Annotated in this window: 53 protein-coding genes and 1 riboswitch (1 of these 54 running past the window's edge); of the genes, 23 read left to right on the top strand and 30 right to left on the bottom strand. The window is 37.5% G+C overall.

Annotated features, from left to right (window positions below; all coding sequences use genetic code 11):
- Together D7V20_RS04595 and D7V20_RS04590 are read left to right on the top strand one after the other, a co-directional pair.
- Nucleotides 1-133, top strand: the 3' end of a protein-coding gene (locus tag D7V20_RS04595; RefSeq protein ID WP_120383157.1) for a glycosyltransferase family 25 protein. The gene continues 626 nt to the left of window position 1, outside the view; only the last 133 of its 759 coding nucleotides appear in the window; its start codon lies beyond the left edge, outside the window; it ends in the stop codon at nt 131-133.
- Nucleotides 134-411: 278 nt separating this feature from the next.
- Nucleotides 412-1,341, top strand: a complete 930-nt coding sequence (locus tag D7V20_RS04590; RefSeq protein WP_120383156.1) for a glycosyltransferase family 32 protein — start codon at nt 412-414, stop codon at nt 1,339-1,341.
- A 27-nt stretch (nt 1,342-1,368) separates the two neighbouring features.
- On the opposite strand, the gene D7V20_RS04585 is transcribed toward D7V20_RS04590, so the two are convergent.
- The 7 genes from D7V20_RS04585 to D7V20_RS04555 form a co-directional block, all read right to left on the bottom strand.
- A complete protein-coding gene (locus D7V20_RS04585) occupies nt 1,369-2,022 on the bottom strand; it encodes a hypothetical protein (protein WP_120383155.1) in 654 nt (217 codons plus the stop codon).
- 10 nt (nt 2,023-2,032) lie between these two features.
- Complete coding sequence (locus D7V20_RS04580) at nt 2,033-3,124, bottom strand: glycosyltransferase (RefSeq protein ID WP_120383154.1); 1,092 nt, start codon at nt 3,122-3,124, stop codon at nt 2,033-2,035.
- A 93-nt stretch (nt 3,125-3,217) separates the two neighbouring features.
- The gene (locus D7V20_RS04575) at nt 3,218-4,081 is read right to left on the bottom strand and encodes a lysophospholipid acyltransferase family protein (protein ID WP_120383153.1); all 864 of its coding nucleotides are present in this window, start codon (nt 4,079-4,081) and stop codon (nt 3,218-3,220) included.
- A 14-nt stretch (nt 4,082-4,095) separates the two neighbouring features.
- Complete coding sequence (locus D7V20_RS04570; protein ID WP_089605718.1) at nt 4,096-4,314, bottom strand: hypothetical protein; 219 nt, start codon at nt 4,312-4,314, stop codon at nt 4,096-4,098.
- 127 nt (nt 4,315-4,441) lie between these two features.
- A complete protein-coding gene (gene aspS / locus D7V20_RS04565) occupies nt 4,442-6,226 on the bottom strand; it encodes an aspartate--tRNA ligase (RefSeq protein ID WP_120383152.1) in 1,785 nt (594 codons plus the stop codon).
- A 190-nt stretch (nt 6,227-6,416) separates the two neighbouring features.
- Complete coding sequence (locus D7V20_RS04560) at nt 6,417-7,181, bottom strand: DUF4184 family protein (protein WP_120383151.1); 765 nt, start codon at nt 7,179-7,181, stop codon at nt 6,417-6,419.
- Nucleotides 7,182-7,214: 33 nt separating this feature from the next.
- Nucleotides 7,215-8,414 (bottom strand): O-antigen ligase family protein, encoded by a 1,200-nt coding sequence (locus D7V20_RS04555; RefSeq protein WP_171407760.1) that lies wholly within the window; start codon nt 8,412-8,414, stop codon nt 7,215-7,217.
- A 280-nt stretch (nt 8,415-8,694) separates the two neighbouring features.
- Here D7V20_RS04555 and znuD point away from each other — a divergent pair, with 280 nt between their 5' ends.
- Together znuD and D7V20_RS04545 are read left to right on the top strand one after the other, a co-directional pair.
- Nucleotides 8,695-10,782: a zinc piracy TonB-dependent receptor ZnuD gene (gene znuD, locus D7V20_RS04550; protein WP_120383149.1), complete on the top strand. Its 2,088-nt coding sequence runs from the start codon at nt 8,695-8,697 to the stop codon at nt 10,780-10,782.
- Between the two features lie 83 nt (nt 10,783-10,865).
- Nucleotides 10,866-12,329, top strand: a complete 1,464-nt coding sequence (locus D7V20_RS04545; RefSeq protein ID WP_120383148.1) for a phospholipase D family protein — start codon at nt 10,866-10,868, stop codon at nt 12,327-12,329.
- Nucleotides 12,330-12,419: 90 nt separating this feature from the next.
- Here D7V20_RS04545 and D7V20_RS04540 read toward each other — a convergent pair whose 3' ends face one another.
- Entirely contained in the window at nt 12,420-12,872 is a 453-nt protein-coding gene (locus D7V20_RS04540) for a hypothetical protein (protein WP_120383147.1), read from the bottom strand.
- A gap of 168 nt (nt 12,873-13,040) precedes the next feature.
- Between D7V20_RS04540 and D7V20_RS04535 the strand changes: the two genes are divergently transcribed.
- Complete coding sequence (locus D7V20_RS04535; protein WP_120383146.1) at nt 13,041-13,547, top strand: RcnB family protein; 507 nt, start codon at nt 13,041-13,043, stop codon at nt 13,545-13,547.
- Nucleotides 13,548-13,604: 57 nt separating this feature from the next.
- Here the strand turns inward: D7V20_RS04535 and D7V20_RS04530 are convergent, their stop codons facing one another.
- Nucleotides 13,605-14,099 (bottom strand): phosphate-starvation-inducible protein PsiE, encoded by a 495-nt coding sequence (locus D7V20_RS04530; RefSeq protein ID WP_120383145.1) that lies wholly within the window; start codon nt 14,097-14,099, stop codon nt 13,605-13,607.
- A 167-nt stretch (nt 14,100-14,266) separates the two neighbouring features.
- Between D7V20_RS04530 and D7V20_RS04525 the strand changes: the two genes are divergently transcribed.
- Nucleotides 14,267-14,896, top strand: a complete 630-nt coding sequence (locus D7V20_RS04525) for an FMN-binding negative transcriptional regulator (RefSeq protein ID WP_120383144.1) — start codon at nt 14,267-14,269, stop codon at nt 14,894-14,896.
- Nucleotides 14,897-14,939: 43 nt separating this feature from the next.
- On the opposite strand, the gene D7V20_RS04520 is transcribed toward D7V20_RS04525, so the two are convergent.
- From D7V20_RS04520 to D7V20_RS04510, 3 genes are all read right to left on the bottom strand, one after another.
- Entirely contained in the window at nt 14,940-16,721 is a 1,782-nt protein-coding gene (locus tag D7V20_RS04520; protein WP_120383143.1) for an acyl-CoA dehydrogenase C-terminal domain-containing protein, read from the bottom strand.
- Nucleotides 16,722-16,912: 191 nt separating this feature from the next.
- Nucleotides 16,913-18,715 (bottom strand): acyl-CoA dehydrogenase C-terminal domain-containing protein, encoded by a 1,803-nt coding sequence (locus D7V20_RS04515; RefSeq protein ID WP_120383142.1) that lies wholly within the window; start codon nt 18,713-18,715, stop codon nt 16,913-16,915.
- Between the two features lie 293 nt (nt 18,716-19,008).
- Nucleotides 19,009-19,644, bottom strand: a complete 636-nt coding sequence (locus tag D7V20_RS04510) for a hypothetical protein (RefSeq protein ID WP_120383141.1) — start codon at nt 19,642-19,644, stop codon at nt 19,009-19,011.
- Between the two features lie 136 nt (nt 19,645-19,780).
- On the opposite strand from D7V20_RS04510, the gene baeS reads away from it, so the two are divergent.
- Both baeS and D7V20_RS04500 read left to right on the top strand, forming a co-directional pair.
- A complete protein-coding gene (gene baeS, locus D7V20_RS04505) occupies nt 19,781-21,451 on the top strand; it encodes a sensor histidine kinase efflux regulator BaeS (RefSeq protein ID WP_120383140.1) in 1,671 nt (556 codons plus the stop codon).
- A gap of 15 nt (nt 21,452-21,466) precedes the next feature.
- Nucleotides 21,467-22,153, top strand: a complete 687-nt coding sequence (locus tag D7V20_RS04500) for a response regulator (RefSeq protein ID WP_120383139.1) — start codon at nt 21,467-21,469, stop codon at nt 22,151-22,153.
- A 243-nt stretch (nt 22,154-22,396) separates the two neighbouring features.
- On the opposite strand, the gene D7V20_RS04495 is transcribed toward D7V20_RS04500, so the two are convergent.
- Both D7V20_RS04495 and D7V20_RS04490 read right to left on the bottom strand, forming a co-directional pair.
- Nucleotides 22,397-22,777 carry an MmcQ/YjbR family DNA-binding protein gene (locus D7V20_RS04495; RefSeq protein ID WP_120383138.1) on the bottom strand — a complete coding sequence of 127 codons (381 nt, stop codon included), beginning with the start codon at nt 22,775-22,777 and terminating at the stop codon, nt 22,397-22,399.
- A gap of 32 nt (nt 22,778-22,809) precedes the next feature.
- Nucleotides 22,810-23,409, bottom strand: coding sequence for a L,D-transpeptidase family protein (locus D7V20_RS04490; protein WP_120383137.1), 600 nt, complete (start codon nt 23,407-23,409; stop codon nt 22,810-22,812).
- A 409-nt stretch (nt 23,410-23,818) separates the two neighbouring features.
- Between D7V20_RS04490 and D7V20_RS04485 the strand changes: the two genes are divergently transcribed.
- Together D7V20_RS04485 and D7V20_RS19830 are read left to right on the top strand one after the other, a co-directional pair.
- Complete coding sequence (locus D7V20_RS04485; RefSeq protein WP_120383136.1) at nt 23,819-25,234, top strand: hypothetical protein; 1,416 nt, start codon at nt 23,819-23,821, stop codon at nt 25,232-25,234.
- Nucleotides 25,235-25,259: 25 nt separating this feature from the next.
- Nucleotides 25,260-26,357, top strand: coding sequence for a porin family protein (locus tag D7V20_RS19830; RefSeq protein ID WP_328588405.1), 1,098 nt, complete (start codon nt 25,260-25,262; stop codon nt 26,355-26,357).
- Between the two features lie 195 nt (nt 26,358-26,552).
- Here D7V20_RS19830 and D7V20_RS04475 read toward each other — a convergent pair whose 3' ends face one another.
- The 6 genes from D7V20_RS04475 to D7V20_RS04450 form a co-directional block, all read right to left on the bottom strand.
- The gene (locus tag D7V20_RS04475) at nt 26,553-27,995 is read right to left on the bottom strand and encodes a protein adenylyltransferase SelO (protein WP_120383135.1); all 1,443 of its coding nucleotides are present in this window, start codon (nt 27,993-27,995) and stop codon (nt 26,553-26,555) included.
- Nucleotides 27,996-28,072: 77 nt separating this feature from the next.
- Complete coding sequence (locus D7V20_RS04470; RefSeq protein WP_120383134.1) at nt 28,073-28,402, bottom strand: DHCW motif cupin fold protein; 330 nt, start codon at nt 28,400-28,402, stop codon at nt 28,073-28,075.
- A gap of 74 nt (nt 28,403-28,476) precedes the next feature.
- Nucleotides 28,477-29,640, bottom strand: coding sequence for an acyl-CoA desaturase (locus D7V20_RS04465; protein WP_120383133.1), 1,164 nt, complete (start codon nt 29,638-29,640; stop codon nt 28,477-28,479).
- A 328-nt stretch (nt 29,641-29,968) separates the two neighbouring features.
- On the bottom strand, nt 29,969-30,691 hold the full coding sequence (locus D7V20_RS04460; RefSeq protein WP_120383132.1) for a glycerophosphodiester phosphodiesterase: 723 nt from the start codon (nt 30,689-30,691) through the stop codon (nt 29,969-29,971).
- Between the two features lie 662 nt (nt 30,692-31,353).
- Nucleotides 31,354-31,938: a cob(I)yrinic acid a,c-diamide adenosyltransferase gene (locus D7V20_RS04455; protein ID WP_120383131.1), complete on the bottom strand. Its 585-nt coding sequence runs from the start codon at nt 31,936-31,938 to the stop codon at nt 31,354-31,356.
- 94 nt (nt 31,939-32,032) lie between these two features.
- On the bottom strand, nt 32,033-33,943 hold the full coding sequence (locus D7V20_RS04450; protein ID WP_120383130.1) for a TonB-dependent receptor plug domain-containing protein: 1,911 nt from the start codon (nt 33,941-33,943) through the stop codon (nt 32,033-32,035).
- 24 nt (nt 33,944-33,967) lie between these two features.
- A riboswitch (cobalamin riboswitch) is annotated at nt 33,968-34,171 on the bottom strand.
- A gap of 138 nt (nt 34,172-34,309) precedes the next feature.
- On the opposite strand from D7V20_RS04450, the gene D7V20_RS04445 reads away from it, so the two are divergent.
- The 6 genes from D7V20_RS04445 to D7V20_RS04420 all read left to right on the top strand — a co-directional run bounded on the left by D7V20_RS04445 (nt 34,310) and on the right by D7V20_RS04420 (nt 40,064).
- Nucleotides 34,310-34,960, top strand: coding sequence for a phosphoribosylanthranilate isomerase (locus D7V20_RS04445; protein WP_120383129.1), 651 nt, complete (start codon nt 34,310-34,312; stop codon nt 34,958-34,960).
- Nucleotides 34,944-36,197, top strand: coding sequence for a tryptophan synthase subunit beta (trpB, locus tag D7V20_RS04440; protein ID WP_120383128.1), 1,254 nt, complete (start codon nt 34,944-34,946; stop codon nt 36,195-36,197). The genes D7V20_RS04445 and trpB overlap by 17 nt, the downstream gene beginning before the upstream one ends.
- Before the next feature lie 411 nt (nt 36,198-36,608).
- Complete coding sequence (locus D7V20_RS04435) at nt 36,609-37,118, top strand: DUF1543 domain-containing protein (protein ID WP_120383127.1); 510 nt, start codon at nt 36,609-36,611, stop codon at nt 37,116-37,118.
- Between the two features lie 75 nt (nt 37,119-37,193).
- Complete coding sequence (locus tag D7V20_RS04430) at nt 37,194-37,736, top strand: GNAT family N-acetyltransferase (protein WP_120383126.1); 543 nt, start codon at nt 37,194-37,196, stop codon at nt 37,734-37,736.
- 206 nt (nt 37,737-37,942) lie between these two features.
- Entirely contained in the window at nt 37,943-39,586 is a 1,644-nt protein-coding gene (locus tag D7V20_RS04425) for a nitrite/sulfite reductase (protein WP_120383125.1), read from the top strand.
- Complete coding sequence (locus D7V20_RS04420) at nt 39,579-40,064, top strand: DUF934 domain-containing protein (RefSeq protein ID WP_120383124.1); 486 nt, start codon at nt 39,579-39,581, stop codon at nt 40,062-40,064. The genes D7V20_RS04425 and D7V20_RS04420 overlap by 8 nt, the downstream gene beginning before the upstream one ends.
- A gap of 82 nt (nt 40,065-40,146) precedes the next feature.
- Here the strand turns inward: D7V20_RS04420 and D7V20_RS04415 are convergent, their stop codons facing one another.
- The 4 genes from D7V20_RS04415 to D7V20_RS04400 form a co-directional block, all read right to left on the bottom strand.
- The gene (locus D7V20_RS04415; protein WP_120383123.1) at nt 40,147-40,764 is read right to left on the bottom strand and encodes a rhomboid family intramembrane serine protease; all 618 of its coding nucleotides are present in this window, start codon (nt 40,762-40,764) and stop codon (nt 40,147-40,149) included.
- A 98-nt stretch (nt 40,765-40,862) separates the two neighbouring features.
- Complete coding sequence (locus D7V20_RS04410) at nt 40,863-41,303, bottom strand: VOC family protein (protein WP_120383122.1); 441 nt, start codon at nt 41,301-41,303, stop codon at nt 40,863-40,865.
- 169 nt (nt 41,304-41,472) lie between these two features.
- Nucleotides 41,473-42,648, bottom strand: coding sequence for a thiolase family protein (locus tag D7V20_RS04405; protein WP_120383121.1), 1,176 nt, complete (start codon nt 42,646-42,648; stop codon nt 41,473-41,475).
- Between the two features lie 116 nt (nt 42,649-42,764).
- Nucleotides 42,765-43,298 carry a GspH/FimT family protein gene (locus D7V20_RS04400; RefSeq protein WP_120383120.1) on the bottom strand — a complete coding sequence of 178 codons (534 nt, stop codon included), beginning with the start codon at nt 43,296-43,298 and terminating at the stop codon, nt 42,765-42,767.
- A gap of 377 nt (nt 43,299-43,675) precedes the next feature.
- On the opposite strand from D7V20_RS04400, the gene omp38 reads away from it, so the two are divergent.
- The 3 genes from omp38 to D7V20_RS04385 all read left to right on the top strand — a co-directional run bounded on the left by omp38 (nt 43,676) and on the right by D7V20_RS04385 (nt 45,908).
- Nucleotides 43,676-44,704 carry an outer membrane protein Omp38 gene (gene omp38, locus D7V20_RS04395; protein ID WP_120383119.1) on the top strand — a complete coding sequence of 343 codons (1,029 nt, stop codon included), beginning with the start codon at nt 43,676-43,678 and terminating at the stop codon, nt 44,702-44,704.
- 123 nt (nt 44,705-44,827) lie between these two features.
- Nucleotides 44,828-45,286, top strand: a complete 459-nt coding sequence (locus D7V20_RS04390; protein WP_120383220.1) for an OmpA family protein — start codon at nt 44,828-44,830, stop codon at nt 45,284-45,286.
- Nucleotides 45,287-45,377: 91 nt separating this feature from the next.
- Nucleotides 45,378-45,908 carry a cysteine peptidase family C39 domain-containing protein gene (locus D7V20_RS04385; RefSeq protein WP_120383118.1) on the top strand — a complete coding sequence of 177 codons (531 nt, stop codon included), beginning with the start codon at nt 45,378-45,380 and terminating at the stop codon, nt 45,906-45,908.
- Between the two features lie 125 nt (nt 45,909-46,033).
- On the opposite strand, the gene D7V20_RS04380 is transcribed toward D7V20_RS04385, so the two are convergent.
- From D7V20_RS04380 to D7V20_RS04365, 4 genes are all read right to left on the bottom strand, one after another.
- Nucleotides 46,034-47,239: an RtcB family protein gene (locus tag D7V20_RS04380; RefSeq protein WP_120383117.1), complete on the bottom strand. Its 1,206-nt coding sequence runs from the start codon at nt 47,237-47,239 to the stop codon at nt 46,034-46,036.
- Nucleotides 47,240-47,660: 421 nt separating this feature from the next.
- A complete protein-coding gene (locus D7V20_RS04375; RefSeq protein ID WP_120383116.1) occupies nt 47,661-49,124 on the bottom strand; it encodes an amino acid permease in 1,464 nt (487 codons plus the stop codon).
- On the bottom strand, nt 49,121-50,158 hold the full coding sequence (locus D7V20_RS04370; RefSeq protein WP_120383115.1) for a class I SAM-dependent methyltransferase: 1,038 nt from the start codon (nt 50,156-50,158) through the stop codon (nt 49,121-49,123). The genes D7V20_RS04375 and D7V20_RS04370 overlap by 4 nt, the downstream gene beginning before the upstream one ends.
- 71 nt (nt 50,159-50,229) lie before the next feature.
- Nucleotides 50,230-51,603, bottom strand: a complete 1,374-nt coding sequence (locus tag D7V20_RS04365) for a uracil-xanthine permease family protein (RefSeq protein WP_120383114.1) — start codon at nt 51,601-51,603, stop codon at nt 50,230-50,232.
- A gap of 174 nt (nt 51,604-51,777) precedes the next feature.
- Here D7V20_RS04365 and typA point away from each other — a divergent pair, with 174 nt between their 5' ends.
- The 3 genes from typA (at nt 51,778) to D7V20_RS04350 (ending at nt 54,942) form a co-directional block, all read left to right on the top strand.
- The gene (gene typA / locus D7V20_RS04360; protein WP_120383113.1) at nt 51,778-53,616 is read left to right on the top strand and encodes a translational GTPase TypA; all 1,839 of its coding nucleotides are present in this window, start codon (nt 51,778-51,780) and stop codon (nt 53,614-53,616) included.
- 195 nt (nt 53,617-53,811) lie between these two features.
- Entirely contained in the window at nt 53,812-54,243 is a 432-nt protein-coding gene (mscL, locus tag D7V20_RS04355) for a large conductance mechanosensitive channel protein MscL (RefSeq protein ID WP_120383112.1), read from the top strand.
- Between the two features lie 96 nt (nt 54,244-54,339).
- Nucleotides 54,340-54,942 carry a hypothetical protein gene (locus tag D7V20_RS04350; RefSeq protein ID WP_120383111.1) on the top strand — a complete coding sequence of 201 codons (603 nt, stop codon included), beginning with the start codon at nt 54,340-54,342 and terminating at the stop codon, nt 54,940-54,942.
- Nucleotides 54,943-54,991: 49 nt separating this feature from the next.
- Here D7V20_RS04350 and D7V20_RS04345 read toward each other — a convergent pair whose 3' ends face one another.
- A complete protein-coding gene (locus D7V20_RS04345) occupies nt 54,992-55,276 on the bottom strand; it encodes a peptidylprolyl isomerase (RefSeq protein ID WP_120383110.1) in 285 nt (94 codons plus the stop codon).
- Nucleotides 55,273-56,121, bottom strand: coding sequence for a bifunctional DNA-formamidopyrimidine glycosylase/DNA-(apurinic or apyrimidinic site) lyase (gene mutM / locus D7V20_RS04340; protein ID WP_120383109.1), 849 nt, complete (start codon nt 56,119-56,121; stop codon nt 55,273-55,275). Before mutM ends, D7V20_RS04345 begins: the two co-directional genes overlap by 4 nt.
- A 394-nt stretch (nt 56,122-56,515) precedes the next feature.
- Here mutM and D7V20_RS04335 point away from each other — a divergent pair.
- Nucleotides 56,516-57,671: TonB-dependent receptor (locus tag D7V20_RS04335; RefSeq protein WP_171407759.1), on the top strand; the 1,156-nt coding region annotated here is incomplete at its 3' end.

The following is a 57,671-nucleotide window of genomic DNA, read 5'->3' as shown; positions in this document are numbered from 1 at the left end:
TATTTTAGGCACAGTTGCGACACAAGGAATTTCCCGAAAAGAGAAAGAAAACCGTGATGCTTCTTATGGTTTTAAGAAACAAAAGCGTATGTGGCGAGATCGGATGTATGCGTTAAGAAAATTATACTTTTGATTACTTAAAACTCCCTAAATTAATATAAATACTAATGTATTATTGAGTTAATTTATGTATTTTTACTGCGGTAGTAGGTGTGTATTTATTCAGGGTTTATTGTTCATTTTTTTGAATTAACGTCCACTCCCTATTTTTATTTAAATGATATCAATTTAGTTTTTGGATAATTTGAGCCAATTTTATAGGCTACTTGTTTAAACTAACAAGTATTGCTTAAGGTGATTTTAAACATTATCAATAATTGTATAGTGTTTTAAGTACTACTGAGTTTTATGATGAAAATTTTTAAGAAAATCTTTTATTTAACAAAATTTTATTTTATGTACTTTTATAAGATACGTAATAAAAATGCCTGTGTAAATAATTATGCTGGCAAATTAGTATTTAATTCTGTTGATAAAAAAGTAGATATTCCAAAAGTTATTTGGATTTATTGGGAAGGTGATTTTCCTGAATTTGTAAATAAGTGCGTTGATAATATTCGTAAAAAAAATCAAAATTATCAAGTTGTTTTACTTAATCCAGAAAATGTATGCCAATATTCAGCGCTTTGTTTGACGGATGTTCAATCGGCTACACCACAACAAAGAGCAGATTTATTACGCTTTGATTTAATTTATAACCATGGGGGAATATGGTTAGATGCAAGTATTTTGGTATATGAAAATTTAGACTGGATTCAACATCTAGTTGATGAAACCAAAACAGAAATTTTTGCATTTTATCGGCAAAGAAATACAACCAATTTAAATTCACCTGTTATTGAAAATTGGCTGTTAGCAAGTGTGCCGAATAATCCATTTTTTAAATTATGGTTTGATGAGTTATATTTTGCAATTAAGCAGACACCGCAAAAATATATCGAAGATATTCGCTTAAATGAAAAGAATCCTAAAAATATTTTTCAAAAAATTGGTAATCTACATTATTTAGTGGCTTATGTTGCTTGTCAGAAAGTGATACAACGCCACGCTATGCCAAGTATTACCTTGATTGACTGTGATCAAAATGCATTTTTTTATCAAGTCAAAAATAGATGGGTAAAAGAGCGTATATTGATTGATTTAGCTGTGAATAATTTACCAACCGAACTTCCTAAACTGATTAAGCTTGCAGGCAAAGAGCGTCAATATTTATGTGAATATCATGATAAAGGAATGTATTTTGAAAACTCTTTTATCGATTTCCAACGTATTCAAAACTAGAGAATTTTGACGGATTTGATTTATACCCTAGATGGAGTCTATCGTATTTTTATCTTTAGGGAATATATGAATTTTATGGTTCTTGATCATCTCATTCATATATTCTTTTTCTTTATCCCAATTATGCCCATCCCAGCCTTCAAAGCTAAAACCGTGTAAGTAAACTGTATAATCTTGATATGTAGGATTATTTAAAAAATAATTTGCAGCTAAAAATCCTGTACTCAAAATATTTTTGGTATCAGGATCGACTTGCTTTTTCAAATCCAGATAATAATAGTCAGGTAAAATTTCAAGCGTATAACCAAGACCTTTTAAGAAATTTGAATATTCAATGTTGTTAAAATTATCTGTGAGTATTTTAAAAAATAGTAATGTCTTTTTCTTATACTTTGGTTTGTTGATTTTAATTAAGTTATCACTATAAGGAAATATAATCGTAAAAGGATTATTAATTGTTTGTAAGAACTTGATAAATTTACTGTTTGCTTTTAGTTTTTTTTGAACTACGTCTACAGAATTTGCTAAAAATAGTATATCTGTTCTCTGACCTGTCTTTGTTAAAGTTGTTGATTTAGGTAAATTAAATCGTACGATAATATCTGTTTCAGTAATATATTGATTGATATCAAAGGTATGTTCGGAATTAGCAATCAGTATAATTTTTTTATTGACTTTCATAGGCTTAATCTTATTTAAACTGTCCTATTTTGAAATATTCTAAATAGAGTTTAGCAATATTTGGGGGTAAAAATTGCGAATTAAATTCGACATGAAATTCACTTGGATTTCGCATCACTTGGTTCATTTTTTCTGCTAAAGCATCAATATCATCGACTGCGACTAAGTTTTTAGGAGCTAGAACTTCATTCGGTCCAGAAGGGCAGTCAGTGCTAATGACGGGTGTACCTAATGCTAAAGCTTCGGGTACGACACGAACAAAGCCTTCATATCTTGAAGATAAAACAAGTGCCTTTGAGTATTTGATAAAAGGATAAGGGTTCTTATTAAATCCTAAAAAATGAACTTGATTATTCAGTTTTAAAGTATCGATAAGTTGTTTGATTTCATTTTCTAACTCACCTTTACCTAATAGATATAAAGGTAATTGTTGAGAGGATTTAGCATAGGCCTTCAATAAAACATCATGTGCTTTGGCGTAGCAAAATGCACCCACGTGTAGTAGATAATCACCCAAATCTGGTTGAAATGCATTGGCCTGTTTTTGCATATAATCTTGATCAAATGCATTATAAATTGTCGTTACTTCAGGTAAATTTCCCAGTGTTTTTTTAAGATCATCTTCTACGCCATGACTTACACAAATACATGGGTGTTTTTTATAGATTTCACGATAGCGTTTTAATACTTTCTCAGGTTTTTTCTTTAAAGCATTTTCATTTTCTTTTGAGAATGTATTGCGAATAACATAAGCAATATTATCCAGTTTGCTATAGGCAAGAATACGATTACTTTGAATTAAGTTAGATAAAATTAAATCAGGTTGACCAATATGCTGAAGTACATATTGGTCAAATTGCTTAGCGGCAAATTTATAGCGTAAAGATGAAGTCACTAAAAATTTATAATACCACTGCTTAATATCGACAAGATGATAAGTAAAATTAGGATTTAAATCATAATCATGATTTGAATGAAAACATAAAATATGGACATCACAACCGATTTCATAAAATCCTTGTGCTAAAGTCAGGACCGATCTTTCCCCACCTCTTCCTGACAAAGATCTAATCGCAAGCAAAATCTTAGGTTTATGAGTCATATTGATAATATTGGGTTAAATTCAGAGTTTAATGCAGTAAAGCATTCATTAGAAAAGATAATTAAATTAGCATTTGTGAAATCTAATTTCAAATTATTTATATAAATTCTTCCCACCTTCTAATTTACGAAAACGTTTGTATGCCCATAAGTATTGTTCAGGTGCAAGATCAATCATACGTTCCATTTCTTTATTTAAAGTATCGACAGAAAGTTGTAAATCTTTTGACAAAATATCTTTGGATAACTTGAAGAAATGTAAATCAAAACCTGTTAAATCTTGACGACGAATACAACTGAGCCCAATAACAGAACATTGTGTCTTTGCTGCAAGTTTAGACAGCAATGTAGATGAAAATGCATTCAGTCCAAAAAAAGGAGAATATATTCCTCCTGATGCTTTAGGAATATGATCGGGAAGAATTGCAGAAAATCCTCCTTGTTTTAAATGCTTAAACACAGCGCGTACACCTGAATCATCAGTCGGTACAAGGGTTGCATTTAAACGTTGTCTAGACTCAAGCATGAAGCGATCTAAATCTTTATTTTTACTTGGCTTATACATAATCACAGGGCTGGTATGCTGGTTAATCCATGCATTCATCACTTCCCAAGTCCCAAAATGTGGCACCACGGCCAAGGTACCATTTGGGTTTTTTAGAGCATCTAAAAAGATATCGAGATGGTGTACTTGTTTTATTTGCTCTAAGGCAAATTCAGGTGATGAACCCCAAATTTTGATTGATTCCGCATATGTCATACTTTGACTTTTTAAACTAGACTTAACTAATTGTTTTTGTTGTTGATCATTGAGTTGTGGATAGGCTGCTTTTATATTGAGTTCAGTGATATGTTTTGCAGAAGAATTACTAATGAATAATAGTGTACCAATAGCACTTGCAAGGGATTGAATGACCCTTAATGGCAAGCGCGAAAAATTTTTAAGTAAGCTGTACATAGATTTATTTAGAATTACTCTCGATCAGCATTACCTTTTAATACCAAGTAAATTAATGCTGAAATGATAAAGAAGCCAGCAATAAAACTACTCATACTGAAATAAAGAATACGCTGATAAGTGTCTAAATTGAAGAGTTGATTGCTTAAGATATAGCGCATAAATCCCCATTGAACCACTGAAAATACAATGATAATAATTGTATGACGAAGAACAGCAGGACGCATAGCCATCGGTTTTCACCTCAAAAGTAAACAGGAATATTATGCCATTACTGAGCGCTTATCTCAATTCGTGAATGGTATGTATATAAAAAGAAAAACCCTGCATGGAGCAGGGTTTTGCTTCAATACTGACGTATTATTTAGATTCTTCCGCTTTCGCTTTTTCACGTAGACGAATGCCTAAATCACGCAATTGATTTGGTTCAACTGGTGCAGGTGCTTGCGTCAATGGACATTCAGCTGTTTTGGTTTTCGGGAATGCAATCACATCACGAATAGAAGATGAACCTGTCATCAACATCACCAAACGGTCAAGACCAAATGCTAAACCACCGTGTGGAGGCGCACCGAATTTCAAAGCATTTAACAAGAAGCTGAATTTTTCTTCTGCTTCTTCTTCGTTAATGCCTAGTGCTTCAAAGATTGCTTTTTGCATTTCTAAGTTAAAGATACGTAAAGAACCGCCACCGATTTCAGTACCATTCAATACCATATCATAAGCAACTGAAAGTGCAGCACCTGGGTTGTTCTTCACTTCTTCAACTGTTGATTTTGGTAATGTGAATGGATGGTGAACAGACGTCCATTTACCGTCATCAGTTTCTTCAAACATTGGGAAGTCAACAACCCAAAGCGGTGCCCACTCACACGTTGCCATGTTCATGTCATGACCGATTTTGATACGTAAAGCACCCATTGCGTCATTCACAATTTTCGCTTTATCCGCACCAAAGAATACGATGTCACCATTCTCAGCGCCAACACGTTTCAATAAATCAAGCACGATAGGCTCGATAAATTTAACGATTGGAGATTGAAGACCTTCGATGCCTTTCTCAAGTTCATTGACCTTGATATAAGCCAAACCTTTCGCACCGTAGATCCCCACGAATTTTGTATATTCGTCAATTTGGCTACGCGGAAGTGAACCAGCACCTGGTACACGAAGTGCAACAATACGACCTTTAGGATCTTTTGCAGGACCCGCAAATACTTTGAACTCAACGTCTTGCATCATGTCTGCAACGTCAACCAATTTCAAAGGAATACGTAAGTCTGGTTTATCCGATGCATAATCACGCATTGCATCTGCATAGGTCATACGTGGAAATTTATCGAAGTTTACGTTCAGAAGCTCTTTGAACATTTTAACCGTCAAAGTTTCCATCAAATCCATAATGTCATCGTCACTCATGAACGATGTTTCAACGTCGATTTGAGTAAATTCTGGTTGACGATCTGCACGTAAGTCTTCGTCACGGAAACACTTAGCAATTTGGTAATAACGATCAATACCACCCACCATGAGCAATTGTTTGAACAATTGTGGTGATTGTGGAAGTGCATAGAAGCTACCATTTGAAACACGGCTTGGTACTAAATAGTCACGTGCACCTTCAGGCGTCGCACGTGTCAAAATTGGTGTTTCAACGTCCAAGAAACCATTTTCTTCAAAATAGTTACGGATCAAGTTCGTCAGTTTAGAGCGGAAACGTAAACGATCTAACATTTCTGGACGACGAATATCAAGGAAACGATACTTCAAACGAATTTCTTCAGAGATATTCGAATTTTCATCATTCAATGGGAATGGAGGAGTTTCAGACGCAGCAAGAACTTCAATTTCTTTACCTAAAACTTCGATTTGACCGCTCACCATATTGGCATTTTCAGTACCTTCATAGCGACGACGTACCCGACCAACGATTTTTAATACAAATTCTGAACGTACTTTATCGGCAGTCGCAAAGGCTTCTGGGGTATCTGGATCGATGACCACTTGAACAAGACCATCACGGTCACGCATATCAAGGAAAATCACACCACCATGGTCACGACGACGGTGTACCCAACCACAAAGTGTTACGGTTTGGTCAATTTGAGCTTCGGTTAAAGAACCGCAATAATGAGTTCGCATCATAGCGTTAAAAATCCAACTATATGGGTTAAGGAAGCGAATACGTAAACAGCGCATCGCCTAAAAATGTAATGTGAGATTATGCCTCTTTGAGCGATGAGTCACAAGGACTTGAGCTCAAAAGCCGTAGATTCTCAAATAAATTTAAGCTGAATTTAATTAAAAATGAGTGATTAAATCGGCAACTATACGATTAATCGAAGTATTTTCGATAATTTAAAATGGAGAAGATCAAGCATCCGACTGAGAAACAAATGATAGCACCGCGCGTAAATGCTTTTATAAAGAAGCCGATCAAATAATATAAATCGGTGTCTTGAGCCGAGAACCCTGTTTCTTGTGCAAAACAAATATAGTAAATACAACCACTAAAAAATGAGCAGGCAAATAAAAGGTAGCCAAATATTTGTGCTTTATGATTTAAACTTGCTTTGACTTGGTATTTAAAAAAATAATGAATACCCATCCAGATTAAAAAAGGCAAAGCGATAGCAGAGCAACTGATTTGTAGGACTTTATGCATTGGATATTCATGGCTCAAAATCAAGACAGGTTGTGCTAAAAAGTCGTGAAAGGCAAAGGTTCTGAAATCCAAATGGGTTAGACCATCCCAAATGATATGCGTTGCTGTACCTATAAGAATGGCCACGATAATTGAAACTACGAATTTTAAAAAATTGGCAAGCGAATCAATATGAAGTGGTTTAGCAATCGCTAAAAATTTAAACAGCATTGGACGGTAAAGTGCGTACCAAAAAAAGCAGAACAATAAACCAACCAATAGATCGGGATAAATAATGCCTTTCCATTGATGATTTAAATAAATTTCTGTTTCGACCAATAATCGATAAAGGTCAGGTGTCATTGTGCCAATCGCCAATGCCGCTATAGGCAGGCGATTGCCAGTCAATTTGGCGATCGGTGGAGCAAGTACAGCATGAGAGAGTGTAAAAGGCATTCTTTGGATTTCTTGAGTTTGGCCATGATTGAATCAGCAGCTATTGTTGTTGTCATTGTTTAAATTTTCAATATAGATAATGTTCATTAAACTTAATATGATTAAAAATAGAAACATACTTGGAAATGAATAAAACAATAGATAATCACTCATACTACAAATGATTAAATAAATTGTACAAACCAAACCAGCGAAGGCGAAGGTTTGGGTTGAAGGGTTATTTTTTTGAATTGTATTTTTGATAAAAAAATAAAGCGTAGCGAAAGCCAAAATTAAAATATTTAACAGTCCTATCAATCCATGCGCAGCAAGTTCTTGAAACACAATATTGTGGGCATGTGGTTGGCAATTTGGAACGTCACTTTCATTCACAGGTTCACAAATTTTGTTTTTAAAGTTGATAAAACCGTGTCCCACGTAGGGCGATTGTTGAAAAGCCTCAATAGCAAAATACCAAAGCGCGAATCGAGTGCCAACACTGGTATTATAATTATTTTTTTGCATCAATGAGGCGTCATTTTTGAGTAAATCAACCCGCTCAATAATAGGCGAGTGGGGCATCACGCAAATACTGATACTGAGTAAAATAGATGCGAAAAGCATATAAAGTGTTTGTTTTAAATGGGTTTTATAAAAGTAAATTGAGATCATAAGAAGTGCAATTGAAATACCGAGCCAAGCACCACGACTTCCATGCAATACAATAAGTGTAATATTTACAAGACATAAGCTTATAAATAGAAAAGCCATTTTTCCTTTGAGTTTAAAGCTGAAAACAAGTCCAATCAAACTTAAGGCAACAATACAATAATCGTAGAGAATGACGGACTTAAATTCCGCTGCAAATAAGCCCCGATTAAAATCAAATAATATATTTAAATAACCATTAAAAATGACAGAGAAAACAATACTCACAAAAATAATTTTTTTAAAAGTTTCAGTTGTGAAGTTAGAGAATTTAAATAAAGTTCCAAGAAAAATCAGAGGGATAATGTACAAAAACTGATAGATATATTTATGCGCATGTTTATTAAATTCCAAATCTAATGATGTCTGTTCTGCATGAAAAATATATTCATTCAATGTGATACAGAACGCAGAAGAAACCCCAACAATAAGAACAAGTGGGTGAATGTAAAAGGTTTTATTTTTAAATAAATATACAATCAATAACGCCAGTGGTATATAAACCAAAGACCAGCTCGCCCGGTCATCTGTAATGAGATTGATCAAAAAATTAAAATAAAAAAACAAGAGTCCAAAAAAAATGATGGGCTTTAATGGATTTTTTTGCAGCAACAGCATTCTATGAAACTCTGAGAAAATCGTAAGTATTCAATTCTCTAAATTAAAAAAAATGAGAGTAACTGAGTGACTGTTATAGATTTTAGCATAACCATAGATTTCTATCTAATCCTGTAGAGCTGAACAAAAACGACAAAGATTGTTGCAAATTTTATGAAATGTTATAATATAACAAACATTCAAAATATCGAGCTTTGAGAGCCAGTCCATGACTTTTGCAAAAAGTGCCCTGACACTTTCTATTTCAACTATTTTTTCGACTGTAGTTTGGGCGGATACTACAACAACAGATGCAACGGAACCTTATACTCAGACATTAGAAACTATTACAGTCGTTGGGCATCCATTGGTTGCTTCGAGTGCTGACTTCGGTATTGCAGATCAGACTGTTTCACGTGAAAAATTACAGCAAGGTGGCACAACGCTAGGTGAAGCGCTAAAAAATGAATTGGGTGTATATTCAAACACTTTTGGTGCTGGTTCAAGCCGTCCTGTGATTCGTGGTCAAGAAGGTGCACGTGTAAAAGTGACACAGAATGCAACTGAAACCATGGATGTTTCTAGTTTATCACCAGACCATGCAGTAACTGTTGATCCTCAGTTGGCGCAAAAAATTGAAGTGATTCGTGGACCATCAACGTTACTCTATGGTGCGGGTTCAGTGGGTGGTTTGGTTAATGTGATCGACACAAAAATTCCGACAAAAATGCCAAAAGACGGGTATGAAGGAAATATTGGACTACGTTATAACACGGGGAATGATGAGAAAATGGCCCATGCAGGAGCGACTGTTGGGTTGGGTTCAAATGTTGCACTACGTGTTGAGGGCTTGAAACGTGATGCAAATGATTACATCGCGCCGAATTATATTGTGACAGAAGAGCACGATGATCATGCTCATAGCACTAAACAACGTCGTGTAGCGAATACTTTTTCTGAATCGGAAAATATTAACCTAGGTTTATCATGGATTGGTGAGCGTGGCTTTGCTGGCGTTTCTTATAGTCATCGTCAAGACCAGTATGGTTTACCTGGACATAGCCATGAATATGAATCTTGCCATTTGCATGATTTAAGCCTGCATTGTGGTGGTCATGATGATCATTCGGGACATGACCATGACGAAGAAGAGCATGGAGATTCAGGTCCCTGGATTGATATGAAAACAGAACGTTATGATTTCCGTTCTGAGCTGAATGATCCATTTGTTGGATTTAAAAAATTACGTGCGCAAGCGAGTTATACCGATTATCAACACGACGAAATTGAAGGTAGTGAAGCAATGACTACTTTTAAAAGTAAAGGTTATGAAGGTCGTGTGGAATTGGTACATGATCCTATTGCTGAGTGGGAAGGCGTGTTGGGTGTTCAGGCGAGCCAGCAAAAGCTTGATATTACAGGCGAAGAAGCGGTACTTGCACCGAACAAAACTCAAAAATATAGTTTATTTGCTTTAGAGCATCGTCAATGGAATGATTTCCATTTTGAGTTAGGTACACGTTTTGATCATCAGGAAATTGATATTGATTCTACACAGAAGGATTTTGATGGCAATGCATGGTCTTATTCAGGTGCAATAAATTGGGAGTTTGCACCGAACTATAAATTATCTTTGGTCGGATCACATCAGGAGCGTTTGCCTTTAGCTCAAGAACTTTATGCAGATGGAAAACATTATGCAACCAATACATATGAATTGGGGAATGATCAATTAGACAAAGAAAAATCCAATAATGTCGAGTTGGGCTTACACTATGATGGCGATAAGCTGAGCTACCACGTACACCTATATCATAACTGGTTCGATAATTACATTTATGCAAAAACTTTGGATCAGTATGAAAACTTCCGTTTAATCAAGTATTCACAAGACAGTGCCAAAATTTACGGTACAGAAGCTGAAGTGGCTTATCAATTCAATGATGTTTATAAAGCAAGTTTATTTGGTGACTATGTACGAGGAAAAATTAACAATGAAAATGCACCACGCATTCCTGCAGGGCGTTTAGGTACGCGTGTAAATGCTGATTTTGATGATCATTGGTCAGGTTCTGCTGAATATTCACATGTATTTGATCAAGATAAATTTGCAGCTTATGAAACTGAAACCCAAGGCTATAATATGGTGAATGTTGGGATTGCTTATAAATATCCGCTGGCAAATAAACAAGAAGCTAAAGTGTTCTTTAATGCCAATAATTTATTGGATGAAACGGTGTATGAACACACATCTTTCTTATCCAATATTCCACAGATGGGCCGTAACTTTGTTGTTGGTGTAGATTATAAATTCTAAGCAATTGCTTTTATTCACCAAACCATCATTGAAAAATAAAGAGATTAGACCTAGTCTGAATACATTGGATTAGGTTTTTTCTTATGCGTATCTTTAATAAAATTCATAGTAAGCTGAGTTGGTCACGACGACGTTACTTCGGCATCATCGTTGGTATATTGGCTTTAGGCTACTTATCTTCAGCGATATATCATACTTATAAACCCATGCCGCAAGGGCTGGATTTTACAGGTCAACTTAGACATGGCAATGTGAAGTTTATTGCGGATCAAACGTATATTGATGCGCAAGGAAAGCAACAAATCGATCAGCATATTTTTGATCAAATTTTACAGCTGATTAAAGAAGCTAAAACCACCATCGTGGTTGATATGTTTCTATTCAACAGTGAAGTTGGTCATTCGAAAGTGCCACAACGAGCGCTGACTGATCAATTAACACAAGCACTCATCAATCAAAAAGTGGTGAATCCTAGTTTAGAAATCAAATTTATTACTGATCCAATTAACTCAGTATATGGTGGGATTGCTCCTGAGCAATATCGTGAACTGCGTCAGGCTGGTATTGATGTGATTGAAACCAATTTAACGCCGTTACGCTCATCAAATCCAACATGGTCTGGTTTTTGGTACTTATGTTGTCAAAATATTGGTAATAACGCTGAAAAGGGTTGGTTGAAAAACCCATTTGGAAATCAGCCAATCACGATTCGTAGTTATCTGAATTTGTTTAATTTTAAAGCCAATCATCGTAAAACCATTGTAGTGGATACAGCAGAAGGTTGGAAAGCGATCGTCACATCAGCCAATCCACATGATGGAAGTTCGCGTCATTCAAATATTGCATTGCAAGTAGAAGGTGCAACAGCGGTAGATATTTTAAAGTCTGAACAACCTGTCGCACAGATGTCGGATGGTGATACGCCTTTTGTGGTCGTTGGAAAATTACCTGAAAATCCGAAAGATCCTCAAGTACAAGTATTAACAGAAGCAGCAATCTATAAAGCAGTTTTGAACATGCTTGAAACAGCGAAAGCCAATGATCATATTGATTTAGCGATGTTTTATTTGTCAGAACGAAAAATTATTAAAGCGCTCATCGCAGCAAAACAACGTGGTGCAAGTTTACGTATTTTACTAGACCCCAATAAAGATGCTTTTGGTCGTCAAAAGAATGGGATCCCCAATCGCCAAGTCGCTTCAGAATTACATGATGCTGGGATAAATGTACGTTGGTGTAATACACAAGGCGAGCAATGTCATAGCAAAATGATCATCAAACGCAACGCACAATCTGCGGAAATGATTTTAGGTTCTGCAAATTTTACGGCACGTAATTTAAAAAACTATAATTTGGAAACTGATCTAAGAGTGCTTGGAAATTCACAGCAACCCGTTTTTGTGGATGCAGAACAATATTTTAATTCAGCTTGGTCAAACTTTGATGGACGTCAAATGAGTGTGGATTATGCGAAATATGCCGATGATTCCAAGTTGAAATACGTACTATATCGTTTTATGGAATGGAGTGGTTGGTCGACATTCTAATGTGGAGTTTCTCTTTAATTCACTATGCTTAATTGAGAAAAACCCTTCTTTTTTAAAGAAGGGTTTTTTATTGATTTAATCTTCCAAGTTTTATGACTCAGGATTCGGTGGAATCATCTGATCCAAATCTTTATCAGAAATATTATCCAACTCATGCAAATCGGTTTTAATTTTCCACTGACTTTCATCTTCAACAGGTTTTGGTAATCGTGCTTCTAACCAGTCGCAAACCACATCTGGTGGAAAATCTGCATGATTACATTGGATCACCCAAGCTAGAAATTGTTTGGCTTCACCATTCATATAAGGTGGTGGAGAAACAGGAAGGAACTGAGTCGGTAAGCGTTCATTCTTAGAAATATAATTTAAAACATGCCCAAGTTCTTGCACAGTTTGCCAAGCTAAAGGATGATCGATATTAATTTGGAATTTAAACCACCATGCTTGTTTGCCATCTGAGCCATAGCTATCAATAAAGCTTTCTCGCACACTTGGCACTTTACAAAAGAATTGATGTAAACGGTCAAAACTCAGTTCAGCCACAATACAGCACTCATCAGAATAAAATTATATCTTATCAGATTGATCTGTGAATTGACTCAGCTTGCGATATAAACATAGGTATCCAGTTAAAAATTGCATATAATTTATCCATTATTTGTCTTTAATTAGGCGTTAAAATGATCTATAGCGAACAATTTGGAGGTTGATATGAAACAAGTACTCAGTTTAAGTGCATTGGCATTGATACTTTCAGGGTTTTCTATAGCTGCGTATGCTGATGGTAAGGATTGGGGCAATTACCGTAGTGTTGAGCGTCCGCAAAAAAAATATCCAACAACAACGTATAAATATACAGATCAATATGGACGTCCAATGACACAGGAAATTCCTGTACGACCGCCACAGTATCATCGTCCGTATCCCAACTATCCGAATCAAGGTTATCCGAATTATCCAAACCATGGTTACCCAAATCGTCCTTATCCTGTTTATCCTCCTCGAAATGGTGTAACCATTATTTATAATCATCAGTTTCCAACACAAACAGAATATCATTCTGACAGCTATGGTTATGTAAATGGGCAGGGGGGCAGTATTTCAAGTTCAGAATATACCTTGATCAGTGATTGGCGACGATATGGATTACCTGCGCCACAATCAGGCATGCATTGGATTTATGAAAATGGGCGTTATTTACAAATTCCCAATGATTGATCCAAATCATTTTGTTAGCACTGATCAGTATTCACTTCAAGAGAAGGATTTAGTCAATCAAGCCAACTCATCATCTTCTGGGCGTGGCGTTTTACCATGCGCTAAGGGTTGCTCCGTATGTTTATCTCGAATGACCGATGGATAAGTCCATGATGCATAGCGCACAATCAAAATGGCAATTGCTAAAATCAAAACAGAGCCTGTGATAATGACGAGGTCGATATCTGCTTTATGATCATGCTGAATATCTGAAATTAATAATCGTGTAAGTGCAGTAATCGCAATATAAATTAAAAAACGAACGGGCATATGATTGGTTTTAAAATAAATTCCAACCATTGCCCCGAGTTCTAAATAAATGAAAAGTAATAGAATATCATCAATGCTGGCATATTGTTTTACGGTTAATATTTCAATAATGGTATGCACAGCTGACCAAGCAATCATGCAGCCGATAATAAATAGGGCAAGATAATGAAAAGCTTCAACAGCAAGATTGCCCAATTTATCGAGGAGGTTCTCAACTTTCTCTATACGCGGGTCTTTATGCATAACGTCCTCTATTCTGTTTCATTTGAGTAGAGTAAATACAATGCAAGTTTCATGCACATGACAGAATACTGGTGATCATTGAAAGATGACTAATCATAGGAAATATATTTTATTTCCTATGATTGATGCTATGTTAATGGCGATTTGTAGATTCCTAGAGCATCAAAATGTATTTGCCGACGCATTTTAAACAAGAAAATGATTCTGAATTATTTGATTTAATTGAAAAGAATCCTTTGGCCAGTGTCATGGTTATTCATGCTGGTGAGATTGAAGCCAACCATATTCCTTTAGAATTAGATCGTTCACAGGGCAAATTGGCTGTATTAAAAGGGCATATTGCCAAAGCGAATCCGTTGACTGACATACTTCATCAGCCTGTGTCTGCTTATGTCATCTTTCACGCTGAACATGCTTATATTTCGCCGAATTGGTATGAGGGAAAGCAGGAGCATCATCGGGTTGTACCGACGTGGAATTATCGTGTAGTCCATGTTCAAGGAACTATTCGAAAAATAGAAGATGAGAAATATCTACGTGGTGTTTTGGCACGATTGACTCGAACGCATGAAGCAAATCAAGAAAACCCATGGAAAATGGGTGATGCACCGAATGATTTTATTGATGACGAGTTGAAATACATTGTTGCGATTGAAATTGAAATCGAATCGATGGTTGGAAAGTTCAAAGTCAGTCAAAATCGTTCTCAAGCAGATGCTAACAATGTTGCAAAAGCTTTAGAAGATTCAACGCCTGAAATGGCCAAATCTATTCAGAAATATTTTCCCAAACCATAAAAAAAACGCCTGATGAACAGGCGTTTTTTAGAGGGACGAACGATTAAGATTGAGTTGTAAAATAATCTTCGCTGAAATTCATAATCACTTCTGAACCTGCTTTGATTTTTGCAATACGTGCATGTAAATCGGGCAAGATACGTTGAATGAAGAAATGGGTAAGTGCTAATTTGTCTTGATAGAATTGACCATCTTTAGACTTCGCAGCATTGGCAATACGAGCAAACATATAAGCGAAGCTCAATAAGCCGACGGCATGAAGGTAATCAACAGCAGCAGCGTTAGAGAACTCTACGTTTTCTTTAGCACGCTCTAAAACATATTGAGTAATCATGTCTACTTCAGTTGCAACATCTAAAGTTGCATCTTTAATGAAATTCAGGTCAGTGTCTAAGCCATTGGCAAAATCACGGATTTCTGAAATATATTCAGCAATGAATTCACCGTTACATTTAATCGTTTTACGACCAATTAAATCTTGAGATTGAACGCCATTCGTGCCTTCATAAATCTGTGCAATACGTAAATCACGTACACACTGTTCCATACCCCATTCACGGATATAACCATGACCACCAAACACCATTTGCGCATCAATCGCTGCATTGAAAGCCGTATCAGTTAAGTATGCTTTTGCGATCGGTGTAAGTAAGGCAACACGGTTATTGGCTTTTGCAACAGCTTCAGGATCCGTTGAGAATTTAGTGATGTCTAATTGCTGACCAACATATACTGCAAATGCACGAGATGCTTCATTGTTAGCACGTGCATTGAGCAACATGCGACGTACATCGCCATGTACTAAGATGCTATCTGCAGGTTTGTTTGGTGATTGAACGCCAGAAGCGCTACGACCTTGTAAACGATCAGTCGCGTATTGAGCTGCATTTTGGTAAGCATATTCAGAAGCACCAAGACCTTGGATACCCATAGATAAACGTTCATAGTTCATCATCACGAACATTGCTGCTAAACCTTCATTTTCTTTACCTACAAGGTAACCTTTTGCAGCATCAAAATTCATAACGCAAGTTGCTGATGCTTTGATCCCCATTTTATGTTCAATTGAACCAGGACCAGCAGTATTACGCTCACCTAAAGAACCATCCGCATTGACGATAAATTTAGGTACGATAAATAATGAGATACCACGTGAGCCAGCAGGTGCGTCAGGTGTTTTTGCTAAAACAAGGTGGATAATGTTTTCAGCAAGGTCATGGTCACCACCAGTAATAAAGATTTTAGTACCAGTAATGTTATAAGTACCATCTTCATTACGTTCAGCTTTGGTTTTGATGATTCCTAAATCTGTACCTGCGTGTGGTTCAGTTAGACACATTGTCCCAGACCATTCACCTGAATAGATTTTTGGTAAATAAGTTTCTTTTTGTTCTTGAGATGCATAGCTGTTTAACGCCATACCTGCGCCAACAGAAAGAAGTGGGTAAAGCATAAATGATGGGTTGGTTGCAAATAACATTTCATCTGCAAGCACAGTCAGCATTTTAGGCATGCCTTGACCGCCCCATTCTTCGTCTGCACCTAAACCGATCCAACCACCTTCGGCGTATTGTTTGAATGCATCTTTAAAACCAGTAGGTGTCGTCACAGCACCATTTTCAAAGTGAGCACCTTCTTCATCTCCGCTACGGTTTAATGGAAGGGTAACGTTTTGAGAGAATTTAGCCATTTCTTCAAGAATCGCTTCAGCCGTAGCAGCATCAAGGTGTGCTAGGTTTTCATTCGATTGCCAGAATTGCTCTGCATTAAATACATCATTTAGAATGAATTTCATATCTGCAAGTGGTGCATTATAAATTGGCATGTTGGTTCACCTGATTTTGTTTGAATCTGTAGTACGAGGTCAGTTTAAGCAACCATTATGAAAGTTGTTATATGACCAAAGACAAAGGATGTTCTATTTATAAAGAAAAAGGACAATCAAAGCTATGACTGTCCTTTCTCAATTTCTGCACTCAAGGGTACAGTTTTTTAAGATTACTTTCTAAAATTGAATTAGAAAGCAAAATCTTCAGCATCTAATGCCATCAATGGATCTAGGCCACCAGCGATCACATCTACATGTGAACGTACACGTGGTAAGATTTTCTTGAAGTAGAAGTTTGCTGTTTTAAGCTTAGCATTATAGAAAGCAGCATCTGTAGTACCTTCAGCTAATTTTTGCTGAGCCACAAGTGCCATACGAGCCCATAGGTATGCAAGTGTGACATAACCAGAGAAGTATAGGTAATCTACAGCTGCAGCGCCCACTTCATCAGGATTTTGCATTGCTCTCATACCAATCTGCATTGTCAAATCACCCCACTCTTTGTTTAGAGCAGCAAGTGGTTCAACAAATGCTTTCATGTCAGCATTGTCTTTGTTTGACTCTACAAATTTATGAATAATTTTTGTGAAGTCTTTTAACATTGCGCCTTGAGTTTGAAGGACTTTACGACCTAACAAATCAAGTGCTTGGATTTCAGTTGTACCTTCGTATAAGCAAGAGATACGTGTATCACGTACAATTTGCTCCATACCATGCTCAGAAATAAAGCCGTGACCACCAAACACTTGAACACCGTGTTTCGCAGATTCAGAACCTGTTTCAGTTAAGAATGCTTTTGCGATTGGTGTAAGAAGTGACAGCATGTTGTCTGCTGTTTTACGTTCTTCTTCAGTAGCGCCTTGTTCAACAATATCGGCATATTGAGACAAGAAGTAAACCAATGCACGACCACCTTCAGCAAATGCTTTTTGAGTCATGAGCATGTTGCGAACAGCAGGGTGAACAATAATTGGATCTGCTTCTTTTTCTGGTGCTTTAGGGCCAGAAAGTGAACGCATTGCTAAACGATCTTTCGCATATGCAAGTGCACCTTGGAATGATGCTTCAGAAGCAGTCAAACCTTGAACAGCGGTACCAATACGTGCAGTGTTCATGAATGTGAACATTGCATTTAAACCTTTGTTTTCAGGTCCGATCAAGAAACCTTTTGCACGATCAAAGTTGATGACACAGGTCGCGTTACCGTGGATCCCCATTTTGTGTTCAATCGAACCACAACGCACGCCGTTACGATCTGAAATAGACCCGTCTGCATTGACGTTGAATTTAGGCACGATGAATAGAGAAATACCTTTAGTACCTTTTGGAGCACCCGGTAAACGTGCAAGAACGATATGGATGATGTTATCCGCCATGTCGTGTTCACCAGCAGAGATAAAGATTTTCTCGCCAGAGATTGCAAAGCTACCATCTGCATTTGGTTCAGCTTTAGTACGGATAATACCTAAGTCAGAACCTGCGTGAGATTCTGTTAAACACATGGTACCTGTCCATTCACCTGAAACAAGTTTCGGTAAATAAAGCGCTTTTTGCTCAGCAGAACCGTGGTGCTCAATGGTACGTACTGCACCATGAGAAAGACCAGGGTACATACCCCAAGCCCAGTTTGCAGCACCAACCATTTCAGAAATAGCTGTACCTAATGAACCAGGTAAGCCTTGACCACCATGTTCTTCAGAAACAGATAAAGATGGGAAGCCTAATTCTACATATTTGTCATAGGCTGCTTTAAAGCCTGTAGGAGTCGTCACAACACCATCATTCCACGTACAACCTTCACGATCGCCGACTTGGTTGAGTGGAGATAATTCGTTTTCACAGAAATCAGCACCAGCTTCTAGGTATTGATCGACCAATTCACGGCTTACGACATCTTTGTATGCAGGGAGTTTTGCGTAATGTTCTTCAGCATTTAATAATTCATGCAAAACGAATTGCATATCACGTAAGGGTGCTTTGTATTGTGGCATATCGGTTTCCTCAATACTGGTTAGACCAGATTTATAATCCTAATAAATACGATGCGTGTCTTCGGTGACACATATTTGCTGTATTACATCGTGCTACATCTTGTAGTCACGTACAAGTATTTGATGGTTAATTCTCTGTGACTGTAAAGTCAAAGAAAAATAGCTTGAATATTGTAAGTGCTTTGAGTGTAAACACTTTTAAAAGAAAAATAAGCGCACACATAGTCAAAATCGTAAAAAGATATGTCCAATAAAAAAGGTGCTAAAAAGCACCTTTGTAAGAAAATATGAAATTATGCTTTAGGAGGCATAACTGGTACAGACGGCATTTTATTCTCTGCGTTGAACTGAGGTTGGAACTTCACGACACATTTACCATCTAAAAGTTTATCACCCAATTTTACTTGGATTGCTTTACCATCAGGTTGTCCTACACAAGACTTTTGTACCGCTTCCCATTGCGCTTTACGTTCAGCTCTTTTTTGTTCAAATTGCTGTTGAATTTGAGCACGTTGTTCTTCCGTCATATCTTTCATACGTGGTCCATCATGACGCATCATACGACCATGTTCTTTATCGCCATGAGCAAAATCACGTTTCATTTCACCCATCGCTTTACGGTCAGCTTTGAAAACGATGTTACAAGTACCTTCTAGGGTTTTATCGCCTGCTTTGACTTGAACTGTTTGTCCAATCGTTTTGCCATCACATGCTTTTTGCATTTGCTGGCGCATTTCTTTATGTTGTGCGCGCATTTGCTTCATTTGTTCACGTTCTTCAGGAGACATTTTGTGGTGATGACCACGATGTTCACCCATCATGTGCCCTTGATGATCTTCTTTAGGCCCTTGGGTTGATTGACACGCAGTTAATGCCCCCATGCTTAAAAGGCTAGCTGTAACCAAAGCGATTTTTGTCATAGTTTTCATTGTGGTTCTCCAACGATTTTTTTAGGTTCTGTCGATGCGTTAAAGATTAAATAATAATGATGTAGAAACAATGGAGAGTATTTTGATTGAGTGTTGAGTACAATGTTGAAATGAGAAGAAAAATGAGAGATCAGTTTTGAAAATACGCCGAGTCCCCATAGCACTGCGTCTTTTTCTTACCGTGTTGTTAACCACGTTGTTGATTACGACGGTCAGTTTAAGTGTTTTGCATTGGACGATGCAGAAAAATTTTGCCAAATATGTTGCTGATGTTGAGATGCAAAAACTCGATCATCTGATTGAAAATTTGGCAGATGTTTATGGTGTTTATCATGACTGGGGCAATGCTGTTCAAGCACAAATTCTTCAAATTGAAGGGCAGGCTGCACCTGACGATTATGATAAATTATCACGTTGGTGGTTACGCCGTCAGTATGATATTGCTTTGCAACAGCGTTATTTCAAAGAACATACCATGCTCAATCCAGTTGAGCAAAATATGGGGACGCTTCCTAAAAAACAAATTGATCTCGATGAATTAAAAATTTTAGAAGAAAACTTACCATCAGCTTACCAACCTTTTGAGGGGTTGAAGTTTCCGCTCAGTTCAAATGAGGGCTTGTTTAGACCACCTGATAAGAACGCTAAGAATAATAAACCACCTAATATGATTTCTACTGAACAAAGAGAGGGAAAGAAACGCTTTATTTCTATGCCTGACCGTTTAGGACTGAGTTCACGTCTGTCTTTATATGATGTGAAACATCAGTTTGTCTTAGGAGAGCCTTCCGATGATCAAGTGTCTTATCGCCCGATTACAGTGAATGATAAAATTGTGGGTTATTTGGGTTTAAAACCTGTTTTGGATCAAGATGATGCTTTAAGTATTAATTTCTTTAGTAATCAAAAACGCTATTTAGTTTTAATTTATATTCTCAGTTTTTTAACGAGTTTAGTTGCAGCATTATTACTGGCAACTTATTTTAAAAAGCCGATTCAGCGTTTACTGGATGCAACACGTGAATTAACCAAAGGTAATTTTCAGCATCAAGTGATGGTCAATCGTAATGATGAACTTGGTGATCTATCCACGGAAATCAATCAACTTGCGACGATCCTCGATCAGCATGAAACTTCACGTCGTCAATGGGTTGCAGATACTTCGCACGAACTCAAAACACCATTAGCAGTATTACAAGCTCAAATTGAAGCGATGCAAGACGGGATTCGTAAACCGACACCTGAGCATTTTGAGGCCATGCTAAGACAAGTCACCAGTTTGAAAAAACTGACTCAGGATTTAGCCGATTTAGCACAAGCAGAAGCACAACAATTGAAATGTTATTTTGCTGAAATAGATCCGTGGTCTGTGGTTTTACAAGAGATTGAAAATTTTAAACCTAAATTTGAACAGGCAAATCTATCGATTTCTGCTACAGGCCAAGGTGCAAAATTACAATTAGATATAGATCGCTTTAAGCAAATTATGGTCAACTTGTTTAGTAATAGTATTCGTTACACTGAAGCGGGTGGTGAAGTTCAAGTGCATACCGAACAAGATGATCAATCATGGAGTGTGATTGTCGATGACAGTCCATTTGGTTTGAGTGATGAGCAAATAGCCCGTTTGGGTGAACGTTTCTATCGTGTTGATGATTCACGAACTCGCAGTACAGGTGGTACAGGGTTAGGTTTAGCATTATCAGGTAAAATTGCACAGGCTTTAGGTGGTCAACTCACGTTTGATCATTCACCTTTAGGTGGTTTGCGTTGCAAACTGACATTTTCAAAACATATAAAGAGTTAAAAGGAAAAGCACAACATGAAACATATCATGCTGGTAGAAGATGAAGTTGAACTTGCGCAATTGGTACGAGATTATCTTGAGGCGGCAGGTTTTGAAGTCAGTATGTTCCATGATGGTCAGGAAGCATATGATAGCTTTTTACAGCGTAAGCCAAGTTTGATGGTCTTAGACTTGATGGTGCCTCGTATGGATGGTTTAACCATCTGCCGTAAAGTGCGTGAACAAACTGACTTACCGATTATTATGGTGACAGCACGTACAGAAGAGATTGACCGTGTTCTTGGCTTAAATATGGGGGCAGATGATTATGTGTGTAAACCATTTAGCCCAAAAGAGTTGGTGGCTCGTGTACAAGCAGTGTTGCGCCGTTTAGAACGTAAAGCTGAACCTGAAAGCAATGATCTATTTCGAATTGATAAAGCACAACAACGTATCTGGTATCAACAAAAGTCGTTGAATTTAACGCCAACTGAATTCCGACTATTAGAGCTTTTCCTCGAACATTTAGGACAAGTCTATTCTCGTGCGCAACTTTTAGACCACATTAACCCAGACAGTTTTGATGTTGCTGACCGTGTTATTGATAGTCATATCAAGAACTTACGCCGTAAAATTTCGGATGCAGCAGAAACAGGAAATCGCCATGAATGGGTACAAGCAGTTTATGGTGTAGGTTATCGTTTTGAATATCCAGAAGATTAACTTTTCATCATTATTTGTTTTGGATTGTGGATAAACACAGGTTTATCCACAGAATTTGTGGGTAAAAGTGAATAACTCTAAAATTTATTGTTGAATAAATGGACATATAAACAGTAGTTTATTTTTTTATTCTAGTTGGTAATAGGTTTTTATCTGATTATCTATCTAATAAAAGTAATTTTAGATTAAGAATGCTGACATCATAATGGTTTTATTTAAGTCTGCTTTTTATTCTCAATCACTTTATTTAATTTGACGGTGGATGTCTAAGACCTGTTTTTGTGCTTTAGTCAGTTTATTAACAACCAACGCATAAGAGCTTTGTACTAAATCCTCAATCAATTCAGGTGTGATGAGTTCTCCTGCATAAATTGTAATCCAATGTCTTTTATTCATATGATAGCCAGCTCGAATAGATGGATAAGCGTCTCGTAACATTTCACCATCATCAGGTTGAACTTTTAAATTGATCATTTTATTCCCCTGCAATGAAGTGCTGAGCATGAACATTTTATCCATGATTTTAATCACTTTGATGTCTTCACCAAAAGGGTAATCCAGTTCTGCCTTTGGCATTTTCAGTGCAATGGTAATTGCTAATTTTTCTATTTCATCACCTGTCATGACATTCTCATTCTATTTGGATTAACAATAGCTTATGGATAAATCGTAATGATGGTTCCATCATCGACCAAGTTCCATATTTCATCCATATCGACATTTCTAACAGCGATACAGCCCCATGTCCAATCATTGCGTGGTAAATAGCGCATTAAACTGGGCAATTTTTGTATCTGTGCGGTAGTTGCAGAACCATGAATCATAATATCACCTCCCGGAGAAACGCCGAGTCGTTGTGCTTTTTTTTGATCTTGTACATTTGGATATGATACATGTAATGATTTATAAAACACGCTGTTGGGGTTTCGCCAATCTAAAATATATTGCCCTTCAGGTGTTTTACCATCACCTTCCTGAACTTTATGTCCAACAGGGGTAAAACCCAAACGGATTGGATAAGTTTGAATGGTTTGATCACCATGCATTAGTTTTACCAGTCGTTCGGTTTTATAGACTTTTACTTCACTAATCGGTGTGGTTTGACGGATCTTTTTGATTTGCTGATCAGTAAAATTCTGTACCTGAATGCTTGCTTCTGCTGTCGGGATAAAGTGATTAAACTTTTCATAGATTAGCGTAGCCGAAAGAATCAGTGTAAGAATGACGATACTGAAAAAGATATATTTCTTATTCATTGTTACTGATAATTATATAAAAACATGTATTGTATAAATTTTATTCATTTTAAATGTAAAAGCTGTAGTTGATTTGTGATTGTGGATTTATCCTGTGGATAAACACATGGTTATCCACAGAATTTGTGGGTAAGTCTAATCGATCGTTGAAATGGTATGGATGACATTTAAAATTATAATAGATGAATATTTTATGAATTCAGTGGTTATTGATATCGTTGATTTTATAAAAAAATTGAATGAATTTTATACCTTTTAATTGATTGGTTTATCTAAGTATATATTTTTAAAATAATTTTAGTGATTTATTCATATTTTTGTTGAAACTATGTGAATTACAATATATTTTGAGCAAGCTTTATATTTACGAAAAATTACTTTTTATATATTCATAACAAAAGGGTATCTCATGTTATTTAAAAAAACATTACTGGTGATTATGTGCAGTTCTGCTTTAGTTGCCTGCGGAGGCGGTGGCTCATCTGGTGGTGATAGTTCATCAAATGGCGGTGCAACAGGAGGAGGTAGTGTCACTACACCTGTTTCAGATTTGGACAAAGCAAAACAATTGATTGCAACAACCAAAGCAATTATTTCATATTATGATGGTTTTCAAGATATTGCGGATAATTATAAAGCACCAGTCGAAGTGATCAATAATACTGCTTCTGATTTAGGTCGTGCCGCTGATATCGTGACTACGCTTGCGGAACTTGCTATGGAAGACGCACAAGGTCAAACTAAGCAATACAGTGCGGCTGAATTAGAGCTATTGTTAAAACAGGATGCGATTAAAAATCAATATCCTCTAGGATATGACGTAAAAAATAATACATTACAGATTCAGGTAACCAGTAGTTCAATTAAAGTCACAGGTTCTGCTGATGTTGCATACTGGGATGAATTTAAAGAGCCAAATGCATGGGATTGGGATAACCCAGATTGGTTGACCAATAAAGAAAACTTTGTTTATGCAAACCAAGCCAAAGTAAACGTGACCAATCTTGTGCTTGAAGCTCCTTTTATTGCAAATCAAAGTACTTATAATTTTAAAATCGCCAATGGTGGTGCGATTGAAGTAATCAATGCGGCACAGCAAAAGGCTAAATTTAGTTTTACTGCAGACAGTACGGCTAAGTTGGTACATCCAGTTTCCAATACTTTGGAAAATCAAGAGACTTTGCCAAATCAAGCGTCTTTACAATTAAAAGGTTTAGTCTTTGAAAGTGCAGATGTAAAAGCAACATTGAGTGAAGTTTCATCTTCAGCCAAAACGGTTAAGTTCTCTAATGGTCAATCCACAATTGAACAATTAATCCCATCTGAGCTGGTTTTAAAAGGTCAGGTTTCATATTTACAAGAAGTATTGGATCTTGATGCAAGTATTAAACTCAATAATGATTTATCAAAAGTCATTGATATTAGTGCGGGTCATGAAACTGCGCTTAATTTTATTAATGCTGATTTAGCCGTTAAATTGTCAGGTAAATTAAAAGGTGCGAATGCAACGCCGACGCCATTTAGTCTTAATGTGACTGCCAAACGTGCTGAATATTTAAAAGGTACTGCAAATGTTGCCGTTGCGGTTGATAAAAATGCATTGAATATTGAGTTTGTTTCACAAGATATTACTCAAGAAAAACCTGTGGTCAGCAGTGTGATCAAGCATGAAAATGGTGCATTTGTTCAAATTGCGGATATTCAAAAGTTTAATACGGTTGATGTAAAAGTCGGAACGACAAGTTATGGGACAATCAGCAAAAATTCTTCAGAGCAATATGTTGTGAAATTTATTGATGACACCGTTGTTTATATCACTCCATAACTTAGACTTGTGAGAAGAGGACAGCATGCGCTGTCTTCTTTTATATGAAATGAATAAAAATCTTATATTTCTAACCTTGCTTCCTAGCGTATGTGTTGCAGAAAAATCGGCACAGTTTTCATTGAATGCAGAATTGTATAGCGATCCTGTTTCAGTCCATGCCTTTTTGAATGATTGGGATAGCCCACATTTGGAAAAGGGCAAGAATGCCTTTGCTTCGGGCAAAATGAAACTTGAAACGCAACAAGATCACTGGACGATCGGTTGGGTATGGTCTTATGACTACCAATTACGTTTTAGTGAAGACATGGCAAAATTATATTATCAAATTCAAAATGATCAGCTTATCGATGCGAATTCAAGTTATGCATTGGAATTAGAAGCACAACATGTCGATACCGTTGGAACACGATTTGGCTATGATTGGGATATTCACCCCAATTGGACTGTTGTGACTGGGGTAACCGCACTGATCGGGCGTCATTATGTTGATGGCACATTTCAGGCACGTGGTCAAACCACAAATATGCCTGAACTGATGGATCGAGTCAGTTGGTTGAACGGTCATTTGAACTATAGTTATGATGAGCCTGCATTAAAAGAAGATGAATTGGGTTGGAATGGCAAAACGGATAAGGGCTATGGCTATGCCTTGGATTTTGGCTTAAAAGGTAAAATTGGCAAAAATTGGGATCTTTATTTTCAAGCTGAAGATGTTTTTAGCTATTTGTATTGGGACAATGCACCATTTACAAAATATAGTATTACCTATGATCAGAACAGCCGCCCACGTATGGATTTGTCTGGACAGTTGAGTAAAACCAAGCAATATAAACAAAAATTACCGTTTAAAATCAATTCTGAAATTACCTATACATCCGATGTAAACCCTTGGAGTATTAGTCTCAGTGGTTTTTCAAACCAGTATTTAACTTTGGCGCAATTGAATGGCTTTTGGCAGACTACACTACTCAAATACGGCATACATATAGAGCCACAGACACATTCTTTAGGTGTATCTGTACAGCATAAAAACTTCGGTTTGAAATATTTGACAGATGATTTAGCCAGCAATGATGCCCACCGTTTTAGTACGTATTTATATGGCCAATATTTTTGGTAATACAGCTTTTAAAAAACTGATTTTTAAAATAAATAAGCGATTAAAAAAGCGTGCTTTTCGCCCTAATGCTGATCAGTTAAGAGTAACTTTTGATTATTGATACTCCCTCCTTTGAAAAAGGTGAGGAGCATGCTCCGCAAGGGGATGGATTTAAAAATGCTTAACTGATTGACATTAGGTTATTCACTGGCATTTTTAAGATGAACAACTGACCATCACCTCTGGAACATCACTTGGTAATGGCGCTAAATCTTCTGATTTTTCTAAATCAGCTTGTTTGATAAATGGCTGACTGAGTAATTTAAATAAACGTTCTACTTCTGAAAAATCACCACGTTCCGCCAGTTCAATGGCTTTCTGTGCCATATGATTACGCAAGATATAAATAGGATTGGCTTTAAACATTTCAGCATCAAGCACCTCAGTATCCTGATTTTCACGAATACTTTGATATTGTGTGAGGAATACTTCGAATTGATGACGATCCAAACAATCATCTTTTATCGCTTCATATTGCTTATTCTGTAAGCGAATAAAGCTGTCTGTGTAATCGAGCTGTTCAGATTGCATCACTCTTAAAAAAGCCATAGCACAATCGAAACTGTCTTTATGGAAGCTTGGAAGCCCCATTTTTTGACACAGTCCCAACGTATAATGTTCTAAAAATGTCGGTTCAAACTGTTCTAAGCATTCAACTAAATCTTGTTTAAATTGCTCTTTTTCTTCTGTTTTGGCCAATGGCACTAAGTTGTTTAACCAGTTCCAAAGATTCCAATGTGCAATACTCGGTTGATTTTGGTAAGTATACCGCCCATTGTAATCACTGTGATTATTGATCCAATTGGGACGGAAACGCTCCATAAATCCGTAAGGGCCAAAGTCCAAAGTTGAGCCTGTGATATTTAAATTATCGGTATTCATTACACCATGTGCAAAGCCGACCAATTGCCACTTGGCAATCATGATTGCTGTGTTTTGAATGACTTTATTGGCAAAAGCGACAAGAGGTTTTTCAGCCTCTAAACACGCTGGATAGTGCCATTCCATACATTTTTGGGTGAATTCATTCAATAAATCAGGTTGGTATTGATTAATCCATTCAAAATGTCCTAACCGAATATGACAATCGGAAGTGCGTAACATCATTGCACCTAATTCCAATTTTTCACGTTGTACGCCTTGTGTAGATGTGGTGAATCCAACGGCATTACTTGATGGCACGCCGAGTGCATTGAGCGCATGACCTGCCAAATATTCACGGATCACGGAACGTAGTACGGCACGACCATCTCCCATGCGAGAGTAGGGGGTTGAGCCTGCACCTTTTAAATGTAAGTCAATGGTTTGACCTTGTTGATTTAAAATCTGAGCAATCAGTAAGCCTCGACCATCACCCAATTGACCCGCCCATTGACCAAATTGATGACCGGCATAGACCATCGCCAATGGATGAAATTCAGGAAAGGTTTTTTGTCCGCTACAAATTTCAATCCATTGTGCTTTTTCATCTTCTGACCATTGCAACTCATTGGCTAGAGCGGTATTAAAATGTCCAGCTTTAGCGCCTTTAAGCGGCACTGGCATTTGTTCATGGTAAAGCTTTGAATTGAGTGATGGATAACGTGAATTGAAATACATAGTAGTTGATCACAATCGAGTAGGCATGACCTTTCCAATATAACAAAGTTTTATTGCTATGGATAATTCCAACTTTTTTAGTCAACAATAAACAATTTTGCCCCTATCGAAGTTGACGAACAATGTGCTTCCGCATGATCTGCGACTTGATAACTCATTCCAGCAGTTAGTGTAAATATTCTTCCATCTTCAAGTTCAGTGCGTAATTCACCTTCTAAGCAGAAAAGAATATGTCCCTTACTACACCAATGATCGGCTAAGTAATCCTTTGAATATTCAACAATTCGGACTCGTATATCATCAAATTGTTGGGTTCGCCAAAGTGCATAACCTTGTTCGCCTTCGTGGCGTGTGGTTGGGATTTCAGTCCAATTGGTAATGCCAAAGGGGATATTGTTAAGGTTCATTTTATTCTCATTTTTTAAAGATTCAGGATAAAAGAAAAGCCCCTTTCGGAGCTTTTCAATTTATTTAAATTTGATTAAGAAACCACGTTCTTTTTAATACCGCGCATCAAGGTTTCTAAACGTTCACGGTGGAAAGCTAGCTTTTGTTCAACCAATTGGAAATCAACTTTTAACTTCACATCCATTTGGTGGATTTTTTCAGCAACAGAGGCTTTTTTGGCTTGAAGCTCTTGTTCTTTCAATGAAGCCCAATCGTTTAGGGTATGGGTAAATGCTTCATATTCTTGAGCAACTTTTTGTTTCATTGCCATGATATCGGCACTTACATCATGTCCATAAATGGCAAGATCTTGTTGCGCATATTTAAACTTCATCGCCAATTCAGCCTTTTTAATATTGAAGTTTGGAATACGGCGCAGGTTTTTGGCTAAACCGACTTTAGAACATGACCAAATTAACCATTTTGTCGGATCATACTGCCACCATTTCACACCGTTACGATAGTCGTATTGGAAAATGTGGTGATAGTTATGATAACCCTCGCCCCAAGTTGCGATAGCGAGAATAAAGTTATCACGTGCAGTATTTTCGTCAGTATAAGGACGTTTGCCCCACATATGGCAAAGTGAGTTAATAAAGAATGTTACGTGGTGGCTGATAATTAAGCGTAATAATCCGCCTAACAATAAAACACCCCACATATCACCGACAGCCCAACCTAGAGGGATTAAGATTGCAGCATGAACAACAATCACCAGTGGAATGTAATATTTGTCCTGAAACATCACGACTTTATCATTCAATAAATCGGGTGCATTTTTATAGTTCTTTTCAGAAGATGGGTAGTTACGCAACATCCAACCAATATGCGCAAACCAAAATCCATTATTAATTGAATACGGATCTTGCTCGACGTCATCTACATGACGGTGATGAGTACGGTGACCTGAAGCCCAAAACAAAATACTATTTTGAACTGCAAATGTACCCATGATCATGAGAATGATTTTGAGTGGCAATGTCGCCTCATAAGCACGGTGTGCCCATAAACGATGATAGCCAGCAGTAATACCTAGGCTACTGAAACCAAGTAAAACGAATAAACTAATCCAAGCCGCCATACTAAAATCATGATGGTAGGCATATAAAGGGATCGCAATCACGGCAATGATGGGTAGTAAAACCAATGCAAAGACACCGATCCAATTTATTGGGGCTTTGGGTAGGGGAGCATTCATCTCCAACAGCACTCCTAAGAACCTTAATTAGGTAAAATAATTAGGTAAAATCGAAAGCATAGCTTCAGTATTTTTCTAGGCTATACAGTCGTGGATATTAGCATGAGCGAACAGATGTTCACTAGTATTAGTGTACATCTGTATTGTATAAAACAGTAACAGAATAAAACATGAATTTTATCGATTTAATCGGAAAAAAAGAATGGTTCAAAAGTCGTATTTCATTGTCAAAAATGTGTAAAAAACTGAGTACACATGCTATGTCTATTCTTTAATTCTAAATTGTTGATTCTAAATAATAATAAACCAAGAAAAATAGTGATTTATGTTATTTAGTTTGTGCAAGCCCCAATTGCATCATTTTAGGAAAATCTGTAATCAAGCCATTGATACCCAAATCACGTAAATGTTGAGCGCGTTCAAGTGCATTGACGGTCCATACACTGACATTTAAATTGGCTTTTTGGGTGGATTGAATGATCTCATCTGTTGCCAATTGATTCATCCAGCCGATTTGGCAGCATTCTAAGGCTAAAGCCTGTTCGATGGCTTTTTCTCCGATATCTTTTTCGATCAGTAAACCATGTTTGAAATGACTGTTTTGTTGAAGAAGTGCTTGATGAATTTTCAGGTCAAAACTGGTGATGACCGCTGTATTTTCAAAACCTAATAATTGTTTTTGTAATTCAATCACTATTTTTTCAGCGTGTTGTGCTGTTTCAACTGCTTTTACTTCAACTTCAATATGTTCAAAATCATGCATGATTTTCAAACTTTGAGTTAGGCTTGGGGTAATTTGTTTTTCCCAATCTATCCAAATATTGGCTTGATCATAAGGTTCAAGTTCGGTGCTGTCTAAATCATATAAGGTTTGGTCTATTGCTGTGGTTCTGAGGAAGTTGTCATCATGCATGATAATGAGTTCATCATCTTTTAACTGTCGGACATCAAACTCAACTGCACGAATGCCTAAATCGCGGATATATTGAAATCCACCCAACGTATTTTCAGGTGCTTCGCCACGTGCGCCACGATGTCCAATGATTCTCATATTTCACTCAGCTTTTTGGGTCGTATTTATTTAATTTAAACGAGTTGTGATGAATTTAGAAATAAATTATAAAACGAGGATGTTTAGAATTAATTTAATGTCAGTTCAGGATAAACTCTAATGTAAGTTATTGAAAAAAATGATCATGTGTAGCGGAGTCTTACCGTTTAAAGTCAGATGTAAGGATTAACCTTCGGTTCGACCTACTTTTCTTTCGGGAAAAGTAGGCAAAACCATTTGTCAGTCGCCAACTCGACAGATACTATCAAGTACCAAATATATCGCAAAAACAGTACATTACAGATGTAGCCCTGCCTCGAACAATGCGACTGACGTTTCCGCGTATCATATAGTTGGGCATATATCTTATCCCGAGCTCAGATTATTTTAGATTTAACTATAAATTGTGTTGAAAAGTCTATTGTTTTAGAAAAGCAAAACCACCGTTGGTTGGATATCCTGCTTCACTTCAAAGTATTGAATGGGATTGAAACCAGAACAAAACTAGACCAACGGTGGTTGATAATCGTCTACTGCAACAGCATAAGCAGTTGCTTTCTTAACTTTTTATTCGATCAAACAGTTATTTTATAGATGATTAAATTCAGGTTGTTGTCTAATCATGAGCATACTTTGCTCAAGACTCATCTATAAAAATGCCTTTAAATCGTTTCATTGATGTTCTTTTGCCACAAAACTTCACTGCCACCTTCGGCGCGTTGTAAACTGCGTGATGCAACGAATAACCAATCCGATAAGCGATTAAGAAGTTGTAATGCTGTTGCTTGAATATTTTGATCCCGGCTATGTACAGTCATTAGGCTGCGTTCTGCACGACGACATACAGCACGTGCTTGATGCGCATAACTACAAACCAATGTCCCTGATGGTAAGATAAATTCTTTGAGCATTGGTAAGTCTTCATTTAGACGGTCAATATCTTTTTCAAGGAATTCCACGCACACGGGTAGTAGCAAGTTATAGTTTGGAATGCAAACCTCACCACCCAAATCGAAAAGCCAATGCTGAATGAGACTGAGTGAATTGTCCCATTCCAGTTTTTCTGCCTCGAGGATAGTACTTGCTGTAATTTGAGCACGAAGTACGCCAATAATAGCGTTTAATTCATCAACATCCCCCAATGCAGCTATACGAAGGTCATCTTTGGCGACACGAGAACCATCACCCAGTCCCGTTGTTCCTGAATCACCTGTACGTGTATAAATTTTGCTTAAACGATGGCCCATAATTTTTCCTGTGCTGAAGAATGAAAAAAGGATAATGTCGGTCAAAACATTATCCATAAACTGCGCTGTTTTAAAATTTTTTCGAGTCTAGGTTTTAGTAACGGAACGTTACCCCAGCCGAAGCAAGACGACCACCATTGATGTAATAGTAACCATTGCTATATGAGGTTGTTTTATATTCAACATCACCAATATTTTGAATGTTGGTGAATAGTTTTACGTTTGGATTGATATTCCAAAATGCATTTACATCGACTGTAGCATAGCCTGAGACTTTACTATTCTTCGGTTTAGATTTAGCCGAGAGTGAAGTACTAATGCCATAGACTTCGTTTTGGATACCTGTGGTTAAGGTTAAACTTTGACGTGAACGACGTGCTAAGTCTTTATCCGTTTCTTTGTCTTTAGGTTGTACATAAGCATATGAAAGGTGAGTGAATAGTTCATCACTAGCCCAATCCAAATTAAACTCTCCGCCTGTAAATGTGGCTTTTTTCACATTGTACAATCGACCTTCATAAGTGACTGGATCAGTCACATAAGTAATCAAATCATCGACTTCATTGCGGTATGCAGATAGTCCCATACTGAAGTTATCTGTAATTTTTTGGTCAAGACCAACTTCATAGGAAATACTTTCTTCAGGTTTTAGATCAGGATTACCCCCCCAACTCAGTGCATATAAGTCATTATTGGTTGGCGCACGGAATGCTGTACCAATATTGGTATAAATACTAGTCATTGGTAGGATTTGGTAACGTGCAGCGGCTTGACCAACTGTATGTGTACCAAAAGTTTCATGATCTTCTACACGTAAACCCAATTGAGTATGTAGTTGATTAGATTGATATTGGTGTTGTACAAAATAGCCTGTGCTATCAACACTTTCATCATAATCTACGCCATAAAAACCACTGCCTGAAAGCACATCAGACTTTACATTTTTAGTGGCAACACCTGCTAAAATATTCTGCGTCGGGGTAAATTGCCACTTGCTATAAAGTTCAGCTTCTTTGGTGGTGTTGTAAATTGCATCATGAGAATCATTTTGCTCTAAGTCATCTTTAAATTGTGACAAACGCGCATTGATTGAAAGGCTGTCATTAACATTGACACGACCTTTGACATTAATGATTTCATTTTTAAAATCTTGAGAAACGTTTTTTAAACCAATCAAGTGCCAATTGGCATCATTAACACCATCAACATACATTGCCGTACCTTGATTCTGTGAATAATCTACAGATGCAGCATATTGTTCTTTTTCAACACCGAGCTTTGCGCTAAAACCTTTTTGGTCGTATGCGCCTGCTTTTACATTGGCATCTTTAAAATCGGTTACTTGTGTACCATCAGATTCGAGTCTTTGGCCTCGAACTTGTGCATAAACGCCATTTTCAGCGAGATCTGCACCAACCACAGATTTATACGTGTTGTGTTCACCTATTTCGCCAGTCACAAAAGCACCTGTTTTTTCAGGTGTTTTTGAAACAAGTTGTACAACACCACCAATTGCATCTGTTCCATATAAAACGGATGCAGGGCCTTTTAATACTTCGATTTGTTTGATATCTGTTGTATCAATAAATGCAAGTGATGCAGAACCCGCAGAGCCTGTATTCAAACGAACGCCATCACGTAATACTAGGGTATGCGTTGAGTTTGTACCACGGGTAAAGATAGAGGCAGCTTGACCATAACCACCGTATTGCATCATATCGATGGAAGCATCACTCATGAGTAAATGAGGTAATTCAGCAATTGGCGATTGTTCTAAAATTTGCGGTTCAATAATTGAAATACGTGCAGGAACATTTTCAATTTTTTCTTCAGAGCGTGTGGCTGTGATTACAATAGTATCAAGCTGAGATTTTGCTTCTGAATTTGAAGATGTTGTTTCGGCAAAACCAGTAGAAGATAGCCCCATCGCAATCGCGATAGCACCTACAAGTGTCGTAGGCTTAAAAGCTGAAAGTTTATAAAAACCAGACATGATATGCTCCATACATTCACTCCCCGTGAATGATTGAGTTAAAGGGCACAACAAGCAGGTATCCGGACTCAAATATAGAATCAATTTCGATTCAAATTATTCCACCTTCCCACAAAAATTGCAGTGGTGTAAATCCTCAGATTTATAAAGAATAATTGTTCATTTTACCGTTGCGGGGGCAGTGTTGGATTTGCACCAACTTCCCTAAGCCTAAGCTCGACTCGTTGCATTTGCGCGCAGTATAAAGTCAGATTAGGAATTAAACAATGTTGAATAGAGAATCCTGTTGAACTTTAACGCAAGTGAACAAAATTGCATTACAATGATTCGCTTAAATTGATTTAGATTCGTGAATGACACTGAATTAGAGTGATGAATATGCGTACTCGTGCCAAAATCTGTGGAATTACACGCCCACAAGATATTCAAGCCGCTGTTGAAGCTGGGGCAGATGCAATTGGTCTCGTATTTTATGAACCTAGCCCACGCAATGTATCGATTGAATTGGCAAAACAATTGGCCCAATTGATTCCAGCATATGTCAATATTGTGGGATTATTTGTTAATACAACACCTGAACACATTGCACAAGTTTTAGATCAAGTTCCCTTAGATATTTTACAGTTCCATGGCGATGAAACGGCTGAACAGTGTCAACAGATTGCACAATATAATCGACGCCGTTGGTATAAGGCGATTCAGGTCAAACCAGATTTAGACAATTTAGAAATTATTCAGACAATTCGGCAATATCAACAAGCAGGAGCAAGTGCTATGCTGTTAGACGCATGGCATCCTGAACTCAAAGGCGGAACTGGACACAGCTTTGACTGGACACAATTCCCCAAACTCGATATTCCTTTGATTTTGGCAGGTGGTTTAAAACCTGAAAATGTTGAAGAAGCTATACAAATGACTCAAGCGTATGCGGTTGATGTCAGCGGAGGTGTAGAATCCGCAAAAGGTATTAAAGACCAACAACTCATTGAAAAATTTATGCAAGGAGTCCAACGTGGATCAGCAAAGTAATCAACAAGATAATTTACAAGATCAAGTGATTGACTATACCCAATACCCAGATCAAAACGGGCATTTTGGTATCCATGGCGGACGTTTTGTGTCAGAAACTCTGATGGCTGCTTTAGAGGATTTAGAAAAACTCTATTTTCGTATGAAAGATGATGCTCAGTTTCTGGCAGAATTCGACCGTGATCTTGCCTACTATGTAGGTCGTCCTAGTCCTTTGTATTATGCTGAGCGATGGTCAAAAGAGTTGGGTGGTGCGCAAATTTACTTAAAACGTGAGGACTTGAATCATACAGGTTCGCACAAAGTGAATAACACTATTGGTCAGGCATTGCTTGCAAAGCTTTCTGGGAAAAAACGTATTATTGCTGAAACAGGTGCAGGGCAACATGGTGTTGCAACGGCAACCATCGCAGCACGTTTAGGTCTTGAATGTGTTGTGTTCATGGGTGCAGAAGATGTGAAACGTCAAGCAATGAACGTTTATCGTATGCGTTTGTTGGGTGCGACTGTTATTCCTGTGGAAAGTGGTTCTAAAACATTAAAAGATGCCATGAACGAAGCGATGCGTGACTGGGTGACAAATGTTGATTCAACTTATTATGTGATTGGAACTGTTGCAGGACCGCATCCGTACCCGCAATTGGTTCGTGACTTCCAATCGATTATTGGTCGTGAAGCACGTAAACAAATTCAGGAGCAAGCGGGTCGTTTGCCTGATGCTTTAGTGGCATGTGTGGGTGGTGGTTCAAATGCCATGGGCTTGTTCTACCCATTCTTAAATGACCAAGATGTGAAAATGTATGGTGTTGAAGCTGCTGGCTATGGTATTGAAACAGGTAAACATTCTGCTCCATTAAATGCAGGCCATGTTGGGGTTTTACACGGCAACCGTACTTATTTGATGTCTGATGCGCAAGGTCAGATCATTGAAACACATTCAATTTCAGCAGGTTTGGATTATCCTGGTGTGGGCCCTGAACATAGCTTCTTGAAAGATATGCATCGTGTTGAATATGTGCCGATCAATGACAATGAAGCTTTACAAGGTTTCCGTGATTTAACCCATATTGAAGGCATTATTCCCGCACTAGAAAGTTCGCATGCCATGGCTTATGTCACTAAACTGGCACCAACCATGTCTAAAGATCAAATTATTATTGCGACTGTTTCAGGTCGTGGTGATAAAGATTTGATGACTGTGGCACGTATTGATGGTGTGGAAATGGTGGAGATGTAATTGTTTTGGATGGGGGAGATTGATTTTTTTGAATATCAATATATTTAAATAGAAATCCCTCCCAGCCTCCCTTTAAAAAAGGGAGGAGACCTAGGGTTTAGAGGAATAACAAATTTGTTATCACAACTAGACTTCTTGTTGCACAAGTCGAGTTGTGATAAACATTTATTTATAATGGAGAAGTTCACTCTCCTTTTAAAGGATGAGCGTTATTACGCGCAAGAGGGTGAGGATTTATATGATAAATCTCTCTCATCCTAACCTTCTCCCTGAGCCATATATATGGTGCAAGAGAAGGAACGCTCAATATTAATTTTCGATCATTTTTGATTTTTCTAAGATATCTATTCCATCTAAGTCAGTATTAAAAAATATTTCTAATCAACAAAATGCAATTGATTGAGCTAAAAAATGTCTAGTTTATTTATCGTAATGTTAGGTGGTCGCCATGCACGTGCTAATACTGAAGTGCACGATGTTGTACTTGCGGTAGGGGATTCGCTTGAAGAGATTTTTCCTCAACTCAAAAGTGCATGGTTTGGTGAGCAAAAAGGTCTGCATATCGATGCATGGGCAAAGTTACAAGGTTTAACTTTTGAGCATAAAAATTATCAAATTCATTTTAGCAATGCGCAACCCAATCCAGCAGATCAAAAATTGTGGCTCATCAATTTAGGTGGTTATGATGCACGTGAATTTGGTGAGCTGCATCGTTATGTTCTTGTTGTTGCTCAGAATTCAATTGTCGCAAAGGAAAAGGGGAAACAGTATTTTGCGGCACATTGGCAGAAACAACATACCGATCGAGTTTTGGAAGTAGATGACTGTATTGCCATTGATCATGTTCATGGACGTTATGTGCAATTGGTCGAAGGTACTTTTGCTGAAGGCGTTTGGGAAAATACCTATTTGCAAATTTAAAAAGCAATAACAACGCATTGATTGGTCAATGTGCTGAAAGTAGATCAATAAAAATTAAATCATGGACTTTGAAAAATGAATGTTGAGTTTGTTGATGAAATTGCATTAGATATAGCAACAAAATCACACATTGCAGACTTAATGAAAGTGTGTTTTCCAGAAGAAGATTTTCATGGCCGACATTATTTTAAGCAATTACCGCATTATCGATTATTACTTAAAAATAAAAACCAACTGATTGGGCAGCTAGGATTGGATTATCGTGTCATGACTTTAAACGGTGAACCGATCAATGTACTTGGCGTTATCGACTTCGCAATACATCCACAATTCCGCAATCAAGGTCGAGCTGCTCAAATGCTGAATGAACTGGAACAATTGGCACATAAATTTCGGACAAATATCGATTTTCTATTCCTCGTGGCTGATCAGCATGATTTTTATCGAAAATTTGGTTTTGAATTAACCGCTCAACATGTACGATGGTTAGTCACGGAAGAACATATTAACTATGGTATGAAAGAAGGTTTCTTTGATCATTGTTTAATGTATAAACAAATTGGGTCAAAACCATGGGTAGAAAATGGTAATTTAGATTTGATGGGTTATTGGTATTAAATGCTTATCACATAAAGATATAAGCAATCAATAAATACATCAATACATGAATAAAAATAGTTATTCCGCTGAAAGCTTTGTAAATTCAATCGTTATATGATGCTTATCAATAAAATCGCTATTAAATATGTAAAAAACGCATTTCGTTGATAGGTCAAATCTCGTTATATTGTGCATCGTTATAATGAAACTACTAGCTGTACGCCATGTATTTATATACTGATTTCGATCAGCAACTGATCAATGAACGTGTTGCACAATTCCGTGATCAAACGGAACGTTATTTAGCGGGTAAACTCACTGAAGATGAGTATCGTCCATTACGCCTACAAAATGGTTTATACGTACAACGTTATGCACCAATGCTACGTATTGCCGTACCTTATGGTCTAATGAATTCAAACCAACTTCGTAAAATTGCAGAATTGGCAAAAGAGTTTGACCGTGGTTATGCACACGTTTCGACACGTCAGAATATCCAATTTAACTGGCCTGCTTTGGAAAATGTACCTGACATGCTCGCAGAACTTGCTACAGTTCAAATGCATGCCATTCAAACTTCAGGTAACTGTATTCGTAATACTACAACTGACCAATATGCAGGTGTTGTTGCAGGTGAAATAGCAGACCCACGCCCTACATGCGAATTGATTCGTCAATGGTCAACTTTCCATCCTGAATTTGCATTTTTACCACGTAAATTCAAAATTGCAGTTTCTGCACTGGAAGAAACGGATCGTGCTGCGACTTCATTCCACGATATTGGAGTATATATCGTTAAAAATGAAGCGGGTGAAATTGGTTATAAAATTAAAGTCGGTGGTGGCTTAGGTCGTACACCTGTGATTGGTAGTTTTATTCGTGACTTCTTACCACGTGAAGATTTGATTGCTTATCTTGAAGCGGTTCTTCGTGTATATAACTTACATGGTCGTCGTGATAATAAATACAAAGCACGTATTAAAATTTTAGTGAAAGCATTAACGCCTGAAGTGTTTGCTGAAAAAGTAGAAGCTGAATTTGCTCATACGATTCAGACTTTAAAAATTCAGCCTGAAATTTTGAAAAAGTTGGATGAAGAATTCACACCATTCGATTATCAAGATTTACCTGATGAAAACTTTGATGCTTTATTTGCAACTCATCCAAAGTTCAAACACTGGTTCAACATCAACACCAATGCACATAAAGTGAAAGGCTATCGTATCGTTACGATTTCACTTAAACGTGCAGGTATCGCACCTGGTGATATGTCTGTTGAAGAAATGAATTTGATTGCTGATCTTGCAGACAAATATACATTTGGTGAATTGCGTACGACGCATGAACAAAATATTTCACTGGTTGATGTTCCGCAGAAAGATTTATTCGAATTGTGGCAAATCCTTGAAAATAACAACATGGCACGTGCGCATATTGGTTTTATTACCGATATTATTTGCTGCCCTGGTGGTGATTTCTGTTCTTTGGCAAATGCAAAATCAATTCCGATTTCAGAAGCAATCTCCCGTCGTTTTGATGATTTAGACACTGTTTATAATCTAGGTCATATCGATTTGAATATTTCAGGTTGTATGAATGCCTGTGGTCATCACCATGTCGGTAATATTGGTATTTTGGGTGTAGATAAAAAAGGCGCTGAATTTTACCAAATCACTTTAGGTGGAAATGCAGACCATGATGCCTCAATTGGTGACATCTTAGGGCCTTCATTTGCAGCAGAAGTTGTACCCGATGTGATTGATGAAATCTTGAATACTTACCTTGATTTACGTACTGAAGGTGAGGAATTTATCGAAACTTATCGTCGTGTCGGCATTCAACCCTTTAAGGAGCGTGCATATGCTTAATACAGCACTTCAAGTCCTCTCTAAAGATGGCGAAATTGCAGACAATACTTATCAAATGATGAGTGAAGAGGGTGTTTTACCGCAAGGTGACGTGGTTTTATTGGTTGATCAATTGGATCAAATTGCCAATATTTCAGGTAAAAAAGCATTGTATATCACTGTTGATGCTTCACCAGAAGTCAATCAATTTCCACTAGACCAACTTGATGCAATCTTTATTGAGTTTGCAGGTTTTAATGACGGTCGTGGTTATTCTTTTGCAGCTTTGTTACGCCGTCAGGGTTATCAAGGTGAACTTCGTGCAACAGGTGATATTTTTAAAGATGTTTTAAATTATTTAAAACGTTCAGGTTTTGATACCTTTGTTGTAAAAGAAGGCAAAGATATTCATGAAGCTGCTGCGGGTTTAAATGATTTTAAAAATCCGTATCAGGCTTCTACAGCAGTTGCTCAGGCAAGTTATCAGACAGGTGCTTGATTTTGTTAAGCTGATTTTTAAGCAAATTATGAAAAGCTGGACTTGAGTCCAGCTTTTTTTGTATTTAGATAGGTGATTCTATTTAAAATAATGGCGTATCAATAAATTTATAAAAGAAAGCTGCGCCGAGTGATGGTGCAAGCAGAATTGGAAATAAGAAACCATAAACGGCACCGGCAATATGAGCTCGGTGGTCGATCAATGGAGAATGCCCTGAACGAATCGCATACATGCTATAGCACAGATAAATTGTTCCAAAAATAATGGCAGGAACAGGGATAAAATAAATATAAATCATTCCCCAAGGATCAAATAAAATGGCACTGAAAAGTACAGCATTGACTGCACCTGATGCACCTAAACTACGGTAAGAATTTAAGTTTCGATTGTGTAGGTAACTTGGAATAGCAGCCACAATAATGGCACTACAATAGAACAAGACAAAACCCATACCACTTAAATAGTCACGAAAGAACCATTCAATACTTCGCCCGAAGAAATAAAGTGTGAACATATTAAAGAAAAGATGCACACCATCATTATGAATAAAACCGTGTGTCAGGAACCGGTCATATTGACCATGTTTAATGGCTGAAATATTAAAAATTAAACGATTCATGATATTACGATGCTGCCAAGCGGCAATAGAGGTCAGAATCGTGATGAGAATAATCAGAATAGTATGTGTAAGGCCGGTCATCGTCTTGTTATAAATGTTGTTGAAATATGCAATGCAATATAACCTAAATGATTGCTTTTCAATAGGCTATATTGCATTTCGGGAAAATGATTAAAAAACTATTCAGCCAATAATTGGCAATTGACCATCCATTTCACACCAAATTGATCGGTAAAAGCACCATATAATGCACCCCAAAAGGTATTGTCTAGCGCCATTTCAATTTCACCATTGACAGACAACGCATTGAAAAGACGACGAGCTTCATCTTCTTCATGTGGATCTAAATTGATGGAAATATAATGGTTGTTGCCTTTGGTGAAAGGTGCGTTATTTGGGGCGCAAAATTGTTCTGAAACATCTGAACCCATGAGTACTGTAAAACTATTTATTGGCAAAGATACGTGGAGAAGGTAATCTTTTTCTTTTTCAGAAATTTGAGCATCAGGAAGTTCTGAATAACGTTTGAAAATCAGAAACTCGCCACCAAACACAGACTTATAGAAGTTAAAAGCGGCTTCAGTTTCACCTTGAAAATTTAAATAGTGATTGAGGTGCATGCTAAAAATCCATTTTTTGTTTTGAAGAGAATAATCTAGCAGTTCGTTGCTTAAAATTGATGGATCTTTTGTAATTGAAAATAAAAAAATCCTCCAATCAATGGAGGATTTTGATGCCCTATCTTAAACAGCAGATTAGGGTGGAATTCTAATGAATTATAGACACTTTTTATAAAATTTCGATTGCTACTGCTGTTGCCTCACCACCACCGATACAAAGTGCAGCAATCCCTTTTTTACCACCAGTACGTTTTAATGCATGGATTAGAGTCAAAATAATACGTGAACCTGTAGAACCAACAGGATGACCAAGCGCACATGCGCCACCATTGATATTGACTTTCTCGATATCTAATTTGAAGTCATCAATTGGGCACATGGTAACCATTGCAAATGCTTCATTGATTTCCCAAAGGTCTACATCTTGAGCATCCCAACCCGTTTTGTTTAAAACTTTTTGGATTGCGCCAACTGGAGCAATAGTGAACTCAGAAGGGTGTTGTGAATTTGATGCATAAGCAACGATTTTAGCAAGAGGTTTTAACCCTTTTGCCGCAGCATGATCTGCAGATGTTAGAACTAGTGCTGAAGCACCATCAGAAATTGAACTTGCATTCGCCGCAGTAATTGTTCCATCTTTAGCAAAAGCTGGGCGTAAAGTTGGGATTTTTTCAATATTGGCATTGAATGGTTGTTCATCTTTATCAACAATCACATCGCCTTTACGCGTAGATACCGTAACAGGTGTGATTTCGTCTGCAAAATAACCTTCTGTAATGGCTTTTTGAGCACGTTGTAGTGAACGAATCGCAAAATTGTCCATCTGTTCACGGCTATAACCACGAGTGTTTGCCATATCTTGCGCAAATGAACCCATCAAACGACCTGTTTCAGCATCTTCTAAACCATCAAAGAACATATGATCTTTAACTTCACCATGACCCATACGGTAACCACCGCGAGCTTTAGGCAATAAATACGGTGCATTGGTCATTGATTCCATACCACCTGCAACAACGACTTCAGCAGAACCTGCTTTAATTGCATCGGCAGCTTGCATTACGGCTTTCATGCCAGAACCACACAGTTTATTAATCGTTACTGCGCCAGTAGAATCAGGAAGACCCGCTTTACGCATGGCTTGACGAGCTGGACCTTGCTTTAAACCTGCTGGAAGTACACAACCCATAATGACTTCTTGTACATCACTCGGTTGTAAACCAGCACGAGCAATGGCTTCCTTAATTGTCACAGCGCCTAAATCAGGAGCTGTAACATCCGCAAGGCTTCCTTGGAATCCACCCATTGCGGTACGTGCACCATTCACAATTACGATGTCAGTCATTGTTCTATTCTCCAATCAGTATTCTATGATTTTTTCAAAAACCTAAGCAGTATATAAAAAACTGATTCAGAAGAAAGTATCAATATTGAATATATCTAGACTGTAGTGACCAGTTTTTAGCATCTATAGTTTGTATCGGGGCGAATATTTCCCATTCTTCCGATATAAAGCCTTAGATCAGTTTTTATTTGAGCCGCATTGCTACAATAATAAAAACTTCCTGGTGCACCTCTAGGGAGTCCTGTATCTCCTTGTAAGGTCAGTACATGGGTACTACTTGAACTACCACTCCAAGTCAAGTGACCATATTTAAGATTATGTTCAGTTTTAAAGAGTATATGCTCATCCGTGTCGATTGATTTATTTCGATTCCTATCAGTAAAGATGATGACCCCTTTGTCCCATTGGTTATTTTGGCACTGGTTTAAGTTTTCCGATGAACAGATCACAACTGGAGTATGCAGCACTAGGGCTTGACTTTTTGCAAATGATAAGTATTGTTGAGTCAAAGGCCTTATTGAGTTAAGTTCTTGCTTTTGCATCATATTGTGATAGTGGGGAATGCATATTAGGCTTAAAATTGAGATTATTGAAATAGTTACAATGAGCTCAAATAGCGTAAAACCGCAGTCTTTACAATAAAAGTACATAATAAAATCTTCTGTTGTTGTGTGTTTTTATTTGATAAATAATGTTTTTTCTTTTAAATTTGATACAAAGGTAATTGTAGTAAAATATTTATTACTATCGTATTCTTTTGCTGTTAAAATAAAAGTAGCAAAAAGATAAGCGATCCATGAAGAAAAATTGAGTAAAAATTTACCGAATTACAACGGAAATTGTAAGTAATTTTGTCAATAATTTACTTGATTAAAGTTATCAAGCACTTGGAAAAAGAATCAAGTGTTTGTATGATTCAACATGAGTAGCTTAAAAATAATACTGGGGTATTAAATTCTATCTCAGGATAGCCAATAAATTTTAGGCTAAGCTTGAACAAAACAATTGTTATCTCTGGAGGATATCCATGAAATTGAGTCGTATCGCACTTGCAATGCTTGTTGCTGCGCCATTCGCTGCTGCTAACGCTGGTGTAACTGTTACACCTTTAATGCTTGGTTACACTTTCCAAGATTCTCAACACAATAACGGTGGAGACAAAGGTGAGTTAACTGCTGGCCCTGAGCTTCAAGACGATTTATTCGTTGGTGCTGCTCTTGGTGTAGAGCTTACTCCATGGTTAGGTTTCGAAGCTGAATATAACCAAGTTAAAGGTGATTTAGACGGTACTGGCGTTGCTGGTTCTGAATATAAACAAACTCAAATCAATGGTAACTTCTATGCTACTTCTGATTTGATCACTAAAAACTATGACAGCAAAATCAAACCTTACGTTTTATTAGGTGCTGGTCATTACAAATATGACCTAGACGATATGTCTTACCACTCTAATGAAGAAGGTACTTTAGGTAATGCTGGTGTTGGTGCTTTCTGGCGCTTAAACGATGCTTTGTCTCTTCGTACTGAAGCTCGTGGTACTTATAACTTTGATGAAAAATTCTGGAACTATACTGCTCTTGCAGGTCTTAACGTAGTTCTTGGTGGTCACTTGAAGCCTGCTGCTCCTGTAGTAGAAGTTGCTCCAGTTGTTCCAGCTCCAGTTCCTGTAGCTCCTGAGCCACAACAATTGACTGAAGATTTGAACATGGAACTTCGTGTGTTCTTTGATACAAACAAATCAAACATCAAAGACCAATACAAACCAGAAGTTGCGAAAGTAGCTGAAAAATTAGTTGAATTCCCGAATGCGACTGCTCGTATTGAAGGTCACACAGATAACACTGGTCCACGTAAGTTAAACGAACGTTTATCTTTAGCTCGTGCTAACTCTGTTAAATCAGCGCTAGTAAGCGAATACAACATCGATGCATCTCGTTTGTCTACTCAAGGTTTCGCTTGGGATCAACCGATTGCTGACAACAAAACTAAAGAAGGTCGTGCTATGAACCGTCGTGTATTCGCGACGATCACTGGTAGCCGTACTGTAACTCAATAATTTATTGAGAATAAAAAAGCGACTCGTCAGAGTCGCTTTTTTTTATAAAATAATTATAATGGTTAAAATTTCTAAATGTTAAGTGAATTAAAAATAATGAATAAGAAGCACATAGTCATTAATATGAGTCAGCTCCTGCTAGGATTAATCTTCCTTGGATCAAATGGTTGCCATTCTATAGATAATAGGGGATCAACAACAAACTCAATTCAAGTCATGTATCCTAAAGAAACATTGGTTTTGAAAAAAGGCTTGGAGATCTACTTTAAAAATAAATCGACTGAAATTGATGAACAGTATCAGCCAACATTATTAGTCGCTTCGCAGTTATTGAAAAATAATAAAAACTTTGTTTTGCAAATTGATGGTCATAGCGATAGCACAGGGTCTTTAGCCGCAAATAATAAAGTCTCGACAATACGTGCAAATGTTGTAAAAGATTTTATGGTTCGTGAATATCAAGTGAATCCAAATCAACTCATTGCAACTGGATTAGGACCAGTAAAACCTATTGCAAATAATAGCACGGCAGATGGTCGGGCCAAGAATAGAAGAGTAACTGTAACATTAAAGATCCAGTGATGAGATGGATAACATGATTTGAATAGCTTCGATATCAAATGAAACGTATTATAATGAATCATCTTTGTACTTGGTTTTAGTCTGTATATTCATGAGTTTGCAACTTCCTAAACAACTGATTGATCTTGAAGCGAATTGTGGAATATTTGCAGTTTGGGTCGTGTTACAGCATCGTTCGATTCAAATTGAGATTGATCAACTTGCTAAGCTTTGTCAGTATGATCGAGAAGATGGAACTTTTAGTATCGGGCTGGCTTTAGGCTTAAAAAAGTTGGGTTTCGATATCAGGTTTTATACAGATGATGATCCAGATATCCATGAAAAAGAAATCAATTGTTATGCTGAAGCCAAAGCTTTAAATGTTCCGATATATCAAGCTTTGGCATATCAGGATATTCAAAATGCAGTGTCACAAGGTTATTTTGCAATTGTCTATTACGATACTGTAGACGGGGTTGGTAATCATTCACTGGTCTTTTCAATAGATGAAAATGAAATTTGTTTCTTCGATAGTTTTGATGCTATGCCAGCAGTGGTTTTTGAACAGCAGCGTCGGGCAGAGGGAATTTGTCAGCAAGTGATTATTATTGGTGATTATCAAGCACCTATTCGCTATAGCTGATTTTGATGGATGATCTCAGCAAATCGAAATTTACTGAGATCCTAAGTGAATAGTCTTAAGTAAAAAAAATTGTTAAGTCGAAATCTTTGACTTTATCTTTTTAAACTTTAACTAAAGTTTGAAACTTAACCTTTGATACATAAGACTTGTTTCAAGGTATGTACAACTTCAATTAGATCGCTTTGATTGGCCATGACTTGATGAATATCTTTATACGCACTCGGTATTTCATCAACAACACCTTTGTCTTTCCGACATTCAATCCCTTGAGTTTGTGCGATTAAATCTTGTTGATTAAATAAGTTCTTGGCTTTAGTTCGACTCATTTTTCTACCTGCACCATGTGAACATGAGCAAAAAGATTCTGGGTTTCCTTTACCTTTGACAATAAAGGATTGTGCACCCATTGAACCAGGGATGATGCCATATTCATCAAGACCTGCACGAATTGCACCTTTACGTGTGACAAAAATCTCTTCACCAAAATGAAGCTCCTTTTGTACATAATTGTGATGACAATTGATCGCTTCTTTGGTCATTTGAAAGCTTGGTAATAAAGGACGAATAGCCTCTAAAATCAAACGCATCATTTCACGTCTGTTTTCATAAGCATATCCTTGAGCCCATTCTACAGCTTCAACATAATCATCAAAATTGGTTGAGCCTTCTGCAAAATAACTTAAATCCTTATCTGGCACATGCCCAAAACGATGCTGTGCTTCTTTTTTAGCACGTTCTATAAAATATGTACCAATCACATTGCCAAGACCACGACTGCCCGAATGCAACATCACCCAAATGTCATCATTTTCATCAATACACAGTTCGATGAAGTGATTACCACCACCCAATGTACCTAGCTGTTTCTGCCATGTTGAATCAAAGTTTCGTAACATGCGTTTCAAGGCAGGGTGTTTATCTGTGATCAATTTTAGTTTTTTATCTAAGGGTGAAAGTGTAGAAGCTTTGGCTTTGGCGAGTTTGTGCATTTCAAAGCCAACAGGTACTTTTCTTTCAATCGCATTACGTAAAGCGCTTAAATTATCAGGTAATTGCCCAGCTTTTAAACTCAGCCGTAAAGCATTCATTCCACAACCAATATCAACGCCTACAGCGGCAGGAATAATGGCATTCTTAGTTGGAATTACGCTACCTACCGTTGCACCTTTGCCTAAATGTACATCAGGCATGACTGCAATATGTGAGTGAATAAATTGTAATTGTGCCATTTTACGTAATTGGGTTAGGCTTTCATCATCCACATCTTGAGTATAAATTTTTACGGGAACGCCATATTCTGCTTTGGCGTTTAAAATCATTTGTATGCTCATTTTCTTTCTCTAAGCAAATTATTTTTATTGTCCGAAATTGTTTTAAAAGGACTTCATTTGAAGACTAGATTCAAATTTTAGATCATAAAAAACCTAGCGAATGCTAGGTTGAAACTGACATTCGGACACTTGGGATTAATTCAGTGCCCGTGAGTAGACGACTGCTTAATCTTATTTAAAATTTCTCTCTTGTTTCGGCATGTCATACTCCTTATATTTTGAGGTTTGGTAAAACCACAGTGAATGAAAATCTTTTGGTTGGAAATGAACCAATGGCGGCTATTCTATAAATAAAAATCATTTTGTCAATTAATTTTAAAAATCATTTTTAAAACGCGGCTAATTACTCTTAAATTCTACAAGCTTTATATGCAATAAAAAAGCAGCTCGAAAGCTGCTTGAATTTAACTGATTGGAGAAGTTATTCTTTATCAATATCAAATGGTTGAACATCCATTTCTTTGTAAGAAATGAGTTTGCTACGATGCTTCCATTTGTAGCCTAACCAAATTGCAAGGAATAATGGAATACTGATATAAGTAGAGATCGCACTCATCCAGTCACCATCCAGTACCGCTTGGTAATTTTGACCGAGTACAACAATCGTACATAAGATAAAGGCAAACCAAGGTGCAAATGGGAAGAATTTGGCACGGTAGGCTAAATCTTCAAGCTTATAACCTTGCGCTAAATAGCCTTTACGGAAGCGATAGTGTGAAATTGCAATACCTAACCAAACAATAAAGCCGCACATGCCTGACATATTCAGTAGCCATGTAAATACTTGGCTTTCACCAATAAATGTGGTCAAGAAACAAAGTGCAGCAATTGCAGTGGTGGCATATAAGGCATTCATTGGAACGCCACGAATATCTAATTTACCAAAGCATTTTGGTGCACGACCTTCACGTGCCATACCAAATAGCATACGTGTAGACGAGTACATGCCTGAATTACCTGCGGAAAGAATCGCAGTTAAAATCACCGCATTCATCAAACCTGCAGCAAATGCTAACCCTGCTTTTTCATACAACAAGGTAAATGGTGAAAGGGTAATATTACCATCACCCTCAGCCGCTAAAGCAAGATTTGGGTCTGTGTAGGCTATCAATGTTCCAATGATGAAAATACACAAGATATAGAATAAAAGAATACGCCAAAAGATTTGTTTAATTGCAATTGGAATGGTCTTTTTCGGATCTTTAGATTCACCCGCAGCAACCCCAACCATTTCAGTACCTTGGAATGAAAATCCTGCAATCATGGCGACACCAACCAATGCTTGGAAACCACCGACAAAAGGTGCTTCACCAAGGGTCCAGTTTTTGGTCACAGATTGAGTTGGATCAAGCATGATTTTTCCAATCATGAATAGACCAATCGCAATAAAGAAGATAATCGCAACGACTTTGACCAATGAGAACAAAAATTCACTTTCACCAAAGCCTTTGACTGTTAAAGCATTGATAAAGAAAATAATAGCTAGGAATAAGGCACTCCACCAAAAGCCAGGAATATCTGGAAACCAAAACTTCATGATAAATTGGACGGCAACCAGTTCAAATGCGACCGTAATCGCCCAGTTATACCAATAATTCCAACCCAGTGCGAAACCAAAGCCTTCTTCAACATATTTATTGCCATATGTGAAAAATGCGCCTGATGTCGGATTGTGCGTTGCTAACTCACCTAAACTGGTCATCAAGAAATAAATCATGAGTCCAATCAGTGCATAAGCAAGCAGTGCACCACCCGGGCCAGCTGTCGCAATCGTTTGACCTGAGGCAAGGAATAATCCTGTACCAATAGAACCGCCGATGGCGATCATATTTAAATGTCGAGCTCCAAGCTTACGCTTGAGCTCTGGATGACCTGTTTCGCTCATCGTTCTTCCTTAAGATTTTTTTGAGTGTTGGCGAACAGCACTTTAAAGCCTTGTTGATCGGCCTTAGTCGTACATTGACTAAAGCTCTGCTCAATGAGTAATGGATAATTGAGGAAGCGGTTTGCCACAATCCATAATTCACCACCAGATTTTAAATGGCGTCGTGCAGTCTTACACAAAGTTTCACTGGCATTATAATCGGTCTGTATGCCTTGGTGAAATGGAGGATTGCTGACAATCGCATGTAAAAATAAAGGTGCATCTTCGATGCCTGTGACTGCTTTAACTTCAAGCTGTTCTAAGGGTAAGCTATTTTTTTCAAATGTCATTTGGGTTGAGGCCAATGCAAAAGCATCGACATCCAACGCAAAAATACGATTTTTAGGATTTAACTTGGACAAATAAGCACTGATTACCCCAGCACCGCAACCAAAATCAGCAATTTTTCCAGAAGTCACTTGTTTTAAATAAGGCAGCAAAACAGCTGTGCCAATATCTAAATGGTTTTGACTAAATACCCCTGGTAAAGCACAAATGGTCAGTTCACCAGCAGGTGTGGCAACATTATAATGTTGTGCCCATTGCGTTAATGGTTTTGCTGTAACCGTGGTATTGGTGGTCAGTTGCCACATTTGACAATGACGAGCGCTGTCTAATTTCGTGGTTTGCCCATAAGGTTGTAACTGTTTTGCAGCACGCTCAACGCCCCCTTTCTTTTCTCCAACGAGGAAAATAGAAGCACCAACAGGCAAACGACTGACCAAATTATGCAAAATATAATTGAGCAGTTCTTTCGATTTCGGGACAAAAATTACAGCTTGGTCAAAATCGGACTCAGGCAGATCTGTACCAAAATGTACATCGGCTTTTAGATTTTGAAAATACTGAAATTCGTTGTAATTCCACGTCCAAATACTTGCTTCGATGTCATGAGCTAAATTTGAAAGTAAATCATCCGTTGGCGCATTGACCAATAAAACTCGTCCAGAAAGATAGTCATGCTGTCGAATGACAACTTCACTTCTTGGCTCCATATTCACCATCCATCATAAAAATTTGAACAATAATGCCCAGACTAAGCTGGGCATTATAAAGAATAGACTGACTATTTTTTAGTTTCAGGTAAAACTAAATTTAAAATCAAAGCTGCAAGACCGCCTGTGGCAACACCAGAACTAAAAATATTACGTGCCAATTCTGGTAAATGTTCCAAAATTTGAGGAACTTGTGCAACACCCAAACCTAGTCCTAAAGAAATTGCAATAATCAAAAGGGCACGACGATCTAACTGAATTCCCGATAAAATGTTAATGCCAGAAGCAGCAACTGCACCAAACATGACCATTACGGCACCGCCAAGCACAGCTTGCGGTACAGCCTGAATGACACCTGCAACTGCGGGGAATAAACCAAGAATCACCAATAATACTGCGATCCAAATCCCGACATAACGACTAGCCACACCTGTGAGTTGAATGACACCATTATTTTGAGCAAATACAGAGCTTGGGAAAGTATTGAAAATACCAGCTAAGAAAGAGTTTGCACCATTGACCAAAACCCCCCCTTTGATACGTTCCATCCAAACTGGGCCATCAACTGGCTGATTAGAAATTTTCGAAGTTGCTGTCACATCACCAATCGCTTCTAAAGAGGTCACCAAGTAAATAAATGCCATTGGAATAAATAAACTCCAAGAGAAGCTAATTCCAAAATGCATCGGTGATGGGATTTGTATAAGTGGCGCATCTTTTAAACCTGAAAAGTTTAAATAGCCCATAAAACCTGCAAGTACATAACCGACAACTAAAGCAATTAAAATAGCTGAGCTTTTTACCCAAACAACTTTTACACGATTCAGTAGGATAATAATGGCAAGTACAGTACATGACATGATGAGATTGTCGGCACTGGCAAAGGTTTTATCTGACATGGCTTGATAGCCACCGCCCATGCTGATGAGGCCTTCTTTAATTAAGGTTAAACCAATCAACAGCACAACAATACCTGTCACCAATGGTGTAATCAGCTTTTTCACCCAAGGCAAAATGCGAGATACACCCATTTCAATAAATGATCCAGCAATCACGACGCCGAAAATAGACGCCATCACCGCTTCAACAGGTGTGCCTGCCGCAACCATAGCAGAGCCAATACCGATCATCGGGCCAATAAAGTTAAAACTTGTGCCCTGAACAATCAGTAAGCCTGCACCAAATGGCCCAATTTTTTTACATTGTAAATAAGTTGCGACACCTGAAATGACCAATGACATGGAAAGAATCATGTTGGTGTCTTGTGGAGAAACACCTAAAGCCAAACAGATTAGTAAACCTGGTGTTACAATTGGAACAATAATCGCTAATAAATGTTGTAAGGCCGCAAAAAAAGCGATAAGTGGTTTTGGGTGATCATTGAGACCATAAATAAGGTCAATTTGACCCTGAGTTTGTTTGGGAGGTGTATTAAAATCAGACATGACCACAGCGGGAGAAGCAGCAAGATGGCGCTATTCTAATCGGTTTACATGCCATTACAAAATAAAAAAGGGGGCCTTGTGAAAAAAACTTGTAACTGTCAATAAACTGTCACTACTAAAAGTTAAGATTTTTCTGTATAATTTGCCCTCAAATTTAAAGCGTATCGAATTTACATGTCTGATATTAAAACTCTCCGTAACATTGCCATCATTGCGCACGTCGATCATGGTAAAACCACTCTGGTAGACAAACTTCTGCAACAATCTGGTGCTCTCGGTGATCGCGCGGGTGAGATCGAGCGTGTCATGGATTCGAATGCGTTGGAATCTGAGCGTGGTATTACCATTCTTGCAAAAAACACTGCAATTAAATGGTTAGACAAACGTACTGACACTGAATACCGTATTAACATTGTTGACACCCCAGGACATGCTGACTTTGGTGGTGAAGTTGAACGTGTTATGTCTATGGTTGATTGCGTACTTCTTCTTGTCGATTCACAAGAAGGTCCAATGCCACAAACTCGTTTCGTAACGCAAAAAGCGTTCGCACGTGGTTTGAAACCAATCGTGATCATTAACAAAGTTGACAAGCCAAGTGCTCGTCCAGATTGGGTAATTGATCAAGTATTTGATTTGTTTGATAACCTTGGTGGTACTGACGAACAGTTAGACTTCCCAGTTGTTTATGCATCAGGTTTACGTGGTGTAGCTGGTCCTTCTCCAGAAGAATTAGCAGAAGATATGACCCCGTTATTTGAAACAATCGTAGACATCGTTGAACCACCTTCAGTAGATGTTGATGGTCCATTCCAAATGCAAATTTCATCACTTGACTATAATAGTTTCGTCGGTGTAATCGGTGTTGGTCGTATTCAACGTGGTTCAGTAAAAACAAATACACCTGTAACAGTGATTGATAAAGATGGTAAGACACGTAACGGTCGTATCTTAAAAATCATGGGTTACCACGGTTTAGAGCGTGTTGACGTTGATTCTGCACAAGCGGGTGATATCGTATGTATCACTGGTTTAGATGCATTGAATATTTCTGACACCATTTGTGATCCTAAAAATGTTGAAGCTTTACCTGCATTGTCTGTAGATGAACCTACAGTTTCGATGACTTTCCAAGTAAACAACTCTCCGTTTGCTGGTAAAGAAGGTAAATTCGTAACTTCACGTAATATCCGTGAGCGTTTAGATCGTGAATTGATCCATAACGTAGCATTACGTGTTGAAGACACTGACAGTCCAGACCGTTTCAAAGTTTCTGGTCGTGGTGAGCTTCATCTTTCTGTATTGATCGAAACAATGCGCCGTGAAGGCTTCGAGATGGGTGTATCTCGTCCGCAAGTGATCATGAAAGAAGTTGATGGCGAAATGCAAGAGCCATACGAAAACGTAACTTTTGACGTTGAAGAACAACACCAAGGTTCTGTAATGGAACAAATGGGTAACCGTAAAGGTGAGTTAACCAATATGGAAGTCGACGGTAAAGGTCGTATGCGTATTGAAGCGACTGTACCTTCACGTGGCTTGATTGGTTTCCGTTCTGAATTCTTAACCATTACTTCTGGTACTGGTATTATGACTTCAAGCTTCTCGCATTATGGTCCTGCTAAGCAAGGTGCTGTTGCGAAGCGTCAAAACGGTGTACTTGTATCAATGGTGAATGGTACATGTTTAGCTTTCGCTCTATTCACGCTACAAGATCGTGGTCGTCTATTTGCTGAACCACAATTAGAAGTGTATGAGGGGATGATTGTTGGTATGAACTCACGTTCAGACGACATGACTGTAAACCCAACAAAAGCGAAGCAGTTAACGAACATGCGTGCATCAGGTACAGATGAAGCTTTAACATTGACACCTGCAATTAAATTCACGCTTGAACAAGCTTTAGAATTTATTGAAGATGATGAATTAGTTGAAGTTACACCTAAATCAGTTCGTATTCGTAAAAAATTCTTAACTGAAAATGATCGTAAACGTGCTGCACGTGGTATGTAATCGTTTTAAATAGAAATTCTTAAAATTTCTATAGAAAACCGCAATTCGTCAGAGAGTTGCGGTTTTTTTGTATAAATTGTAAAAAAAATATACGAAATTTATAAAAACCGAGTAAATTAGCTGGAAATATATATTAAATTTTAATGTATACTTCGTCACATAAAAATTACGCAATAAGAGCGCGTGGAGATACAAATGAGCATTATTTCAGAATTCAAAGCGTTTGCTATCAAAGGCAACATGATGGACTTGGCTATTGGTGTAATCATCGGTGGTGCTTTTAATAAAATTATTGATTCTTTAGTAAAAGACATCATCATGCCATTAATTTCTGTGATTACTGGTGGGGGCGTTGATTTTACTCAGAAATTTATTGTACTTGGTGATAACCCGAGTAACCTGACTTCATTAGATGAGCTAACCAAAGCGGGTGTGAATGTTTTAACTTATGGTAACTTCATCACGATTGTGTTGAACTTCCTGATCTTAATGTGGGTTGTATTTTTACTGGTTAAATTCTTAAATAAAATTCGTAAGCCAGCGGAAGAAGCACCGGCTACGACGCCAGAAGATATTGAATTATTACGTGAAATCCGTGATGAACTAAAAAAACGTCCACAAGCTTAATCATGTATAAATAATCATCATTAAACGGCACTTTTAAGTGCCGTTTTTTTTATGAATCGTTTATGATCATGTTTATAGGATGATCGGAATATTATAATGACAAAACGTTTAATCATATTCATGATGATTTTTGGACTCTTCAGTTGTTCAGAGCAGCAAAACAATCAAAATGATATTCAAAATAAAACCAAGAATCTAAGTTTTGCAGATATGCCCAATGAAAAAACCACTTTTGAAGTAATTGAGGCAAAATCAATTGATGAAAATGATGCGTTATTGGTGGTATTACAAACGCAATTGTTAAAAGATCAATTTGAATTTGTTGAGAAAGAAAGTGGTCGATCTTGGTCTGAAAATGATTGTACCAACAATAAAATTATTCAAGTCAAAGGGGATGGCATACGCTCATATAGAGCAGAGAGTCTGGTAAAAATTGGTCAGAACCAAGTGCGTCCAGATTTTAGTTTATTGGTTTTTGCTTTTGAAGATGCACAACAAGCGGAAAAGAATTTTATCAGTTTAAAAACTGCTGTTGAATCTGATAACGGCTTTTGCAATGGTAAATCACCTGAAACCATTGTACATAATGGCAATGAGGTATTTTACTTCACCACACGTGCAGAAATGTTTAGACCTTATATCGATCAGTATTCAAAATTTGTGGAAGATTATAGCGTTGAAACGCAGCCTACAAATTAAGCTTTATTCTCAACGCATTTGAATAAATATAAATACTCAATGAGCTGGTTTAAAAATCCATACGAAATTTAATTTCAAGGAGGTGAAACCCAAATTGGCTTTTAACGGGTCCATGTAAAATATGTTCTGCTGCTGTAAAAACCAGTTTATCAATCACAGGAACCAATTGCCCCTTTTTCACTTCACCAAGTTCACCACCACGTTTGGCTGAATTACAGGTTGAATACTGTTTCGCAACTTTTGAAAAATCAGCACCGTCTAAAATCTTCTTTTTAAGCTGTTCTGCTAAGCCTTTATCTTTGACGAGTATATGACGAACAATTGCAGTTTTCATTTAGATTGACCTCGCTGAGTTTGAGAAGTGTTCACTTTTTTCAAAGGTTGGCATTGTGGGCAAAACACACTTGCACGCTGTCCCAATTTCAAGTTTTCCAATGTTGTTTCACAGTTCACACACATTTCACCCGCACGACCATAGGCCAATAAGGTTTGTTGAAAATAACCATTTTCACCCATTGCATTGCTATAGTCTCTTAACGTTGAGCCACCTAAATCAATCGCTTGTTTCAAAATACGTTTTATTTCAATAACCAGTTTTTGAATTTGCGCTGTGGATAATGTCGAAGCTGGCTGTGCTGGATGAATACCTAAATTAAATAAACTTTCTGTAGCATAAATATTGCCCACACCAACCACGATATGGTTATCCATAATTGCAACTTTTATGCCGACATTTTTATTTTTTAATTTATTGCTTAAATATTCTTCATTAAAAGATTCGCTTAAAGGTTCTGGACCAAGGGTGTCAATTAATTTAGTTTGGCTTTCCTCATTGAGCCAAATAATACAGCCAAAACGGCGTGGATCATGGTAGCACAATTGTTGATCTTCAAATTGAATAATCAAGTGATCGTGTTTTCTCAATTCATCTTGTGGTTCACAAATTCTAAAACTGCCTGACATACCGAGATGCCAAAGCATGCTATGTGTTTCAAACTCAGCCAAAATATACTTTGAGCGACGGCTCAATTTTAATAATTTTTGCCCTTTTAAATTGTGAATATCTTCAGGAATAGGCCATCTTAGGCGAGATTCCCGGACTTGGATATCGACCACTTTTTGGTTAAGCAAAGGCAACAAACTGGTTTTTGTTGTTTCAACTTCTGGAAGTTCAGGCATGTCATCATCAGAATACAAAACATTGGGCTTATTGTATTGGAGAATGCTACTCGTATAAAGCTGAGAAGATTGATACTGAGTTAGTTTGATCTAGATAGAATAAAAGCTACATATCGATTGAATGCTATGCTAAGAAAAAATCATGGCAACTTACAGCGCCACTCATTGCTGGAGAATGAGTAAAAAAAGTGTTCAATTTAATGGCACAAATTAGAGACAGTTGAATGAGACGATGCAGGGTATAATGTGCAGCTTAACAATTCAGTACCCAACTAAATGATTCATGCTTTGATTTTAGTGTGTCTATTCGCTGAATAGACCAGTCAAAGCCAGTATCACTTTTGGTCATTTAGGAGGGATGTTATTTTTCTAAATATTTCAAAGGAAGCCGTAAATGCAAAGAGTGACTCATTTAAAAACTAGAACGACACTACTTTGTTTAACGGCATGCATTGCCCAAAGCTTATATGCTGAGTCAGAATCTCAGCCGTTGATTCAACGACTTCCGACGATCAAGGTTGAGGCAACGCGCTCAGAAACTCATATTCTAGACACGCCTGCGTCAGTGTATCGTATAGATCAAGCTCAACATCAAAATAATATGGGGGTCAATCTCACAGAAACGCTGAAAGGGATTCCTGGCTTACAATTAAATAATCGTGAAAATTATGCGCAAGACTTACAGCTATCTATGCGTGGTTTTGGCGCACGTTCAACATTTGGGGTGCGTGGGATTCGCTTATATGTCGATGGTATTCCTGCAACTATGCCCGATGGACAAGGGCAGACTTCTAATATTGATTTAAACAGTTTGGATCATATAGAAGTACTTGGTGGGCCATTTTCATCACTTTATGGAAACTCTTCTGGTGGGACAATTTTAACCACAACCAAAGAAGGGCAAGGTCGTGATTCGATTGAGCTTGGTTATTCAGGTGGGAGTCATCATAAAAACCGTACCAATATTATTTTACAAGGTGGTGCAGACAAAGCCAATGAACCGAGTTATGTGGTGAGTTCATCGTATTTTGACACCGATGGTTATCGTGAGCATAGCCAAGCGCAAAAAGTTTTAAGCAATGCAAAATTGACTTGGAATTTAGTAGATGGTTCTAAAATCAATTGGTTAATGAATTATGTTGATATTTCTGCCAATGATCCGCAAGGTTTGACACGAGCTCAATGGAAAGCTGATCCTCAACAACAAGTGCCATTTTTAAAGCAGTTTAATGTGCGTAAAGATATCAATCAGACACAAACTGGGTTGAATTGGACGAAACCGCTCAATGATCAAAATGAAATTTATAGCATGGTGTATTTGGGGCATCGTGAGGTGACGCAATACCAGTCTATTCCAATGTCAACGCAGAACAATCCACGTCAGGCGGGCGGTGTAATTGATTTTGAACGTGATTATTATGGTGCGGATCTACGTTGGACGGGTAAAGATCTATTACCTAATACGCGTTTCAGTATTGGTTTAGCTTATGATGCGATGAATGAAGATCGTCAGGGTTATGAAAACTTTATTTTAGAACAGAATAAACCTA

The sequence above is a fragment of the Acinetobacter rongchengensis genome (assembly GCF_003611475.1).
Taxonomy (GTDB): Bacteria; Pseudomonadota; Gammaproteobacteria; order Pseudomonadales; family Moraxellaceae; genus Acinetobacter; species Acinetobacter rongchengensis.
Note: the sequence above shows the minus strand (reverse complement) of the source record. Positions and strands in the feature narration are given on the sequence as shown.

Excerpts from the sequence above, each read along its gene's own strand:
- D7V20_RS04590 (WP_120383156.1), top strand. The coding sequence starts at position 412 with ATGAAAATTTTTAAGAAAATCTTTTATTTAACAAAATTTTATTTTATG.
- D7V20_RS04585 (WP_120383155.1), bottom strand. The coding sequence starts at position 2,022 with ATGAAAGTCAATAAAAAAATTATACTGATTGCTAATTCCGAACATACC.
- D7V20_RS04580 (WP_120383154.1), bottom strand. The coding sequence starts at position 3,124 with ATGACTCATAAACCTAAGATTTTGCTTGCGATTAGATCTTTGTCAGGA.
- D7V20_RS04575 (WP_120383153.1), bottom strand. The coding sequence starts at position 4,081 with ATGTACAGCTTACTTAAAAATTTTTCGCGCTTGCCATTAAGGGTCATT.
- D7V20_RS04570 (WP_089605718.1), bottom strand. The coding sequence starts at position 4,314 with ATGGCTATGCGTCCTGCTGTTCTTCGTCATACAATTATTATCATTGTA.
- aspS (WP_120383152.1), bottom strand. The coding sequence starts at position 6,226 with ATGATGCGAACTCATTATTGCGGTTCTTTAACCGAAGCTCAAATTGAC.
- D7V20_RS04560 (WP_120383151.1), bottom strand. The coding sequence starts at position 7,181 with ATGCCTTTTACACTCTCTCATGCTGTACTTGCTCCACCGATCGCCAAA.
- znuD (WP_120383149.1), top strand. The coding sequence starts at position 8,695 with ATGACTTTTGCAAAAAGTGCCCTGACACTTTCTATTTCAACTATTTTT.
- D7V20_RS04545 (WP_120383148.1), top strand. The coding sequence starts at position 10,866 with ATGCGTATCTTTAATAAAATTCATAGTAAGCTGAGTTGGTCACGACGA.
- D7V20_RS04535 (WP_120383146.1), top strand. The coding sequence starts at position 13,041 with ATGAAACAAGTACTCAGTTTAAGTGCATTGGCATTGATACTTTCAGGG.
- D7V20_RS04530 (WP_120383145.1), bottom strand. The coding sequence starts at position 14,099 with ATGCATAAAGACCCGCGTATAGAGAAAGTTGAGAACCTCCTCGATAAA.
- D7V20_RS04525 (WP_120383144.1), top strand. The coding sequence starts at position 14,267 with ATGTATTTGCCGACGCATTTTAAACAAGAAAATGATTCTGAATTATTT.
- D7V20_RS04520 (WP_120383143.1), bottom strand. The coding sequence starts at position 16,721 with ATGCCAATTTATAATGCACCACTTGCAGATATGAAATTCATTCTAAAT.
- D7V20_RS04515 (WP_120383142.1), bottom strand. The coding sequence starts at position 18,715 with ATGCCACAATACAAAGCACCCTTACGTGATATGCAATTCGTTTTGCAT.
- D7V20_RS04510 (WP_120383141.1), bottom strand. The coding sequence starts at position 19,644 with ATGAAAACTATGACAAAAATCGCTTTGGTTACAGCTAGCCTTTTAAGC.
- D7V20_RS04500 (WP_120383139.1), top strand. The coding sequence starts at position 21,467 with ATGAAACATATCATGCTGGTAGAAGATGAAGTTGAACTTGCGCAATTG.
- D7V20_RS04495 (WP_120383138.1), bottom strand. The coding sequence starts at position 22,777 with ATGACAGGTGATGAAATAGAAAAATTAGCAATTACCATTGCACTGAAA.
- D7V20_RS04490 (WP_120383137.1), bottom strand. The coding sequence starts at position 23,409 with ATGAATAAGAAATATATCTTTTTCAGTATCGTCATTCTTACACTGATT.
- D7V20_RS04485 (WP_120383136.1), top strand. The coding sequence starts at position 23,819 with ATGTTATTTAAAAAAACATTACTGGTGATTATGTGCAGTTCTGCTTTA.
- D7V20_RS19830 (WP_328588405.1), top strand. The coding sequence starts at position 25,260 with ATGCGCTGTCTTCTTTTATATGAAATGAATAAAAATCTTATATTTCTA.
- D7V20_RS04475 (WP_120383135.1), bottom strand. The coding sequence starts at position 27,995 with ATGTATTTCAATTCACGTTATCCATCACTCAATTCAAAGCTTTACCAT.
- D7V20_RS04470 (WP_120383134.1), bottom strand. The coding sequence starts at position 28,402 with ATGAACCTTAACAATATCCCCTTTGGCATTACCAATTGGACTGAAATC.
- D7V20_RS04465 (WP_120383133.1), bottom strand. The coding sequence starts at position 29,640 with ATGAATGCTCCCCTACCCAAAGCCCCAATAAATTGGATCGGTGTCTTT.
- D7V20_RS04460 (WP_120383132.1), bottom strand. The coding sequence starts at position 30,691 with ATGAGAATCATTGGACATCGTGGCGCACGTGGCGAAGCACCTGAAAAT.
- D7V20_RS04455 (WP_120383131.1), bottom strand. The coding sequence starts at position 31,938 with ATGGGCCATCGTTTAAGCAAAATTTATACACGTACAGGTGATTCAGGA.
- D7V20_RS04450 (WP_120383130.1), bottom strand. The coding sequence starts at position 33,943 with ATGGAGCATATCATGTCTGGTTTTTATAAACTTTCAGCTTTTAAGCCT.
- D7V20_RS04445 (WP_120383129.1), top strand. The coding sequence starts at position 34,310 with ATGCGTACTCGTGCCAAAATCTGTGGAATTACACGCCCACAAGATATT.
- D7V20_RS04435 (WP_120383127.1), top strand. The coding sequence starts at position 36,609 with ATGTCTAGTTTATTTATCGTAATGTTAGGTGGTCGCCATGCACGTGCT.
- D7V20_RS04430 (WP_120383126.1), top strand. The coding sequence starts at position 37,194 with ATGAATGTTGAGTTTGTTGATGAAATTGCATTAGATATAGCAACAAAA.
- D7V20_RS04425 (WP_120383125.1), top strand. The coding sequence starts at position 37,943 with ATGTATTTATATACTGATTTCGATCAGCAACTGATCAATGAACGTGTT.
- D7V20_RS04420 (WP_120383124.1), top strand. The coding sequence starts at position 39,579 with ATGCTTAATACAGCACTTCAAGTCCTCTCTAAAGATGGCGAAATTGCA.
- D7V20_RS04415 (WP_120383123.1), bottom strand. The coding sequence starts at position 40,764 with ATGACCGGCCTTACACATACTATTCTGATTATTCTCATCACGATTCTG.
- D7V20_RS04410 (WP_120383122.1), bottom strand. The coding sequence starts at position 41,303 with ATGCACCTCAATCACTATTTAAATTTTCAAGGTGAAACTGAAGCCGCT.
- D7V20_RS04405 (WP_120383121.1), bottom strand. The coding sequence starts at position 42,648 with ATGACTGACATCGTAATTGTGAATGGTGCACGTACCGCAATGGGTGGA.
- D7V20_RS04400 (WP_120383120.1), bottom strand. The coding sequence starts at position 43,298 with ATGTACTTTTATTGTAAAGACTGCGGTTTTACGCTATTTGAGCTCATT.
- omp38 (WP_120383119.1), top strand. The coding sequence starts at position 43,676 with ATGAAATTGAGTCGTATCGCACTTGCAATGCTTGTTGCTGCGCCATTC.
- D7V20_RS04390 (WP_120383220.1), top strand. The coding sequence starts at position 44,828 with ATGAGTCAGCTCCTGCTAGGATTAATCTTCCTTGGATCAAATGGTTGC.
- D7V20_RS04385 (WP_120383118.1), top strand. The coding sequence starts at position 45,378 with ATGAGTTTGCAACTTCCTAAACAACTGATTGATCTTGAAGCGAATTGT.
- D7V20_RS04380 (WP_120383117.1), bottom strand. The coding sequence starts at position 47,239 with ATGAGCATACAAATGATTTTAAACGCCAAAGCAGAATATGGCGTTCCC.
- D7V20_RS04375 (WP_120383116.1), bottom strand. The coding sequence starts at position 49,124 with ATGAGCGAAACAGGTCATCCAGAGCTCAAGCGTAAGCTTGGAGCTCGA.
- D7V20_RS04370 (WP_120383115.1), bottom strand. The coding sequence starts at position 50,158 with ATGGAGCCAAGAAGTGAAGTTGTCATTCGACAGCATGACTATCTTTCT.
- D7V20_RS04365 (WP_120383114.1), bottom strand. The coding sequence starts at position 51,603 with ATGTCTGATTTTAATACACCTCCCAAACAAACTCAGGGTCAAATTGAC.
- typA (WP_120383113.1), top strand. The coding sequence starts at position 51,778 with ATGTCTGATATTAAAACTCTCCGTAACATTGCCATCATTGCGCACGTC.
- mscL (WP_120383112.1), top strand. The coding sequence starts at position 53,812 with ATGAGCATTATTTCAGAATTCAAAGCGTTTGCTATCAAAGGCAACATG.
- D7V20_RS04350 (WP_120383111.1), top strand. The coding sequence starts at position 54,340 with ATGACAAAACGTTTAATCATATTCATGATGATTTTTGGACTCTTCAGT.
- D7V20_RS04345 (WP_120383110.1), bottom strand. The coding sequence starts at position 55,276 with ATGAAAACTGCAATTGTTCGTCATATACTCGTCAAAGATAAAGGCTTA.
- mutM (WP_120383109.1), bottom strand. The coding sequence starts at position 56,121 with ATGCCTGAACTTCCAGAAGTTGAAACAACAAAAACCAGTTTGTTGCCT.